The sequence below is a fragment of the Pseudomonas sp. RIT411 genome (assembly GCF_003057735.2).
Classification (GTDB): Bacteria; Pseudomonadota; Gammaproteobacteria; order Pseudomonadales; family Pseudomonadaceae; genus Chryseomonas; species Chryseomonas oryzihabitans.
Genome location: NZ_QBIZ02000016.1, coordinates 55,106 through 110,426, shown reverse-complemented (window position 1 = coordinate 110,426; position 55,321 = coordinate 55,106). Strand labels below are relative to the sequence as shown.

The 55,321-nt window shown below is 66.8% G+C and carries 53 protein-coding genes and 1 other RNA gene (2 of these 54 cut by a window edge); 32 read left to right on the top strand and 22 right to left on the bottom strand.

From position 1 onward, the window contains the following. Positions 1 to 765 carry the 3' end of a phosphomethylpyrimidine synthase ThiC gene (gene thiC, locus DBY63_RS19520; RefSeq protein WP_027600242.1) on the top strand. It extends 1,113 nt beyond the left edge of the window, so the window shows 765 of its 1,878 coding nt (coding positions 1,114-1,878); its start codon lies off the left edge, out of view; it ends in the stop codon at positions 763 to 765. Between the two features lie 216 nt (positions 766 to 981). Further along, positions 982 to 2,244: a putative hydroxymethylpyrimidine transporter CytX gene (gene cytX, locus DBY63_RS19515; protein ID WP_108582599.1), complete on the top strand. Its 1,263-nt coding sequence runs from the start codon at positions 982 to 984 to the stop codon at positions 2,242 to 2,244. Positions 2,245 to 2,710: 466 nt separating this feature from the next. On the opposite strand, the gene DBY63_RS19510 is transcribed toward cytX, so the two are convergent. Next, the gene (locus DBY63_RS19510) at positions 2,711 to 3,460 is read right to left on the bottom strand and encodes an RsiV family protein (protein ID WP_044342437.1); all 750 of its coding nucleotides are present in this window, start codon (positions 3,458 to 3,460) and stop codon (positions 2,711 to 2,713) included. Between the two features lie 186 nt (positions 3,461 to 3,646). Here DBY63_RS19510 and DBY63_RS19505 point away from each other — a divergent pair, with 186 nt between their 5' ends. From DBY63_RS19505 to DBY63_RS19470, 8 genes are all read left to right on the top strand, one after another. Continuing rightward, on the top strand, positions 3,647 to 4,267 hold the full coding sequence (locus tag DBY63_RS19505) for an NUDIX domain-containing protein (protein ID WP_044342438.1): 621 nt from the start codon (positions 3,647 to 3,649) through the stop codon (positions 4,265 to 4,267). Then, positions 4,258 to 4,713, top strand: coding sequence for a DUF1249 domain-containing protein (locus DBY63_RS19500; protein WP_007162101.1), 456 nt, complete (start codon positions 4,258 to 4,260; stop codon positions 4,711 to 4,713). Before DBY63_RS19505 ends, DBY63_RS19500 begins: the two co-directional genes overlap by 10 nt. Before the next feature lie 136 nt (positions 4,714 to 4,849). Further along, complete coding sequence (cpdA, locus tag DBY63_RS19495) at positions 4,850 to 5,659, top strand: 3',5'-cyclic-AMP phosphodiesterase (protein ID WP_169853375.1); 810 nt, start codon at positions 4,850 to 4,852, stop codon at positions 5,657 to 5,659. Positions 5,660 to 5,752: 93 nt separating this feature from the next. Continuing rightward, positions 5,753 to 6,361, top strand: a complete 609-nt coding sequence (locus DBY63_RS19490) for a YqiA/YcfP family alpha/beta fold hydrolase (RefSeq protein ID WP_108582598.1) — start codon at positions 5,753 to 5,755, stop codon at positions 6,359 to 6,361. A gap of 7 nt (positions 6,362 to 6,368) precedes the next feature. Continuing rightward, a complete protein-coding gene (parE, locus tag DBY63_RS19485; RefSeq protein WP_007162098.1) occupies positions 6,369 to 8,267 on the top strand; it encodes a DNA topoisomerase IV subunit B in 1,899 nt (632 codons plus the stop codon). Between the two features lie 154 nt (positions 8,268 to 8,421). Beyond that, positions 8,422 to 10,674: a DNA topoisomerase IV subunit A gene (gene parC / locus DBY63_RS19480; RefSeq protein ID WP_058792250.1), complete on the top strand. Its 2,253-nt coding sequence runs from the start codon at positions 8,422 to 8,424 to the stop codon at positions 10,672 to 10,674. 85 nt (positions 10,675 to 10,759) lie between these two features. Beyond that, entirely contained in the window at positions 10,760 to 11,467 is a 708-nt protein-coding gene (locus DBY63_RS19475) for an ABC-type transport auxiliary lipoprotein family protein (protein ID WP_027600802.1), read from the top strand. An 88-nt stretch (positions 11,468 to 11,555) separates the two neighbouring features. After that, positions 11,556 to 12,146 (top strand): LON peptidase substrate-binding domain-containing protein, encoded by a 591-nt coding sequence (locus DBY63_RS19470; RefSeq protein WP_007162095.1) that lies wholly within the window; start codon positions 11,556 to 11,558, stop codon positions 12,144 to 12,146. A 331-nt stretch (positions 12,147 to 12,477) separates the two neighbouring features. On the opposite strand, the gene DBY63_RS19465 is transcribed toward DBY63_RS19470, so the two are convergent. Beyond that, positions 12,478 to 13,017, bottom strand: coding sequence for a type 1 glutamine amidotransferase domain-containing protein (locus DBY63_RS19465; protein WP_007162094.1), 540 nt, complete (start codon positions 13,015 to 13,017; stop codon positions 12,478 to 12,480). Between the two features lie 220 nt (positions 13,018 to 13,237). Between DBY63_RS19465 and DBY63_RS19460 the strand changes: the two genes are divergently transcribed. From DBY63_RS19460 to DBY63_RS19450, 3 genes are read left to right on the top strand one after another with little or no spacing between them, the layout of a single operon-like run. Next, positions 13,238 to 14,062, top strand: coding sequence for an HDOD domain-containing protein (locus DBY63_RS19460; protein ID WP_161796604.1), 825 nt, complete (start codon positions 13,238 to 13,240; stop codon positions 14,060 to 14,062). Positions 14,063 to 14,088: 26 nt separating this feature from the next. After that, positions 14,089 to 14,901 carry a bifunctional DNA-formamidopyrimidine glycosylase/DNA-(apurinic or apyrimidinic site) lyase gene (mutM, locus tag DBY63_RS19455; protein WP_027600251.1) on the top strand — a complete coding sequence of 271 codons (813 nt, stop codon included), beginning with the start codon at positions 14,089 to 14,091 and terminating at the stop codon, positions 14,899 to 14,901. Next, positions 14,898 to 15,272, top strand: a complete 375-nt coding sequence (locus tag DBY63_RS19450) for a c-type cytochrome (protein WP_108582597.1) — start codon at positions 14,898 to 14,900, stop codon at positions 15,270 to 15,272. The genes mutM and DBY63_RS19450 overlap by 4 nt, the downstream gene beginning before the upstream one ends. An 8-nt stretch (positions 15,273 to 15,280) precedes the next feature. On the opposite strand, the gene DBY63_RS19445 is transcribed toward DBY63_RS19450, so the two are convergent. The 4 genes from DBY63_RS19445 to DBY63_RS19430 are packed head-to-tail and all read right to left on the bottom strand — an operon-like array spanning position 15,281 to position 20,018. Continuing rightward, the gene (locus tag DBY63_RS19445) at positions 15,281 to 16,807 is read right to left on the bottom strand and encodes a DHA2 family efflux MFS transporter permease subunit (RefSeq protein WP_044342444.1); all 1,527 of its coding nucleotides are present in this window, start codon (positions 16,805 to 16,807) and stop codon (positions 15,281 to 15,283) included. A gap of 54 nt (positions 16,808 to 16,861) precedes the next feature. Continuing rightward, entirely contained in the window at positions 16,862 to 18,073 is a 1,212-nt protein-coding gene (locus DBY63_RS19440) for an efflux RND transporter periplasmic adaptor subunit (protein ID WP_108582596.1), read from the bottom strand. Positions 18,074 to 18,089: 16 nt separating this feature from the next. Then, entirely contained in the window at positions 18,090 to 19,544 is a 1,455-nt protein-coding gene (locus DBY63_RS19435) for an efflux transporter outer membrane subunit (protein ID WP_044342445.1), read from the bottom strand. Between the two features lie 3 nt (positions 19,545 to 19,547). Next, positions 19,548 to 20,018 carry a MarR family transcriptional regulator gene (locus tag DBY63_RS19430; protein WP_042137179.1) on the bottom strand — a complete coding sequence of 157 codons (471 nt, stop codon included), beginning with the start codon at positions 20,016 to 20,018 and terminating at the stop codon, positions 19,548 to 19,550. Between the two features lie 182 nt (positions 20,019 to 20,200). On the opposite strand from DBY63_RS19430, the gene DBY63_RS19425 reads away from it, so the two are divergent. Continuing rightward, entirely contained in the window at positions 20,201 to 21,139 is a 939-nt protein-coding gene (locus DBY63_RS19425) for an alpha/beta hydrolase (RefSeq protein ID WP_108582606.1), read from the top strand. Positions 21,140 to 21,145: 6 nt separating this feature from the next. Here DBY63_RS19425 and DBY63_RS19420 read toward each other — a convergent pair whose 3' ends face one another. Next, positions 21,146 to 21,883 carry a DUF2059 domain-containing protein gene (locus DBY63_RS19420; protein WP_007162085.1) on the bottom strand — a complete coding sequence of 246 codons (738 nt, stop codon included), beginning with the start codon at positions 21,881 to 21,883 and terminating at the stop codon, positions 21,146 to 21,148. 179 nt (positions 21,884 to 22,062) lie between these two features. On the opposite strand from DBY63_RS19420, the gene DBY63_RS19415 reads away from it, so the two are divergent. Then, positions 22,063 to 22,695 (top strand): 2OG-Fe(II) oxygenase, encoded by a 633-nt coding sequence (locus DBY63_RS19415; protein WP_027600255.1) that lies wholly within the window; start codon positions 22,063 to 22,065, stop codon positions 22,693 to 22,695. Positions 22,696 to 22,726: 31 nt separating this feature from the next. Continuing rightward, positions 22,727 to 23,221: a DUF523 domain-containing protein gene (locus DBY63_RS19410; RefSeq protein ID WP_074583916.1), complete on the top strand. Its 495-nt coding sequence runs from the start codon at positions 22,727 to 22,729 to the stop codon at positions 23,219 to 23,221. Here the strand turns inward: DBY63_RS19410 and DBY63_RS19405 are convergent. The 10 genes from DBY63_RS19405 to osmE all read right to left on the bottom strand — a co-directional run bounded on the left by DBY63_RS19405 (position 23,218) and on the right by osmE (position 35,039). Next, positions 23,218 to 23,418 carry a hypothetical protein gene (locus tag DBY63_RS19405; RefSeq protein ID WP_007162082.1) on the bottom strand — a complete coding sequence of 67 codons (201 nt, stop codon included), beginning with the start codon at positions 23,416 to 23,418 and terminating at the stop codon, positions 23,218 to 23,220. The genes DBY63_RS19410 and DBY63_RS19405 overlap by 4 nt on opposite strands. A gap of 121 nt (positions 23,419 to 23,539) precedes the next feature. Continuing rightward, complete coding sequence (locus tag DBY63_RS19400) at positions 23,540 to 24,898, bottom strand: nucleobase:cation symporter-2 family protein (RefSeq protein ID WP_027600795.1); 1,359 nt, start codon at positions 24,896 to 24,898, stop codon at positions 23,540 to 23,542. A gap of 116 nt (positions 24,899 to 25,014) precedes the next feature. Next, the gene (locus tag DBY63_RS19395; RefSeq protein WP_108582595.1) at positions 25,015 to 26,868 is read right to left on the bottom strand and encodes a methyl-accepting chemotaxis protein; all 1,854 of its coding nucleotides are present in this window, start codon (positions 26,866 to 26,868) and stop codon (positions 25,015 to 25,017) included. Positions 26,869 to 27,064: 196 nt separating this feature from the next. After that, positions 27,065 to 27,832: an ATP-binding cassette domain-containing protein gene (locus DBY63_RS19390; protein ID WP_042137188.1), complete on the bottom strand. Its 768-nt coding sequence runs from the start codon at positions 27,830 to 27,832 to the stop codon at positions 27,065 to 27,067. Next, positions 27,832 to 28,914 (bottom strand): ABC transporter permease, encoded by a 1,083-nt coding sequence (locus DBY63_RS19385; protein WP_007162078.1) that lies wholly within the window; start codon positions 28,912 to 28,914, stop codon positions 27,832 to 27,834. Before DBY63_RS19385 ends, DBY63_RS19390 begins: the two co-directional genes overlap by 1 nt. Positions 28,915 to 29,020: 106 nt before the next feature. After that, on the bottom strand, positions 29,021 to 30,049 hold the full coding sequence (locus DBY63_RS19380) for a sugar ABC transporter substrate-binding protein (protein ID WP_007162077.1): 1,029 nt from the start codon (positions 30,047 to 30,049) through the stop codon (positions 29,021 to 29,023). A gap of 63 nt (positions 30,050 to 30,112) precedes the next feature. Further along, positions 30,113 to 31,306: a carbohydrate porin gene (locus DBY63_RS19375; RefSeq protein WP_037006708.1), complete on the bottom strand. Its 1,194-nt coding sequence runs from the start codon at positions 31,304 to 31,306 to the stop codon at positions 30,113 to 30,115. A 472-nt stretch (positions 31,307 to 31,778) separates the two neighbouring features. After that, positions 31,779 to 33,614: a dihydroxy-acid dehydratase gene (ilvD, locus tag DBY63_RS19370; RefSeq protein ID WP_108582594.1), complete on the bottom strand. Its 1,836-nt coding sequence runs from the start codon at positions 33,612 to 33,614 to the stop codon at positions 31,779 to 31,781. Positions 33,615 to 33,986: 372 nt separating this feature from the next. Then, positions 33,987 to 34,508, bottom strand: a complete 522-nt coding sequence (locus tag DBY63_RS19365; protein ID WP_007162074.1) for a hypothetical protein — start codon at positions 34,506 to 34,508, stop codon at positions 33,987 to 33,989. 192 nt (positions 34,509 to 34,700) lie between these two features. Next, on the bottom strand, positions 34,701 to 35,039 hold the full coding sequence (gene osmE, locus DBY63_RS19360) for an osmotically-inducible lipoprotein OsmE (protein WP_007162073.1): 339 nt from the start codon (positions 35,037 to 35,039) through the stop codon (positions 34,701 to 34,703). A gap of 280 nt (positions 35,040 to 35,319) precedes the next feature. On the opposite strand from osmE, the gene DBY63_RS19355 reads away from it, so the two are divergent. Further along, on the top strand, positions 35,320 to 36,540 hold the full coding sequence (locus DBY63_RS19355; protein WP_007162072.1) for an N-acetylmuramoyl-L-alanine amidase: 1,221 nt from the start codon (positions 35,320 to 35,322) through the stop codon (positions 36,538 to 36,540). Then, positions 36,537 to 36,941, top strand: a complete 405-nt coding sequence (locus DBY63_RS19350) for a hypothetical protein (RefSeq protein WP_007162071.1) — start codon at positions 36,537 to 36,539, stop codon at positions 36,939 to 36,941. The genes DBY63_RS19355 and DBY63_RS19350 overlap by 4 nt, the downstream gene beginning before the upstream one ends. Before the next feature lie 7 nt (positions 36,942 to 36,948). Here the strand turns inward: DBY63_RS19350 and DBY63_RS19345 are convergent, their stop codons facing one another. Next, positions 36,949 to 37,602, bottom strand: coding sequence for a sulfite oxidase-like oxidoreductase (locus tag DBY63_RS19345; RefSeq protein ID WP_108582593.1), 654 nt, complete (start codon positions 37,600 to 37,602; stop codon positions 36,949 to 36,951). Between the two features lie 148 nt (positions 37,603 to 37,750). Here DBY63_RS19345 and DBY63_RS19340 point away from each other — a divergent pair, with 148 nt between their 5' ends. Beyond that, the gene (locus tag DBY63_RS19340) at positions 37,751 to 37,987 is read left to right on the top strand and encodes a DUF2171 domain-containing protein (RefSeq protein ID WP_027600263.1); all 237 of its coding nucleotides are present in this window, start codon (positions 37,751 to 37,753) and stop codon (positions 37,985 to 37,987) included. A 65-nt stretch (positions 37,988 to 38,052) separates the two neighbouring features. Here DBY63_RS19340 and DBY63_RS19335 read toward each other — a convergent pair whose 3' ends face one another. From DBY63_RS19335 to DBY63_RS19320, 4 genes are read right to left on the bottom strand one after another with little or no spacing between them, the layout of a single operon-like run. Continuing rightward, complete coding sequence (locus DBY63_RS19335; protein ID WP_007162068.1) at positions 38,053 to 38,625, bottom strand: BON domain-containing protein; 573 nt, start codon at positions 38,623 to 38,625, stop codon at positions 38,053 to 38,055. Beyond that, positions 38,622 to 39,215 carry a phosphoheptose isomerase gene (locus tag DBY63_RS19330; protein ID WP_007162067.1) on the bottom strand — a complete coding sequence of 198 codons (594 nt, stop codon included), beginning with the start codon at positions 39,213 to 39,215 and terminating at the stop codon, positions 38,622 to 38,624. The genes DBY63_RS19335 and DBY63_RS19330 overlap by 4 nt, the downstream gene beginning before the upstream one ends. A gap of 32 nt (positions 39,216 to 39,247) precedes the next feature. Further along, positions 39,248 to 39,622: a YraN family protein gene (locus tag DBY63_RS19325; protein WP_007162066.1), complete on the bottom strand. Its 375-nt coding sequence runs from the start codon at positions 39,620 to 39,622 to the stop codon at positions 39,248 to 39,250. Further along, the gene (locus DBY63_RS19320) at positions 39,619 to 41,406 is read right to left on the bottom strand and encodes a penicillin-binding protein activator (protein ID WP_108582592.1); all 1,788 of its coding nucleotides are present in this window, start codon (positions 41,404 to 41,406) and stop codon (positions 39,619 to 39,621) included. The genes DBY63_RS19325 and DBY63_RS19320 overlap by 4 nt, the downstream gene beginning before the upstream one ends. Positions 41,407 to 41,528: 122 nt before the next feature. On the opposite strand from DBY63_RS19320, the gene rsmI reads away from it, so the two are divergent. The 13 genes from rsmI to murC form a co-directional block, all read left to right on the top strand. After that, entirely contained in the window at positions 41,529 to 42,374 is an 846-nt protein-coding gene (gene rsmI, locus DBY63_RS19315; RefSeq protein WP_108582591.1) for a 16S rRNA (cytidine(1402)-2'-O)-methyltransferase, read from the top strand. A 61-nt stretch (positions 42,375 to 42,435) separates the two neighbouring features. Then, positions 42,436 to 42,791, top strand: an RNA gene (gene rnpB / locus DBY63_RS19310) — RNase P RNA component class A. Between the two features lie 288 nt (positions 42,792 to 43,079). Continuing rightward, the gene (gene mraZ / locus DBY63_RS19305) at positions 43,080 to 43,535 is read left to right on the top strand and encodes a division/cell wall cluster transcriptional repressor MraZ (RefSeq protein WP_007162063.1); all 456 of its coding nucleotides are present in this window, start codon (positions 43,080 to 43,082) and stop codon (positions 43,533 to 43,535) included. 2 nt (positions 43,536 to 43,537) lie between these two features. Then, the gene (gene rsmH / locus DBY63_RS19300) at positions 43,538 to 44,479 is read left to right on the top strand and encodes a 16S rRNA (cytosine(1402)-N(4))-methyltransferase RsmH (RefSeq protein WP_074583909.1); all 942 of its coding nucleotides are present in this window, start codon (positions 43,538 to 43,540) and stop codon (positions 44,477 to 44,479) included. Next, entirely contained in the window at positions 44,476 to 44,769 is a 294-nt protein-coding gene (ftsL, locus tag DBY63_RS19295) for a cell division protein FtsL (RefSeq protein WP_007162061.1), read from the top strand. The genes rsmH and ftsL overlap by 4 nt, the downstream gene beginning before the upstream one ends. Continuing rightward, positions 44,766 to 46,523, top strand: coding sequence for a penicillin-binding transpeptidase domain-containing protein (locus DBY63_RS19290; RefSeq protein WP_027600786.1), 1,758 nt, complete (start codon positions 44,766 to 44,768; stop codon positions 46,521 to 46,523). The genes ftsL and DBY63_RS19290 overlap by 4 nt, the downstream gene beginning before the upstream one ends. Further along, positions 46,520 to 47,989 (top strand): UDP-N-acetylmuramoyl-L-alanyl-D-glutamate--2,6-diaminopimelate ligase, encoded by a 1,470-nt coding sequence (locus DBY63_RS19285; protein ID WP_108582590.1) that lies wholly within the window; start codon positions 46,520 to 46,522, stop codon positions 47,987 to 47,989. The genes DBY63_RS19290 and DBY63_RS19285 overlap by 4 nt, the downstream gene beginning before the upstream one ends. Beyond that, on the top strand, positions 47,982 to 49,349 hold the full coding sequence (gene murF / locus DBY63_RS19280) for a UDP-N-acetylmuramoyl-tripeptide--D-alanyl-D-alanine ligase (RefSeq protein WP_108582589.1): 1,368 nt from the start codon (positions 47,982 to 47,984) through the stop codon (positions 49,347 to 49,349). The genes DBY63_RS19285 and murF overlap by 8 nt, the downstream gene beginning before the upstream one ends. After that, positions 49,349 to 50,431, top strand: a complete 1,083-nt coding sequence (mraY, locus tag DBY63_RS19275; protein ID WP_007162057.1) for a phospho-N-acetylmuramoyl-pentapeptide-transferase — start codon at positions 49,349 to 49,351, stop codon at positions 50,429 to 50,431. The genes murF and mraY overlap by 1 nt, the downstream gene beginning before the upstream one ends. A gap of 5 nt (positions 50,432 to 50,436) precedes the next feature. Continuing rightward, the gene (murD, locus tag DBY63_RS19270) at positions 50,437 to 51,780 is read left to right on the top strand and encodes a UDP-N-acetylmuramoyl-L-alanine--D-glutamate ligase (RefSeq protein ID WP_108582588.1); all 1,344 of its coding nucleotides are present in this window, start codon (positions 50,437 to 50,439) and stop codon (positions 51,778 to 51,780) included. Then, the gene (ftsW, locus tag DBY63_RS19265; RefSeq protein ID WP_027600273.1) at positions 51,780 to 52,979 is read left to right on the top strand and encodes a putative lipid II flippase FtsW; all 1,200 of its coding nucleotides are present in this window, start codon (positions 51,780 to 51,782) and stop codon (positions 52,977 to 52,979) included. Before murD ends, ftsW begins: the two co-directional genes overlap by 1 nt. Continuing rightward, a complete protein-coding gene (gene murG, locus DBY63_RS19260) occupies positions 52,969 to 54,039 on the top strand; it encodes an undecaprenyldiphospho-muramoylpentapeptide beta-N-acetylglucosaminyltransferase (RefSeq protein WP_074583905.1) in 1,071 nt (356 codons plus the stop codon). The genes ftsW and murG overlap by 11 nt, the downstream gene beginning before the upstream one ends. Before the next feature lie 34 nt (positions 54,040 to 54,073). Next, positions 54,074 to 55,321, top strand: the 5' portion of a protein-coding gene (gene murC / locus DBY63_RS19255) for a UDP-N-acetylmuramate--L-alanine ligase (RefSeq protein WP_218565016.1). 168 nt of this gene lie beyond the right edge of the window; the window shows 1,248 of its 1,416 coding nt (coding positions 1-1,248); the start codon lies at positions 54,074 to 54,076; its stop codon lies beyond the right edge, outside the window.

The window sequence follows — 55,321 nt, the reverse complement described above, 5'->3', positions numbered from 1 at the left end:
ATCATGCAGGCCTACGACGTGAGCTTCTCCCTGGGTGATGGCCTGCGCCCGGGCTCCATCGCCGACGCCAACGACGCCGCCCAGTTCGGCGAGCTGGAAACCCTCGGCGAGCTGACCAAGATCGCCTGGAAGCACGACGTCCAGACCATGATCGAAGGCCCCGGCCACGTGCCCATGCAGCTGATCAAGGAAAACATGGACAAGCAGCTGGAGTGCTGCGACGAGGCGCCGTTCTATACCCTCGGCCCGCTGACCACCGACATCGCCCCCGGCTACGACCACATCACCAGCGGCATCGGCGCCGCCATGATCGGCTGGTTCGGTTGCGCCATGCTCTGCTACGTGACGCCCAAGGAACACCTTGGCCTGCCCAACAAGGACGACGTCAAGACCGGCATCATCACCTACAAGATCGCCGCCCATGCCGCCGACCTCGCCAAGGGGCATCCCGGCGCCCAGATCCGCGACAATGCCCTGTCCAAGGCGCGTTTCGAATTCCGCTGGGAAGACCAGTTCAACCTGGGCCTGGACCCGGACACGGCGCGCGCCTTCCACGACGAGACCCTGCCCAAGGACTCGGCCAAGGTGGCGCACTTCTGCTCCATGTGCGGGCCCAAGTTCTGCTCCATGAAGATCACCCAGGAGGTCCGCGACTACGCCAAGGAAAACGGCCTGACCGACGAGCAGAAGGCCATCGAGGCCGGCTTCCAGGAACAGGCGGCGCGCTTCAAGGATGAAGGCGGCGTGATCTACAAGCAGGTCTGAAAATCGTAGGTTGGGCTGAGCGCAGCGAAGCCCAACAATGCCCAGATTGATCCCGCACTGTTGGGCTTCGACGGTGGAGCTGTCTCAGCCCAACCTACGTCTGCTAGGCCAGCACCCTGTTTCCGTAGATTGGCGCTGAGCCTAGCGAAGCCCAACAATGCCCAGCGCCGACCAACGACGTTGGGCGTCCTCAACCCCTTATCCACGAGACCCATCATGGCCCAGGCCCCCGGCCTCTATACCCCTACCGTCCCCGTTCCGGCGGACCGCCGTATCCTTGGCGGACGCGACCTCTTCACCCTCTGGTTCTCCCTCGGCATCGGCCTGATGGTGGCCCAGGCCGGCGCGCTGCTGGCGCCCGGACTGGGCCTGGCCGATGGCCTGCTGGTGCTGGTGCTCGGCACCGCGGTCGGGGTGCTGCTGCTGGCCGCTGCCGGCCTGGTAGGCAGCGACACCGGCCTGGCCGGCATGACCGCCTTGGGCCAGAGTCTCGGCCAGCGCGGCGCGCTGTTGCCGGCGGTGCTCAACATCACCCAGCTGATCGGCTGGGGCGCCTTCGAACTGGTGGTGATGCGCGAGGCGGCCAGCGTGCTGCTGGGCAGCTGGGGCCTGCAGGGTTGGGCCTCGCCGATGCTCTGGACCCTGGTCTTCGGCGCCCTGGCCACGGCCCTGGCGGTGGCCGGTCCGCTGACCTTCGTCCGCCGCTTTCTCAGTCGCTGGGGTATCTGGCTGCTGCTGGGCGCCTGCACCTGGCTGACCCTGGACCTGTTCCTGCGCGCCGACCTGGCCGCGCTCTGGCAGCGCCCGGGCGACGGCTCCCTGAGCCAGGCCCTGGGCTTCGACCTGGTGGTGGCCATGCCGCTGTCCTGGTTGCCGGTGATCGCCGACTACACCCGCTTCGCCCGCACCGGCCGCAGCGCCGGGCGCGGCGTCATGCTGGGCTATTTCTGCGGCAACCTCTGGCTCATGGGCTTGGGCTTCGCCTATACCCTGGCCTTTGCCAGCGGCGGTGAAGCCGACGCCCTGCTGCGCGCCCTGGCCGTGGCCGGTCTCGGCCTGCCGCTGTTGCTGATCCTGCTGGACGAGTCGGAAAACGCCTTCGCCGCCTATCACTCGGCGGCGGTGGCCACGGGTTTCCTGGCCCAGGTGAAGATCTGGCAGCTGACCCTGGCCATCGGCATCCTCTGCACCCTGCTGGCGCTGCTGGTACCCCTGGCCCAGTACGAACACTTCCTGCTGCTGATCGGTTCGGTGTTCGCCCCTCTGTTCGGCGTAGTGCTGGTGGATCACTTCCTGCTGCGCCGCCGCAAGGCTCCGCAGCGGGTACGGGCGCTGCGCCTGGAGTCCCTGATCGCCTGGGCCCTGGGCGTGGCCGTCTACCATCTGTTGCCGACCCTGCTCCCGGCCTGGGGCGCGACCCTGCCGGCCATCGTGGTGGCGGGGACTGCGCAGGCGCTGTTGGGATTGAAACGAGTTTAGCGTCCGGCCGTTGGGCTTCGCTGCGCTCAAACCAACCTACGCCTAACTGCCCCCTCTCCCGCTTGCGGGGGAGGGTTGGGGTGGGGGCAAGCCGGCACGCGTGGATGAGGCTGCGCTGTCATCCACCCTACGGCTGAGTCGGATCTGTCGGGCTTCGCTGCGCTCAACCCAGCCTACGCCTAACTGCCCCCTCTCCCGCTTGCGGGGGAGGGTTGGGGTGGGGGCAAGTCGGCACGCGTGGATAAGGCTGCGCCGTCATCCACCCTACGACTGAGCTGGATCTATCGGGCTTCGCTGCGCTCAACCCAACCTACGGCTAACTGCCCCCTCTCCCGCTTGCGGGGGAGGGTTGGGGTGGGGGTATCGCGGCCATGGGCCGCTCCTACAGAAGATTGAGTCCGCTGTAGGAGCGGCCCATGGCCGCGATCAAACCCAATTACGGCAGATGATTTCTGTTGACCAGGTCCTACGGCTGCCGCGCCTTGCCCCGGCCCGGGAAGTACTCGCCCTTGAGGATGCCATTGAGCTTGGGATAGGGGATCTTCAGTTCCGGATGGCCCATGGCGTAGGGGGCGATGCTGCCGATGTCGTACTTGAGCGTCAGGGCGCCGAAATCCAGGGCCACGTTGTTGGTCTTGAGGAAGGGCCACTGCTGGCGGAATTCGGCATCGCCGACGTTGTTGCTGAGCATCCAGGCCTCACGGGAGAGCTGCGCCAGGCGCCAGAATTCGGCTTCCTGCCCCGGCACCAACATGTCGCCCAGGGTGATCTGCCGGTCGAGATGGCGATCCCAGGTGACGAAGTCGCGGCCGGCCAGGCCATGGGCACCGCCGTTGGCCAGGTAGCTGGAGAATTCGATGATCACCAGGCCGTCATGCTGCTCACGCACCTTGGCCTGCAGATAGCTGCTCCAGCGCGGCTGGGCCTTGGCGAGGAAATCCCGCTCGTAGCTCTCCAGCGAAGCGGGGATGGGCGCGCCCGGCTCGGCGCGGGCCAGGCCCAGCAGGTGCCGCTGCACCAGGGTGTCCAGCGCCGGGTCGCCGAATTCCACGTAGTCGATGTTGATCAGCGGGCAGTCTTCGCCCTGGCAACCGGCCGGGCGGTGCTCCCAGGCCTGGTGGCGAGGCGTGAGGGGTTTGTCGAGGTTGGGGCCGAAGACGCTTTGGCAACCACCGAGCAACAGGCCGGCGAGCAGGAGGAGCGAGCGGATACGCATGGGATTCCTTGTCATGGAAACGGAGAACGACGGCTTTCGAACCCGTCTGGCCCCATAAGTTTGCCAGGGGCGGGCGGAGGTTTCCCGGCTTGTTGTCCTTTTCGCGACTTGGCGCGTCAGGGGCTGCACGCACGCAGGCGGCACGCTAGGATGATCTGATTACCTGCAATCAGCGCTGGAGCGCCCATGACCGAAGCCAACGAATCCCAGGCGCCCGCCGTTGAAATCCTGAGCCGCGAGATCTGCTTCCAGGGCTTCTACCGCATGGCCCGCTTCCGGCTGCGCCATCGCCAGTTCTCCGGTGCCCTGGGCCCGGAACTGGAACGCGAGGTCTTCGTGCGTCCCGATGCCGTCTGCGTGCTGCCCTACGACGCCGTGCGCGACGAGGTGGTGCTGATCGAGCAGTTTCGCGTCGGCGTCATGGAAAAGACCGCTCATCCCTGGCTGCTTGAGCCGGTGGCGGGCTTGGTGGACAAGCAGGGCGAGGCCGTCGAGGCGGTCGCTCATCGGGAAGCCGAGGAAGAAGCCGGGCTGACCTTGCAATCGCTCTGGCCCATCTCCACCTACTTCCCCTCGCCCGGCGGCAGTGACGAACAGGTCTATCTCTACCTGGGTCGCTGCAGCACCGTGGACGCCGGTGGCGTCCATGGCCTGGAAGAGGAGGGCGAGGACATTCGCGTCCATGTCTGGTCGCTGGACGAGGCACTGGCAGGGGTTCGTGACGGTCGAATCAATAACGCAGCGGCAATCATCGCCCTGCAATGGTTGGCGCTCAATCGCGCCGAGGTACGGGGGTTATGGGGCTGAAACTGCGAGATCGCTATCGGGTTGACCTGCCGGGCCTGCAGGCCACGTGCGAGGCCAACTACGTGCGGCTGATGCGGCTTCTGCCCAAGATGCGCGAAGCCGTGGTATCGCGCCGCGTCATGTTGTCGCAAGGCGAGCGCCCGCTGGGGGTGCTCGCGCTGGAAGTCACCGAGGCCTGTCCCTATACGACGGCCTTGCGGGTGCGCCAGGAACTGGGACTGCCCTGGTTGCCGGTGCCCGAACTGGAAGTGCGCGTCTATCACGATGCGCGGATGGCGGAAGTGGTGTCGGCCGGGGCCTCTCGGCACCTGCTCGGGCGCTATCCCTATCCCAATCAGGCGATGCATCAGCCTGACGAAAAGAGCCAGCTCAATCTGTTCCTCGGTGAGTGGCTGAGTCACTGCCTGGCCTGTGGCCACGAAGCTGAACCTATCCTGCAGCGATGAGCACTAGGGCGCAACGCTGACAGCCGCGGCTTCCCTCACGCGGTGCAAGCTGCGAAAATGTGAAGCATGCACGCAAGTTCCCGGGAACTTTTCTGCACCCTGCCTGCGCTCGTTGTCCCCTTATGCCTAGGAGGCTTTGGTGAGTTTGCCGGATAGTGTCAACGCTCCCCTCGTCATCCAATTGACCGACAGTCATCTGTTTGCGCGTGCCAACGGTCGGTTGTTGGGTATCGATACGGCCGCCAGCCTGCAACAGGTGGTCGCCCAGGTGGTGCGGGAGCAGCCACGCATCGATCTGCTGCTGGCCAGCGGTGACCTCTCCCAGGACGGCTCCGTGGCCTCCTACCAGCGCTTTTGCGAGCTGACCGAGCCCCTGGCCGCGCCGATGCGCTGGCTGGCCGGCAACCACGACGAGAACGCGCCCATGGCCAAGGCCTGTGGTGATCGCGATTTCCTCGAGACGGTCACCGACCTGGGCGCCTGGCGCCTCATCCTGCTCGACAGCACCGTGCGCGGTTGCGTGTTCGGCGAACTGGAGCAGGCGCAGCTGGTCGCCCTGGACGAGGCCCTGAGCGCCGCGCCCGAGCGTCCGGCGCTGATCTGCCTGCACCATCATCCGGTCCCGGTTGGCTGTGGCTGGATGGAGCCCCTGGGCCTGCACCGGGCGGACGAGCTGTTTGCCGTGCTGGATCGCCATCCCCAGGTCAAGGTGGTGCTCTGGGGGCATATCCACCAGGAGTTCGACCAGCTGCGCAACGGCGTGCGCCTGCTGGCCTCGCCTTCCACCGGTCTGCAATTCGAGCCGGGCAGCGAGGACTTCAAGGCCGGCGATCAGGCCCCGGGCTATCGCTGGTTACGCCTGCTGCCCGACGGCAACCTGGAAACCGGTGTCTCGCGCCTGCAACAGCATGCCTTCACTGTGGATCACAGCGCCGCGGGCTACTAGGGCTGTCGGGGCTGACGCCGGTCGGCTGCCTTGGTCGCGAGGGTCGAAACGGGTTATTCTTTACCTGTTTATTTATCCAGTAGGAGCGGCCCGATGCCGTCGATCCTCTATGTCCATGGCTTCAACAGCTCACCCGCGTCCCTGAAGGCGCGGCAGCTGACCGCCTGCATGACCCGCCTGGGCCTGGCGGACCGCCTGCGCGCCCCGGCGCTGCCCAACGATGCCGACGCCGCCTTCGCCCTCCTGGAGCGCGAACTGGCCGAGCTGGACGCCCCCTTGCTGGTCGGCAGCTCCCTGGGCGGCTACTATGCCACCGTCCTGGCCGAGCGCCACGGGCTCAAGGCCGTGCTGATCAATCCGGCGGTCCGGCCCTGGCGCTTCATGGAGCATTACCTGGGCCCCCAGCGCAATCACCATACCGGCGAGAGCTGGATCCTCACCGAGGCCCACGTCGAGGCCATGCGGGCGCAGGAAGTCGCGGCGCCGGCGGATCCCGAGCGCTTCCACGTCTGGCTGCAGACCGGCGACGAGACCCTCGACTACCGGGACGCCGAGCGCTACTACGGCGCCTGCACCCTGCGCATCGAGCAGGGCGGCGACCACGGCTTCCAGGGCTTCCATCGCCAGCTGCCTCTGTTGCTGGAGCTGGCCGGCTTCGACCCGGCGCTCTGGCGCGAGCTGGATTTCAACACCTTCGAATAGAGACCCCATGGCCACGCAGAACGCCTATAACGCCGACGCCATCGAAGTCCTCTCCGGACTCGATCCGGTGCGCAAGCGCCCTGGCATGTACACCGACACCTCCCGGCCCAACCACCTGGCCCAGGAAGTCATCGACAACAGCGTGGACGAGGCCCTGGCCGGTCATGCGCGCCAGGTGCAGGTGATCCTGCACGCCGACAACTCCCTCGAGGTGATCGACGACGGTCGCGGCATGCCGGTGGACATCCATCCGGAAGAGGGCGTCTCCGGCGTCGAGCTGATCCTGACCAAGCTGCACGCCGGCGGCAAGTTCTCCAACAAGAACTACCAGTTCTCCGGCGGCCTGCACGGCGTGGGCATCTCGGTGGTGAACGCCCTGTCGACCCGCGTCGAGGTGCGCGTCAAGCGCGAGGGCAACGAATACGCCATGGCCTTCGCCGACGGCTTCAAGGCCAGCGAACTGGCCGTGGTCGGCAGCGTCGGCAAGCGCAATACCGGCACCAGCGTGCACTTCTGGCCGGACCCCAAGTACTTCGATTCGCCCAAGTTCTCCGTCAGCCGCCTCAAGCACGTGCTCAAGGCCAAGGCGGTGCTCTGCCCGGGCCTGGCGGTGAGCTTCTTCGACGAAGCGAGCGGCGAGCGCAGCGAATGGCATTACGAAGACGGGCTGAGATCCTATCTGATCGACACCGTGGGCGACGCCCTGCGGCTGCCCGAGGCGCCCTTCCACGGCAGCCTGGCTTCGGCCCGGGAAGCGGTGGACTGGGCGCTGTTCTGGCTGCCCGAGGGCGGCGAGTCGGTGCAGGAAAGCTACGTCAACCTGATTCCCACCGCCCAGGGCGGCACCCATGTGAACGGCCTGCGCCAGGGCCTGCTGGACGCCATCCGTGAATTCTGCGAATTCCGCAACCTCTTGCCGCGCGGCCTCAAGCTGGCCCCGGAAGACGTCTGGGAGCGCATCGCCTTCGTCCTCTCGATGAAGATGCAGGAGCCGCAGTTCTCCGGCCAGACCAAGGAGAGACTGTCCTCCCGCGAGGCCGCGGCCTTTGTCGCCGGGGTGGTCAAGGACGCCTTCAGCCTCTGGCTCAATGCCCATCCGGAACTGGGTCAGCAGATCGCCGAGCTGGCCATCAACAACGCCGGCCGCCGCCTCAAGGCGGGCAAGAAGGTCGAGCGCAAGAAGATCACCCAAGGCCCGGCGCTGCCTGGCAAGCTGGCCGATTGCGCCGGCCAGGACCCGATGCGCTCCGAGCTGTTCCTGGTGGAGGGCGACTCCGCCGGCGGCAGCGCCAAGCAGGCGCGCAGCAAGGAATTCCAGGCCATCATGCCGCTGCGCGGCAAGATCCTGAACACCTGGGAAGTGGACGGCAGCGAGGTGCTGGGCAGCCAGGAGGTGCACGACATCGCCGTGGCCATCGGCATCGATCCGGGCAGCGCCGACCTGAGCGGCCTGAGATACGGCAAGATCTGCATCCTCGCCGATGCCGACTCCGACGGCCTGCACATCGCCACCCTGCTGTGCGCCCTGTTCGTGCAGCACTTCCGGCCCCTGGTGGATGCCGGTCACGTCTATGTGGCCATGCCGCCGCTGTACCGCATCGACCTCGGCAAGGAGGTGCACTACGCCCTCGACGAAGCCGAGCGCGACGGCATCCTCGATCGCCTGGCCGCGGAGAAGAAGCGCGGCAAGCCCCAGGTGACCCGCTTCAAGGGCCTTGGCGAGATGAATCCGCTGCAGCTGCGCGAGACCACCATGGATCCCAATACCCGCCGCCTGGTACAGCTGACCCTCGAAGACGTGCCCGGCACCCTCGAGATGATGGACATGCTGCTGGCCAAGAAGCGATCCGGCGACCGCAAGAGCTGGCTGGAATCCAAGGGCGACCGCGCCGAAGTGCTGATCTAAATATGTTGGCTGTGCTTATCGCGGCCATGGCGGTTAGCCGCAGCGACCGCTCCTACGGTCTCCATCGCCCCTGTAGGAGCGGCCGCTTCGGCGGACCGCCACGGCCGCGATGGACACGACACCCCGATCAAAGACGTAACACCAAAGGATTCCCATGAGTGCACCCCTCGACCTGAGCCTGGATGGCGTCGAACGCCGTTCGCTGGCCGACTTCACCGAGCAGGCGTACCTGAACTACTCCATGTACGTCATCATGGACCGCGCCCTGCCGCACATCGGCGACGGCCTCAAGCCGGTCCAGCGCCGCATCGTCTATGCCATGAGCGAACTGGGCCTGGACGCCGACGCCAAGCACAAGAAGTCCGCCCGTACCGTGGGCGACGTCCTCGGTAAATACCACCCCCACGGCGACTCGGCCTGCTACGAAGCCATGGTGCTCATGGCCCAGCCGTTTTCCTATCGCTATCCGCTGGTGGATGGCCAGGGCAACTGGGGCGCGCCGGACGATCCCAAGTCCTTTGCCGCCATGCGCTATACCGAGGCGCGGCTGTCGCGCTATTCCGAGGTGCTGCTCAGCGAACTGGGGCAGGGCACCGTGGACTGGGTACCCAACTTCGACGGCACCCTGAACGAGCCGGCGGTGCTGCCGGCACGCCTGCCCAATCTGCTGCTCAACGGCACCACCGGCATCGCCGTGGGCATGGCCACCGACATCCCGCCGCACAACCTGCGCGAGGTGGCCGCCGCCTGCGTGCGCCTGCTGGACGACCCCATCGCCGGGATTCCCGAGCTGCTCGAACACGTGCCCGGTCCGGACTTCCCCACCGAGGCCGAGATCGTCACGCCGCGGGCCGACCTGCGCAAGATCTACGAGACCGGTCGCGGCTCGGTGCGCATGCGCGCCGTCTACCGCCGCGAGGACGGCGACGTGGTCATCACCGCGCTGCCGCACCAGGTCTCCGGTTCCAAGGTGCTGGAGCAGATCGCCGCCCAGATGCAGGCCAAGAAGCTGCCCATGGTGGCCGACCTGCGCGACGAGTCGGACCATGAGAATCCGACCCGCATCGTCATCGTGCCGCGCTCCAATCGCATCGATGCCGACGAGCTGATGCAGCACCTGTTCGCCACCACCGATCTGGAGTCCAGCTACCGGGTCAACCTCAACGTCATCGGTCTGGACGGCAAGCCCCAGGTCAAGGATCTCCGGCAGATCCTCCAGGAGTGGCTGATCTATCGCATCGGCACCGTGCGCCGTCGCCTGCAGTTCCGCCTGGACAAGGTCAATCGCCGCCTGCACCTGCTGGATGGCCTGCTGGTCGCCTTCCTCAACCTGGACGAGGTGATCCACATCATCCGCACCGAGGAGCATCCCAAGCAGGCGCTGATGGCCCGCTTCGAGCTCTCCGAGGAACAGGCCGACTACATCCTGGAAACCCGGCTGCGCCAGCTGGCGCGGCTGGAAGAGATGAAGATCCGTGGCGAACAGGCCGAGCTGCTCAAGGAGCAGAAGCGCCTGCAGACCCTGCTGGGCAGCGACAAGAAGCTGCGCAACCTGGTCCGCGACGAACTGATCAAGGACGCCGAGACCTATGGCGACGCGCGTCGCTCGCCCATCGTCGAGCGTGCCGAAGCCAAGGCCCTGTCCGAAACCGAGCTCATGCCCACCGAGCCGGTGACCGTGGTGCTGTCCGAGAAGGGCTGGGTGCGCCAGGCCAAGGGCCACGACGTCGATCCGACCGGGCTGTCCTACAAGGCCGGCGACGGCTTCAAGGCGGCGGCCCTGGGTCGCTCCAACCAGTTCGCCGTGTTCATCGATTCCACCGGGCGCAGCTATTCGGTGGCCGCCCATTCGCTGCCGTCGGCGCGTGGCCAGGGCGAGCCCCTGACCGGCCGCCTGACGCCGCCGCCGGGCGCCAGCTTCGAATGCCTGCTGCTGCCGGACGACAGCGGTCTCTATGTCATGGCCTCGGACGCCGGCTACGGCTTCGTGGTCAAGGGTGAGGACCTGCAGGCCAAGAACAAGGCCGGCAAGGCGCTGATCAGCCTGCCCAACGGTGCCAAGGTGCTGCCGCCCAAGCCGGTGGCGTCCCTGGAGGACACCTCTATCGCGGTGGTCACCAACGAGGGTCGCCTGCTGGTGTTCGCCATCAGCGAACTGCCGCAACTGGCCAAGGGCAAGGGCAACAAGCTGATTTCCATCCCTGGCGAGCGGGTCGCCAAGCGCGAGGAATACGTGGTCGATCTGGCCGTGGTGCCGGCCGGCGCCTCCCTCACGCTGCAGGCCGGCAAGCGGCCCTATACCCTCAAGGGCAGCGACCTGGAGCACTACCGGGCCGAGCGCGGTCGGCGCGGCAACAAGTTGCCGCGGGGCTTCCAGCGGGTGGACTCGCTGCAGGTGGAAACTTGAGCCGCCCGCGGTCAGCCGCTAGCATAGCCCGGATTTTTTCGACCAGGACTCGTCGGGCCGTGGCGCCCGTCGAGAGAGAGCCTCGATGAAACGGATGTGTCTCGCCAGGCTGGCGCTCGTTGGCCTGCTGGCCGGCCTGGGTGGCTGTGCCAGCCTCGGCCCCAGCCACTACTATCAGCTCGATGGCGGCAATGCGCGTACGCCCGCGAGCAGCGAGCGTGGTCTTGCCGTGTGGATCGAAAACCTGCAGCTGGCCGACTACCTGCAGCGCGACGTGCTGCTGGAACGCCAGCCCGACGGCAGTCTCAAGACCACCCGCGATCACTGGGCCGGGCCGCTCGACGCCAACGTGCGCCAGTTGCTGCAGCGCCAGCTCGCCGGTCGCCTCAACAGTGGTCGGGTGGTGGTGGGTGAACAACCCGCCGGCTTCGATCCGCAGTACCGGGTGGAACTGGTGGTGACCCGCCTCGATGCCGGTGACCAGGCGCCTGCCGCCCTCGACGCCAGCTGGCAACTGCGCGACGGCCAGGGTCGTCTGCTGGACACCGAGGTGGTCCACCTGCAGGCTCGTCATGCAGGTGATCGCGCGGCCCAGGTGCGCGCCCAGAGCGAATTGCTGCAACAGCTGTCGGCGCGGCTGGCCACCGATCTCACCAAGGTCGCCCAGCGCGGCCGGCGTGACAGCGAAGTGGCGCGCAAGGAACCGAAGAAACTCGTGGAAGAGGCCCAGGCCCGGCCGACGCTGCCGGCCGTGGTGCCCATCCGCACCGGCGCCGAGGTCTATCGCTTCTGATCCGCAAGGCTCCCGCGCGTCGCCGCGCGGGAGCCTTCGGCGGCGCGCGACGCTCTATCCAGCAGGACCCTCAAGCCCTGGAGGTTTCATGACGCTGCCCCTGTTTCCGCTCAACACCACCCTGTTTCCCGGCTGCCGCCTCGATCTGCAGCTGTTCGAAGCCCGCTACCTGGACATGCTCGGCCGCTGCCTCAAGCAGGGCAGCAGCTTTGGCGTGGTGACCATCCTCGAAGGCCGCGAGACCGGTGCCGCGCCAAATCGCCTGGGCGCCTACGGCTGCGAGGCGCTGATCCGCGACTGGCAGCAGCAGAGCAATGGCCTGCTGGGTATCCGCATCGAAGGCGGACGGCGCTTTCGCCTGCTGAGCCAGGAAGAGCAACCCGATCATCTGGTGGTGGGGGAGGTGGAGTGGCTTCCGGAGACCGAGCCCCAGCCGCTGCGCGATGGCGACGCCGATCTGATGGCGCTGCTGGTGGCCCTGGCCCAGCACCCCATGGTCGCCAGCCTGGACATGGGGGGCGAAGTCGCCGACCGCCAGGCCCTGGGTTGCCAGCTAGCCTATCTGCTGCCGTTCGAGGCGCACCTCAAGCTCGAATGGCTGGGCCTGAGCGACCAGGGTCAGCGCCTGGCCGACATCGAGCGCCATCTGGTGGATTTGCAAGGTGATTTCCAGGCCTAAGAGCCTGTTCATAATCTGCTGCGCGTCGGCCAAACCGCGTTGAAAACACCCTGGATCGCCAGCCCCGCCTGGGCGGCCCCGTCGCAATGCTCATTTACCCTATGTAAACCCGGGCGCGGGTCCGATCCGCTTCCTCAGGCGTTTTTGCGGGGCCGCCTAGGCCTTGTTTGGCTCTAGCTCGCAAGATTCTGAACAGGCTCCGGGCCAAACGCTAGGCAAAAGAAAGCCCGCCGGGCAGGGCGGGCTAAAAGTGCTTTGGGGGCACTGGATAAGACCCTGGCACTTTGCCATAAGTTCAGTCTTATGAGATCAAAGTGCCAGTCTTGCTGGCTCAGCCTGCCAGCAGCTTGATGAACTCACGATTGAAAGCCGGGATGTCGTCCGGCTTGCGGCTGCTCACCAGTTGGCCATCGACGATGACCTCCTGGTCCTGCCAGGTGGCGCCGGCATTCTTGAGGTCGTCGGTCAGCGACGGCCAACTGGTCATGGTCTTGCCCTGCACCAGGCCGGCGGAGATCAGCAGCCAGGCACCGTGGCAGATGACGGCGACCGGCTTGCCGGCGTCGGCGATCTGCTTGGTCAGCTGCTGGGCCTGTTCGTCGATGCGGATGGTGTCGGCGTTGACCACGCCGCCGGGCAGCAGCACGGCGTCATAGTCACCGGCATTGGCCGCGGCGAAGGTGAGGTCCACCGGAAAGCTGTCGGCCGGCTCGGTGCCGTCCCAGCCGCGCACCTCGCCGTTCTCGGCGGAGATGATGTGGGTCTGGGCGCCGGCCTGCTCCAGCGCCTGCTTGGGGCCGGTGAGTTCGGCCTGCTCGAAGCCGTCGGTGACCAGGATGGCGATTTTCTTGCCGTTCAGGGATGTAGCCATGGTTGCGCATACCTCGATGGACATTCGGTCGGGCTAGCCTTTTGCCAGCGCTCTCTAGTCCGTCCCGCTTTGCCTCCCCGAAGTTCCTTCGTCGCGCCCGATGGCATCGCCGGGCGGTGCGGAGTAAATTTGCGACATCCATCGCAGAGTAGTCCCCATGTCCCAAGCGTCCCCTCAGCTGACCGAGGAGCAGATCCGTCAGGCCCTGCAAGGCATCAGCATTCCTCCGCAGCCGCAGATCATGGTGGATCTGCAACTCGAACAGCTCATGCCCAGCCCCGATCTCAAGGTCATCTCGCGCCTGATCGGCCAGGACCCGGGGCTCTCGGGTGCCCTGCTCAAGCTGGTGAACTCGCCGTATTTCGGCCTCAGCAATCGCATCACCTCGATCCAGCGGGCGGTCAATCTGCTGGGCAGCCAGTCGGTCATCAACCTGATCAACGCCCAGTCGATCAAGGGCGAGCTCACCGACGAGACCATCGTCATCCTCAACCGCTTCTGGGACACCGCCCAGGACGTGGCCGAGACCTGCCTGAGCCTGGCCAAGAAGACCGGCTATCCGACCCCGGACGAGGCCTACGCCCTGGGTCTATTCCACAACTGCGGCATCCCGCTGATGCTCAAGCGCTTCCCCAACTACATGGCGGTGCTGGAAGAGGCCTATGCCAGCGTCAACGAGCAGGTACGGGTGGTGGACGTGGAGAATCGCATCTTCAGCACCAACCACGCCGTGGTGGGCTATTTCATCTCGCGCTCCTGGCGCCTGCCGGAGCACGTCGGCCAGGCCATCGCCAACCACCACAACGCCCAGTCGGTCTTTGACGAGGAGTCGACCACCGACATCCAGATCAAGAATCTGCTGGCCCTGCTGAAGATGGCCGAACACATCTGCGGCTGCTATCGCGCCCTCGGTGGCCAGGACGAGGATCACGAGTGGCAGGCCATCGCCCCGCGGGTGCTGGATCACGTCGGCCTGTCCGAGTACGACTTCGAGTCGCTCAAGGAGACCATCCTTGAAATGGGCAGCGGTCGGATCAATTACTAAGGCACCCGCAAGCCTCCTGGATCCTCATGCCCGAATTACCTGAAGTCGAAACCACCCGCCGGGGCATCGCGCCCCATGTCGTCGGTCAGCGCGTGCGCCGGGTCATCGTCCGCGACGGCCGGCTGCGCTGGCCGGTGCCCGAGGACCTGGATGTACGCCTTTCCGGGCAGCGCATCGAGGCCGTCGAGCGGCGGGCCAAGTACCTGCTGATCCGCGCCGAGAGCGGCACCCTGATCGGCCACCTGGGCATGTCCGGCAGCCTGCGCCTGGTGCCGGCCGACCAGCCGCCGGCCAAGCACGAGCACGTCGACATCGAGCTGGAATCCGGGTTGTCGCTGCGCTACACCGATCCCCGGCGTTTCGGCGCGCTGCTCTGGACCCAGGATCCCCATGCCCATGTGCTGCTCAGCAAGCTGGGCCCCGAGCCCCTGACCGAGGCCTTCGACGGCGGTCGGCTGTACGAGCTGTCGCGCGGACGCAGCATGGCGGTCAAGCCCTTCATCATGGACAACGCCGTGGTGGTGGGGGTGGGCAACATCTACGCCGCCGAGGCACTGTTCGCCGCCGGTATCGATCCCCGCCGCGCCGCCGGGAGCGTTTCCCGGGCGCGCTACGACCGCCTCGCCGAAGAGATCAAGAAGGTGTTGGCGCGCTCCATCGAGAGTGGCGGCACCACCCTGCGCGATTTCATCGGCGGAGACGGGGCGCCGGGCTATTTCAAGCAGGAATTGTTCGTCTACGGTCGCAAGGGCGAATTCTGCAAGGTCTGCGGGACGGGATTGCAGGAGATCCGCCTCGGCCAGCGCGCCAGCGTCTATTGCCGCAAGTGCCAGCGATGAAGACCCTGGCCGCGGTGGTCCTGCTGACGCTGCTGGGCGGGGAGGCGGCCTGGGCGGATGCCGACAACGGCCGCAACCTCTTCCTGCGCCGCTGCCACAACTGCCATTCGGTGGGGCCGGGCGCCCAGTCTGGCTTTGGCCCCCAGCTCAATGACCTCTTTGGTCGTCAGGCCGGGAGCCTGGCCGGCTACAACTACTCCGAAGCCATGCGCAATGCCGGCTTCGCCTGGGATCGCGAGGCCCTGGCGGCCTTTCTGCGCGATCCCGAACAGAAGGTGCCGGGGACCAAGATGAGATTCTGGGGCATCGGCGATGCCGAGGATCTGGGCGACATCGCCGACTACCTGCAGACCCAGCATCACGCGCCCTAGTCCCTGTCCTAGTGGTCGCCGCCTCCGGCGCCCGGCTTGGCCGCAAAGGGCGGCTTGGCCAGCCAGATGATCAGGAACAGCCCCATGAAGATCCAGCCGAGCAGGGTGAAGTAGTCCACCGTGGAGAGCATGTACGCCTGGCCTTCCACCACCTTGTCCAGCTGGGCATAGGCCTGCTGCGACGGTCCGCCGAGGGCGTCCAGGTAGTGCTGGGTGGCCGGGCTGTAGGGGGTCACGTCCTCGGTCAGCTGGGCATGGTGGTGGATGGCGCGCCGCTGCCATAGCCAGGTGGTCAGGGAGGAGGCGAAGCTGCCGCCCAAGACCCGCAGGAAGGTCGCCAGACCGCCGCCGTCCGCCAGTTCCGAGGGTTTGAGGCTGGACAGCAGGATGCTGGTGGTGGGCATGAAGAACAGCGCCACGCCCAGGCCCATGAAGGTCTGCACCTCGGCGATGTGGCGATAGTCCACCTCGTTGTTGAAGGTGGCTCTCATGAAGCAGGAGGCGCCGATCACCAGGAAGGAGCCGCCGGCCAGCAGCCGCAGATCGGTCTTGTGCGCGAACTTGCCCACCAGCGGAGAAAGGATCACCGGTAGGATGCCGATGGGCGCCGCGGCGAGGCCCGCCCATACCGGGGTGTAGCCGAGCTGGGTCTGCAGCCACTGGGGCAGCAGCAGGTTGATGCCGAAGAAGCCCGAATAGCCCAGTACCAGCGCCAGGGTGCCGCAGCTGAAGTTGCGATAGCGGAACAGCCGCAGATTGACGATGGGGTGCTTGTCGGTCAGTTCCCAGATCACCAGGGCGGTCAGGGCCACGGCGGAAAAGGCGGCGCCCAGGCAGATCAGGTTGGATTCGAACCAGTCCAGGTCGTTGCCCTTGTCCAGCACCACCTGCAGCACGCCCACGCCCAGCACCAGAAGGATCAGCCCGACATAGTCGATGGGCTGGTGCACCAGCTTTTCCGGCTTCTTGCCCAGCTGGCTCCAGACCACCAGGGTAGCGAAGATGCCGATGGGGATGTTGATGAAGAAGATCCACGGCCAGCTGTAGTTGTCGGTGATCCAGCCACCGGCGATGGGGCCGATGATGGGCGCCACCACCGTCACCATGGCCAATAGCGCCAGGGCCATGCCGCGCTTGGCCGCCGGAAAGATCGCCAGCAGCAGGGTCTGGGCCATGGGATAGAGCGGGCCGGCGACGAAGCCCTGCATGGCGCGGAAGATCACCAGCTCCGGCATGGAGGTGGCGATGCCGCAGAGAAAGGAGGTGATGACGAAGAGCACCACGGCGGCCATGAACAGCTTGACCTCGCCGAAGCGGCGCGCCATCCAGCCGGTCAGCGGCAGGGCGATGGCGTTGCTCACGGCAAAGGCGGTGATGACCCAGGTGCCCTGTTCCGAACTCACCCCGAGGTTGCCGGAAATGGTGGTCAGGGCGACGTTGGCGATGGTGGTGTCGAGCACCTGCATGAAGGTGGCCAGGGACAGGCCCACCGTGGCGAGCACCAGGCTCGCCGGGCGAAAGGCGTTATCGCTCATGACGGATTACCAGAAGGGTGGACGGGGAGGCTCGCCAGGGAGCCTCCTTGGCTGTCAGCGCTTGGCGACGCCCGCGGCACGCGCCGCTGGACCGTTGTTGTGGACGATCTGCTGGATCAGCTGATCGGCCTCGGCCAGCTGATGGTCGTAGACGTCGGTGCTGTAGCGCGGCTGCTGCGGGGTGGTGGTGGGCAAGCGGGCGCCATCCTGGTCGTGCAGGTCGACGTCGACCACGGTCGACAGGCCGATGCGCAGCGGGTGCTTGTCCAGGTTGTCGCCTTCCAGGCGGATCCGCACGGGCAGGCGCTGGACGATCTTGATCCAGTTGCCGGTGGCGTTCTGCGCCGGCAGCAGCGAGAAGGCGCTGCCGGTACCCACGCCCAGGCTTTCCACCACGCCGCGATAGCGCACGTCGTCGCCATAGAGGTCGGAATGGATTTTCACCGGTTGGCCGATGCGCATCTCGGCCAGCTGGGTTTCCTTGAAGTTGGCGTCGATCCAGATCTGGTCCAGGGGCACCACGGCCATCAGCGCCGCGCCGGGCTGCACGCGGCTGCCGACCTGTACCGAACGCTTGGCGACATAGCCGCTGACCGGCGCCACCAGGGTGCTGCGGGCGTGGTTCAGGTAGGCCTGGCGCAGCTGGGCGGCGGCGGCCTTGACGTCCGGGTGCGAGGCGATCTCGGTGTCGTCCACCAGCGCCTGGTTGGTATCCAGCTGCTGCTGGGCGGAGGTCAGGGAGCTCTGCGCCGCCACCAGGGTATCCCGGGCATGGGCCAGTTCTTCCTTGGAGATGGCGCCGCCCTTGGCCAGTTGCTGGCGGCGGGCGTAGTCGGCACGGGCGCGCTCGACCTCGACGCGCCGCGCGGCCACCTGGGCCTTGTAGCTGTCGACGTTGCTGAACAGGCCGCGCACCTGGCGTACGGTCTTGGCCAGGTTGGCCTCGGCGCTCTGCTGGGCCACGGCGGTGTCGCTGGGATCGAACTCCACCAGCGGCTGGCCCTGGCGGACGAAGTCGCCATCGTCCACGGCGATGCGGGTCACGGTACCGGTGACCTGGGGCGTGATCTGCACCAGGTTGCCGTTGACGTAGGCGTCGTCGGTACTGGCATGGAAGCGGCCATAGAACAGGTGGTAGCAGTAGACGCCCACGCCAGCCAGGATCACCACCAGCAGCAGGAGCAGCAGGAAGAGTTTGCGTTTGCCGGAGCGCTGCGGCTTCTGCTCCTGGGCATTGTCGTTGGGGGTTGCGGCGGAATCGGCCATGGTCGGGCTCTCGGTATCAGTGTGTGGCCGCGGCGGCGGGTGCCGGCGGCAGGTTGGACGGTTGGAAGCCGCCACCCAGGGCCTGCATCAGCAGCACGCCGCTGTCGATGCGATCGGCCCGGAGGCTGGCCAGCTGGCGCTCGGCCTGCAGCAGTTGCTGCTCGACGGTCAGGGCGTCGAGGTAGTTGCCGATGCCGGCGCCATAGCGCTGCATGGCGATGTCGAAGGAGCTCTTGGCGATGTCGCGGGCCCGTTGCTGCTCGACGATCTGCTGGTCCAGCGAGCGCTGGCGGGTGATGGCGTCGGCGATGTCGCCCAGCGCCTGCACCAGGGTCTGGTTGTACTGGGCCACGGCCAGGTCGTAGTCGGCGTCCCGGCTGGCCAGATCGGCGCGGCGGCGACCGCCGTCGAAGATCGGCAGCGACAGTGCCGGACCGACGTTGAAGAAGCGCGCCGGTGCGCCGAACAAGGCATCGCCGAGGATGGCCTTGCTGCCGGCCGCCACCGTCAGGTTGAGATTGGGATAGAAGTTGGTCTTGCTTGCGGTGATGTCCTTGCTCGCGGCCTCCACGCGCCAGCGGGCGGCGATCAGGTCTGGACGGCGCCCGGCCAGCTCGGCGGGCAGCTGGGCCGGCAGATTCACCGCGGCGGGGGCGATCAGCTTGGGTCGCGGGATCTCGGCGCCCCGGTCGGGCCCCTTGCCCAGCAGCACGGCGAGACGGATCTGCGCGCTGCGCACCTGCTGCTCGGCGGCGGTATGAGAGGCTGCCGCGCTGGCTTCCAGACTCTGGGTCTGCTGCAGCTGGTAGTCGCTGTCGAGACCGGCGTCGACCCGGCGCTGGGCCAGGTCGAGCATGCCGCGGGTACGCTCCAGGTCCTGCTGGGCCACGTCCAGGCTGGTGTAGGCCAGACCGAGCTGGTTATAGGCACGGCTGACGTTGGCCGCCAGGGTCAGGCGTGCGGCCTGGCGATCCACCTCGCCGGCGCGGGCGCGACCGAGGGCGGCTTCCCAGGCGGCGCGCTGGCCACCCCAGAGGTCGAAGCTGTAGCTGCCGCTCACATCGAACTGGCGCAGGGTGCTGTAGCGGTCGCCCTGACCGAGAGGATCGTCCGGTCGCGCCAGGCGCGAGCGGGTCACGCCGCCATTGGCGTCGATCTGCGGATAGCGATCGGCGTCGGCGGCGAGCACCGCGGCATCGGCCTGGCGACTGCGCGCATCGGCTTCCTGCAGCGAGGGACTGTCGCGCAGCGCCTCGCGGATCAGGCTGTCGAGTTGCGGATCGCCCAGCCGGGTCCACCAGTCGGCGCTCGGCCACTGGGCGGGGGAGAGGCGGTCGCTGGCAAAGGTGGCTTCGCCCTTGAGCGTCGCCGGATCCACGGCGCGCCCCTGGGTGTGCAGCCCTTCGGACGACACGCAGCCGGCCAGCAGCAGGGCGGCGCAGAGGGCGGTCAATGGCAGGCGAAAGGTCATGGGTCAGAGGTCTCCAGAGGACTCCGGCAGCAGGCCGGAGGGGCTGAGCAGGCGGCGCAGCAGGCGTTCGAGGTCATCCAGTTCCTGGCGATCCAGGCAGTGGGTCAGGTCGTTGAGCGCGTCCACGCCGATCTGCATGAGTTCACTGCTCAGGGCCTGACCCTGTTCGGTCAGTTCCAGGCGCACCTGGCGACGGTCGCTGAGGCTGCGCACCCGGCGCAGCAGGCCCTTGGCTTCCAGGCGATCGAGCATGCGGGTCATGGCACCGCTGTCGAGGGACAGGCAGCGGCTGAGTTCGGCCGGGGTGTCGGTCTGGTCGCGGGCGAGCAGCAACAGCACCTTGAACTGGGCAGCGGTGATGTCGTAGGGCGCGAGGTGACTGTCCAGCACGCGATCCTTGTACTGGTTCGCGAGGTGGATCAAATGGCCTACGGAATTGCGCAGCGGAAAATTGCTACGGTCGAAATGTGACATTGCAGTATCTGCCCAGGCAATCAAGCGTATCCAGAATACTGCCTAGGCAGTGAAATATTCAGACACCTTTGCGCAGGGGAGAGTTGCGCATTTTGAAACAATTGGAAAAGTATGCTGGCAGACGCTTGTCCCACGGCTGTCCGGACGCCGATCATGGCGGCTACTTCAGACTGAACCGAACCATGACCCCTCTCTTCGATCTAGACCGACTGCGCCAGGCCTTGGTGCCCCTGCGCCACGACCTGCCGCCGGATCTCGACCACCAGGGCTATCGCGCCCATTACCGCCTCGCGGACAGCCACGCGCGGCCGGAGCTGACCGTGGCCTTGGGCGCGCTGGCCGCCGGTGCCTACCGGCTCGCCGTGCAGGGTTGGTGGCCGCGCGAGCCGCGGGGCAGCCTGCTGCTGCTGCACGGCTACTACGATCACATGGGCCTCTATGGCCACGTGGTGGACTGGGCGCTGTCGCGGCAGCTGGCGGTGCTGGCCTGCGACCTGCCCGGGCATGGCCTGTCGAGCGGGGCCCGCGCCAGCATCAACGACTTCGCCGAATACCAGGCCACCCTGACGGCCCTGATCGCCGAGGCGCGGCGCCTGGACCTGCCGCGGCCCTGGCACCTGCTCGGCCAGAGCACCGGCGGCGCCATCCTGCTGGACTATCTGCTGCGCGGTGAGCCCGCTCCCGAACTGGGCGAGACGATCCTGCTGGCGCCCCTGGTCAGGCCCCATGCCTGGCGCCAGGGGTTGTGGACCTATCGGCTGGTGAAGCCTTTCGTGCGCGCCCTGCCGCGGCGCTTCTCGGTGAATTCCGGGGATCCGGCCTTTCTCGAATTCCTGCAGCAGGACGGCCTGCAGCCACGCGAGCTGCCCGCGCAATGGGTCGGCGCCCTGGCGCGCTGGATTCCGCAACTGGAGGGGGCACCGGCCAGTTCCCGCCGCCCGCTGGTGATCCAGGGCGAGCAGGATTTCACCGTCGACTGGCGGCACAACCTGGGAGTGCTGGAGGCCAAGTTCGCGCGGCCCGAGGTGCTGCGCCTGCCGGAAGCGCGGCACCATCTGGTCAATGAAACCGTAGCCCTGCGCCAGCGCTATTTCCGCTGGCTGGACGACCGTCTCGCCTGAGCCGTCCTACTGGCCGCCGCCGCCCAGGCCGGCGCGCAGGGCCGCCACGGCGGCGCGGTAGTAGGCGCTGCCATTGGCCGAACTGGCGAAGTCGGCGAACTGGCCGAGTTCGCTGTCGTTCAGGGTGCGATAGACATAGAGCAGGGTGTTCTCCAGGTCGCCGGCATTCATCTGCTGGATGAATCTCTGACGCTGCTGCTCGATCATGCCGCCCGACTGCTGCTGACCCATCAGACCCGGCAGCATCGAACTCAGGCTGTCGGCGGCGAGGCCTGCCAGGGCCACGCTGACCTCGGCCCCGGCTTCACGCACGGGCAGGGCGGTGGCCAGGCGCTTGGCCTGGGCGCGGCGGGCCGGGCTGGCCTGCATCTGGGGCACGCCATTGGCGTTCTTGGCCAGCTGGTCGCTGCGGGTGGCGGCGATTTCCGCGGCGACCACCTTGCGGCCCACCGGCGACTGGAAGAACTGCAGGGCCGGGCCGTCGGCCGGCAGACTCTGGCGCAGCGCGGCCAGGGCGCGCTGGTCGATGGCCGCGGCGGTGTAGCGCTTGTTGCTGTTGTCCACCAGGCTCTGGTAGAGCGCCGGCGGCAGGCTGTTCTGGTAGCGCTGCTGGGCGGCCTGCAGGGCGTCGCGGAAGTGTCCGCGCTGCTCGGGCCAACCTGCGGCCTGATAGAGGCTGACCGTGTCGTCGGCCAGGACGGGCAGGCTGATGGCGAAAAGCAGGGAAGCGAACAGAACGCGCATGGACACCTCGGGCAGCGGCACGGAGCCGGAAAGTCCGCCATTGTCGGCAACCCCAGGCTGGCTGTCGAGGCGCTCATCCCGGGCATTCGTCGCCTGGTCAAGGCAGGCGCGCAGCCGTGGCCGACTTCTCTTACACTCGGCATCCCGCCGGCCTGGCCCGGTCCGCTACGGTTTTCCCGATGGCTCTGCATCCCGAGCATCCCCTGCTGCAACGTATCGTCGACGATCTCGCCGAGCACGGCTGGTCGCGGCAGAGCATCTTCCTGCCCCTGGACCTCACCGCCGAACTGGCCGCCGAATGCCGCTTGCGCCATGCCCGCGGCGAGTTGGAGCGTGCCGGTATCGGCCGTGGCGAAAGCCCGCTGATCCGCGAAGGCGTCCGCGGCGATCATATCGCCTGGCTGGAGCCGGATGATGAGCATCCCGGCGTGCAGCGCTACCTGCAGCTCATGGACACCCTGCGCGAGGCCTTCAACCGCACCCTGTTCCTGGGGCTGGAAGACTACGAAAGCCACTTCGCCCTCTATCCGCCGGGTGCCTTCTATGCCCGCCACCTGGATCGCTTCCGCGACGACGACCGCCGCATGGTCTCCCTGGTGCTCTATCTCAACGACGCCTGGTTGCCGGAGCAGGGCGGCGAGCTGCGGCTCTATCTGGACGAGCAGCGCCACCAGGATGTCCTGCCGCTGGGCGGCAGCCTGGTGTGCTTCCTGTCCGGCCAATTGCCCCACGAGGTGCTGCCGGCCACCCGCGAGCGGCTGTCGCTGACCGGCTGGTTCCGCCGCCGTGGCGACAATCCGCTGCAGGGCTAGGCGGTAGATTGGCGACGGACGCGGAGGGCGTATGGAAAAGATACTGGTGAGTCGCTGCCTGCTGGGGCATCGGGTGCGCTATGACGGCGGCGCCCATGGCCCCTTCGATCTGCTGGGCGTCTGGCAGTCGGAAGGGCGCATCGTGCCCCTCTGTCCGGAGGTGGCCGGGGGCCTGCCCACGCCACGTCCGCCCGCGGAGATTCCCGGTGGCCAGGGCGGCGCCGTGCTGGACGGCCGGGTAGCGGTGGTGACCGTGGGCGGCGAAGACGTGACCACTGCCTTTGTCGCCGGTGCCGAGGCCGCCCTCGAACTGATCACGCGGCATGGCATCCGCCTGGCGGTGCTCAAGGCGCGCAGTCCGTCCTGCGGCAATCTGGAAAACTACGATGGCAGCTTCAGCGGCACCCGCGTGGCGGGCGAGGGGGTCACGGCGGCGGCGCTGAAACGCGCCGGCGTCGCCGTCTTCAACGAGACCGAACTGGTCGCGGCGCAGCGCCTGCTCGCGGCGCTGGAAGGCAACGCCTAGAGCGTCTCCGGCTGGCGGCCCAGCAGGCTCTGGAAATGCGCCTTCTGCACGAAGCAGCCCTTGGGAAAGCGCCAGCCGACCAGCTCGCCCGGCTGCTTTTCGAGATTCTGGGCAAAGACGGTGGCGCCCATGGCACGCGCCAGGACGGCATATTCGCGCAGCGGGACCTTAACGACAGGAACATCCGGGCTGATCATGGGCGCTCTGCTGGGTGGGCGCCCACGCTCGAAACGACGATCGCGGCAAGCCCACAGGTGACTTGCCAGGCTTATCGGCACCCCAGCGCGGAACTTCAGCCCGCGGATGAAAAAGCCTGGTCTAGCCAGCGGCTTTTGGCGTCTCCGGCAGGAACCAGTTCATCAGCAGGGCGCACAGGCCGCCGGTGGCGACGCCGGATTCCAGCACCGCCCTCAAGCCGGCCGGCATATGGGCGAGAAATTCCGGTACCTGGGAGATGCCCAGGCCCAGGGCCAGGGACACGGCGATGATCAGCAGCGCGCGTCGATCCAGCTCGACGCCGGCGAGGATGTTGATCCCCGAGGCGGCGACCGCGCCGAACATCACCATGGCCGCGCCGCCGAGTACCGGCTCGGGCACCGCCTGGATCACCCCGGCCACCGCCGGGAACAGCCCCAGCAGGACCAGGATGGCGGCGATCCACAGGCCGACATGGCGACTGGCGATGCCGGTCAGCTGGATCACCCCGTTGTTCTGGGCGAACACCGAGCTGGGAAAGGTGTTGAACAGCCCGGCCAGCAGCGAGTTGGCGCCGTTGACCAGCACCCCGCCCTTGATCCGCTGCATCCACAGCGGGCCTTCCACGGGTTCGCGGGAGACCTTGCTGGTGGCGGTGATGTCGCCGATGGCCTCCAGCGAGGTGACCAGGTAGATCACCAGCAGTGGCACGAACAGCGACCAGGAAAAGCCCAGGCCGAAGTGCAGCGGCAGGGGGATCTGCACCCAGGTAGCCTCGTGCATGCCGGTGAAGTTCAGCCGGCCGAGCCAGGCCGCCAGGGCATAGCCCAGCAGCAGGGCGACGACGATGGCGCTGCTGCGCAGGGCGCGCAGCGGAATGCGATTGAGCACCACGATGGTGGCCAGTACGGTGCCCGACAGCAGCAGGTTCTCGCCATTGGCGAAGGTGCCGTTGCCCAGGGCCGCGAAGCCGCCGCCCATGCTGATCAGACCGACCTTGATCAGCGTCAGGCCGATCATCAGCACCACGATGCCGGTCACCAGCGGAGTGATGAGGCGCTTGACGAAGGGCAGCACCCGCGACACACCCATCTCGACGAAGGAGCCGGCCATCACCACGCCGAAGATGGCCGCCATCACGGCTTCCACTGGGGTGCCGTTCTTGACCATCAGGGCGCCACCGGCGATCAGCGGGCCGACGAAGTTGAAGCTGGTGCCCTGGACGATCAGCAGCCCGGCGCCGAAGGGCCCGAAGCGACGACACTGGACGAAGGTGGCGATGCCGGAGATCACCAGCGACATGGAGACGATCAGGTTGGTGTCGCGCGGCGAGACGCCCAGGGCCTGACAGATCAGCAGACCGGGGGTGACGATGGGCACGATGATGGCCAACAGGTGCTGGATGGCGGCCAGCAGGGCGATCAGCGGGCGCGGTCGGTCCTGGGGACCATAGAGCAGTTCGGAGCGGGAAGGCTGGGACATGGGCGGAGTCGTCGCGGAAAAAGCGCCGATCTTACCGGATGCCCGCCCCGCGGCGCAGGGTCTTCGACCGGGACACAGCCGGCGGCCTGGCGGCCGGCGGCTGTGTCCCTTATGGTTTAGAGGATGAAGCGGGCCACGTCGCGATTGAGGTCGGCGGCGTGATGCTGCAGGGAGCGCGACTGGCGCTCCGAGTCCTCGGCGCCGCTGGCCAGGGTGTCGCCGAGGCCCTTGATGGTGATGACGTTGCGGGTGATCTCCTCGGTGACCGAGGTCTGCTCCTCGGCCGCGGTGGCGATCTGCAGGGACATCTCGGAGATGACGCCGGCACTCTGGGCGATCTCTTCCAGGGCGCTGGAGGCGCGTTCCACGTCGGCGACGCTGCGCTCGGCGATGGCCATGCTGCTGTCCATGCGCTGCACCGCCTGGCGGGTCATCTGCTGCAGGGTGCCGATGGTCTCGTTGATCTCCCGGGTCGAGGCCTGGGTCCGTTGCGACAGTGTCCGCACCTCGTCGGCGACCACCGCGAAGCCCCGGCCATGCTCGCCGGCGCGGGCCGCCTCGATGGCCGCGTTGAGCGCCAGCAGGTTGGTCTGCTCGGCGATGCTCTGGATGCTGTCAAGCACCTTGGCGATGGCCTGGGAGTGGTGGTCCAGCTCGCCGATCACCCGGGTGGCGTCATCCACTTCCCGCGCCAGGCTGTTGATGGATTCCTTGCTGGTCTGCACCAGGGTCAGCCCCTGGGCGGTGCTGTCGGAAGACTGGCGGATGGCCTCGGCGGTCTGCTCGGCATTGCGGGCGATCTCCTGGGTGGCGGAAGACATCTCCGTCACGGCCGTGGCCACCAGGGTGATCTCCTGCTGCAGGCGCCCCAGTTCCCGGGTGGCCGCGGCGCTGCGCTGCAGGACCTTCTGCGATTCGGCGTCCACGCTCTGGGCATGCTGGCGCACGCCGCCGATCAGGCCGTGCAGACTGGCCACGAACTGGTTGAAATGGCCGGCCAATCCGCCGACCTCATCGGTGCTCTGCACGGCGATACGGCGGGTCAGATCGCCCTGGCCGTCGGCGATCACCTGCAGACCGGTCGAGACCACGCCCAGCGGCCGGAGCAGATAGCTGCACAGCAGGTTGATGAGCAGCAGCGAGCCCCCCAGCACCAAGGCCAGGATGGCGAGGCTGATCCACAGCTGGCGTTGCAGCGGCGCCATGAGCACGCCACTGTCGACGATCATCACCAGGGTTTCGCCATGGTGATTCATGGGCGCGGCATAGAGCCGCTGGCCGGCCGGGGTTTCCACATGGCGCTCGCCGGGTGCCTGGGCCAGGCGTTGGAGGGTGTCCGCGTCGAGCTGGGGAAAGAGCTCGGTGATCGGCTTGGCCAGCAGGGCGGCGTCTTCGTGGCCCAGGACGATGTTCTGGCCGTTGACCAGCACGGCACTGCCGGCGCCCGGCAGTTGCACGCGCTTGAGCTGGTCGAGGATGTCGCTGATGCTGACGTCCGCGCCAAGGATCGCGGTGGTCTTGCCCGCCGACTGCAGGGCCCAGCCCAGCGACAGCACGTTCTGCTTGGTCGCCGCCGCCACGGTGGGAATGGAAAAGAACACCTTGCCGGGATTCTGCTGCGCCTGCTGGTACCAGAGCCACTGGCGCGGATCGTTGTTGTCCGGCGGCAACTGGACACCATTGGCATTGACCTGGCTGCCATCGCCGCGGGCATAGAAGACGTTGTCGAAGGCGCCGGAGTTCTTGACCTGATTGAGGCTGGCCGGGAGCTGGGCGTCCGGGGTGTCGGCAGCCAGGGCGCCCAGCGCCGCGGCCTTGCCGTCCAGCCACTGGCGAACTCCGCCGTTGAAGACGAAACTGACGGTCTTCAGCTGCTCGACCGTAGAGGCTTCCAGCGCCGTGCGGGTATTGAAGAAGTTGATGGCGGTGAGACCCACCCCCACGACCAGGACGGCCGCGGTGGCAGACAACGAGAGTTTCTGTTTCAACGACAAGGCAGGCACGGCGGGATGACTCCGACAATTAATTGTCCGACTTTATCGGTGCCTGCCGGAGATAACTTGAGCGGCCAGTCAGGTTTTTCCTGTGGAGCCGGATCAGCGGAGCTCGGGCCGGCCGCGGGTCTCCCAGTCGGCCGTGGCCGGGGAGACCCGGGGTCAGGCCTGCCTAGGCGGCGACCGTCTGGGCGCCGGTCATCAGCGCCACGGCGTCGGCCATGGAGTGCTGGCGCGGATCGATCACCGTCAGGCGGCGACCCAGGCGATGGATGTGGATGCGATCGGCGATCTCGAACACATGGGGCATGTTGTGGGAGATCAGCACGATGGCGATGCCGCGGGCGCGCACGTCGAGGATCAGCTCCAGCACCTTGCGCGATTCCTTCACGCCCAGCGCCGCCGTGGGTTCGTCGAGGATGATCACCTTGGAACCGAAGGCCGCCGCCCGCGCCACGGCCACGCCCTGGCGCTGACCACCGGACAGGGTCTCCACAGCCTGGTTGATGTTCTGGATGGTCATCAATCCCAGTTCGGACAGCTTTTCCCGGGCGATGCGCTCCATTTCCTTGCGGTCCAGGGTGCGGCAGAGGGTGCCCAGCAGCCCCGGCTTGCGCAATTCGCGACCCAGGAAGAGGTTGTCGGCGATGGACAGCGCCGGCGACAGCGCCAGGTTCTGGTAGACCGTCTCGATGCCGGCCCGCCGCGCCGCGATGGGCGAGGCGAACTGCACCGGCTGGCCCTCGAAGCGGATCTCGCCTTCATCGGGCCGCAGGGCACCGGAGATGGCCTTGATCAGCGAGGACTTGCCGGCGCCGTTGTCGCCGATCACGGCGAGGATCTCGCCGGGCAGCAGGTCGAAGTCGGCGTGGTCGAGGGCGGTGACGCGGCCATAGCGCTTCACCAGGCCACGGGCCATGAGCAGGGGTTCGGTAGTCATCAGCTGGCCGCCTTTCTGATCCATTGGTCGATAGCCACGGCCGCGATGATGAGCGTGCCGATCAGCAGATAGGTCCACTGTACGTCGGTGCCCAGCAGCCGCAGGCCGAGGGCGAAGACGCCGACGATCAGGGCGCCGAACAGCATGCCGAGGATGGAGCCGCGGCCGCCGAACAGCGAGATGCCGCCGATCACCACGGCGGTGATGGACTCGATGTTGGCGAACTGCCCGGCGGTGGGCGAGACCGAGCCGATGCGGCCGATCAGCACCCAGCCGGCGAAGGCGCAGATGAGTCCGGACAGCCCGTACACGGTGATTAGCATGCGGCGGACGTTGACCCCGGCCAGCGCCGCGGCCTCGGGATCGTCGCCCACCGCATAGAGGTGGCGCCCCCAGGCGGTGTGGTTGAGCACGTACCAGAGCAGGGCGACCAGCACCACCAGGGCGATCACGCCATAGGTGAAGACCGCGCCACCCAGGCGGAAATTGTCGCCGAACACCTGCAGTAGCGGCGCGGTCGCGCCAATTTCCTGGGCGCGGATGGTCTCGTTGCGCGAATAGAGGAAGTTGGCCGCGAGTACGATCTGCCACATGCCCAGGGTGACGATGAAGGGTGGCAGCTTGATGCGGGCGATCAGCCAGCCGTTGGCCATGCCGCACAGGGTGCCCACCGCCAGGCCGCAGAGGATCGACAGCTCCACCGGCAGGCCGTAGCGGAAGGTGAACTGGCCCATGACCACCGAGGACAGCACCATGATGGCGCCCACCGAGAGATCGATGCCGGCGGTGACCACCACCAGGGTCTGGGCCGCGCCGACGATGCCGGTGATGGCGACCTGCTGCAGGATCAGGGTGAGGGCGAAGGCGGAAAAGAACTTGCCGCCCAGGAGGGCGCCAAAGATGCCCAGCGACAGCAGCAGCACCAGCAGCGAGACCGCCGAGGGGCGTGAATGCAGGAAGTGACGGAATTTGACCAGCGGGCTGCGCTCGTCACGGGCGAAGGAGGCGACCTCCGTGGCGCTGTGCTTGAGCACCTGTTCGAAGGGCTGGCCGGACGGAGAGGGTGAGGTCGGATCGCTCATGGCAATCTCCTGAAAGCGGGAAAGCGGCCGAGAGTCGATCGCCCGCACCCGGACCCGGAGGGCTCAGGCGGGGCGATCGGTCTCCTCTAGCGTAGACGAGGGGCCATCAGCCCCAGCATTTCTGCAGGGCGGTCTTGCTGTCGATGGACTGGATGCCAGGGACCGGCTTGTCCGTCACCAGCTTCACGCCGGTGTCGACGAAGCTCTTGCCCTCGGTCGGGGTCGGCTTCTTGCCGGTGTCGGCAAAGGTCTTGATCGCCTCGATGCCCAGGGCCGCCATCTGCAGCGGGTACTGCTGGGAGGTGGCGCCGATGACGCCGTCGGCGACGTTGTGCACGCCCGGGCAACCGCCGTCGATGGACACGATCAGCACGTCCTTCTCGCGACCCACGGCCTTGAGCGCCTCGTAGGCACCGGCGGCGGCCGGCTCGTTGATGGTGTGCACCACGTTGATGGTCGGATCCTTCTGCAGCAGATTCTCCATCGCGGCGCGGCCGCCTTCTTCGTTGCCGTTGGTCACGTCGTGGCCGACGATGCGCGGATCGGTCTCGTCGCCGATGCGGCTCTGATCCTTGGGGTCGATGCCGAAGCCGAGCATGAAGCCCTGGTCGCGCAGGACGTCCACCGAGGGCTGGGAGGCGTTCAGGTCGAGAAAGGCCACCCGCGCGTCCTTGGCCTTGTCGCCCAGGGTTTCCCGCGCCCACTGGCCGATCAGCTTGCCGGCCAGCAGGTTGTCGGTGGCGAAGGTCATGTCGGCGGCGCTCACCGGATCCAGCGGGGTATCCAGGGCGATCACCAGCAGGCCGGCTTCGCGGGCCTTCTGCAGATTGGGCACGATGCCCTTGGTGTCGGAGGCGGTGATGAGGATGCCCTTGGCGCCATCGGCGATGCAGGTCTCGATGGCGGCCACCTGGCTTTCGCTGTCGCCGTCGATCTTGCCGGCGTAGGCCTTGAGCGTCACCCCCAGCTCCTTGGCCTTGGCGGTGGCACCTTCCTTCATCTTCACGAAGAAGGGATTGGTATCGGTCTTGGTGATGAGGCAGGCGGACACAGGGGCTGCCTGGGCGGTGCCACTGGCCAGGGCGGCGGCCAACAGGCAACCGGCGAAGGACGCGAGGGAGACGGTTCTTTTCATTGTTGTGCGCTCGGGTTCAGAGACGGGAAGGCGACCGACAGCGCGTCGGTCGCCGTGGAGCTGTTACCACCACTGCTCGATCTGGAAGCCGACGTTGGAGCCGTGCAGATCGTTGCCGAAGGTACCGGTGCTCGACAGCGCGGAGCCGGCGTCGAATTCATCGGCCGCCTGCTGGGCTGCCCGGTTCCAGGCGGCATAGGTGTAGAACAGGCGGAATTCGGGGCGCGACTTGAATTCCGGACCCTTGGGCGACCAGGTGGGTGCCAGGGTCAGCTTGGTCAGCTTGCGGGTACCACCCGGGGCCTGCACCTGGTCATGACCCAGTTCGGTGGAGAACTTGAACTGGTCGGTGATGCCGTAGACCAGACGGCCACCCAGCGAGGTCCAGCGCAGGTCGTTGCCATTGGGACGCTCGTCCTTCTGGTAGACCGCGGCGATCTGGCCACCCCAGTAACGGCTGATCTGCCAGTCGAAGTAGTCGACGACGCGATAGGAGACGTCGGCGCTGCTCAGGGTGGGATCGCCGGTGCTGCCCAGGGCGGTGCCCGGACCCTGGCCGCGCTGCACGGCAAAGGTGTTCACGCCACCCCAGCCCATGAAGTTGGCCTGCTTGTGCTGCAGCGTCACCGCGACACCACTGTTGGCGTTGGGCTGGTTGCTGGGCTTGTCCAGGTAGCTGACGCCGATTTCCAGCGAGCCATTGGGGTTGGTGTTGAAGCCGGCGACGTTGAAGTCGATGCGGTTCTGGAAGTCCTTCTGGTTCTGGTTGTCCTTGCGCGAGAAGGCCAGGCTGTACTTGAGGCCGCCGATGTTGACGTCCTCGATACCACCGCCGGTGGCGCTCTGGTTCCAGTAGAAGAAGTCGGAGATGTGGATATCGTTACGCTTGTAGTAACGGCGACCGGCCCAGAGGTTGCCGCCGTTCAGCGCGGCGATGTTGTTCCAGTAGGCATAGGCCTGGACCGCGCGGATCTCGCCGTTGTCGCCATTGAAGGTCGGGGTGCGATCGTACCTGTTGAAGAAGCTGCCCATGCCATAGACGCCGATTGCCGAGCCGTCGTCCAGATTGAAGACATTCTGCTTCAGCGCCAGCTCGCCGTACTGCTCGCACTCGTTGCCCAGACGGTACTTGGACTGGGCACCCTGCAGCTTGAAGCAGCGCATGGAGTCGGAACCGGAGGAATCACCGAGGCCGGTACGGAAGTAACCGGTGGTTTCCAGGGCGTTAGCCGCAGGAATCAGCAGAAGAGTGCTCATCAAGGACGCGACCGAAACCCTGGCCAAGGGCATAGCCTTTTTCTTATTCATTTATGTTCCCTATTTATTGTTGTTGTGTAACTCAGTGCCTGGCCTGCACCTGACCCGCCGTGCTCCAGCGGAAGATCGACATAGGTGTGACCATTGGAACCCAACCTGACTACAAACTTATCGCTGAATCAATTCAGCGGCAGACGGAGGGTAGCCTTTGATCACTCAACGGCCTAGCGGCTCGATTACAGCGATGTGTGAGCTGAATCACAAGCTGTGCTTCTACAAAAATAGCAAGCCAAGCAACTGTGAAACCCCTCTGGAATGGGGTCATGGCGAGGACTGCTCCTGCTGAAGAAGCCATAGGCGAAGCGCAGAGAAAGGAGCGCAAGCGGAAGGGCGGAATAGAGCGGGAGAGCAGGAGGGAAGGTGGGGCGGAGCGTCCGGGCGACGACGGATGCCGTCGCCCGGAGGGCGCGAATCAGCCCAGCAGGGCCTTGTCGCGCACGCCGCCCTTGTCGGCGCTGGTGGCCAGCAGGGCGTAGGCCTTGAGTGCGGTGGTCACGCGGCGGGCACGGGGTTGTGCCGGCTTCCAGCCCAGCTTGTCCTGCTCGATGCGGCGGTGGGACAGCTCTTCGTCGCTCACCAACAGGTTGATGCTGCGCTGGGGGATGTCGATGAGCACCTTGTCGCCGTCGCGCACCAGGCCGATGGCGCCACCCGCTGCCGCTTCCGGCGAGGCATGGCCGATCGACAGGCCCGAGGTGCCGCCGGAGAAGCGGCCGTCGGTGAGCAGGGCGCACTGCTTGCCCAGGCCCTTGGACTTCAGGTAGCTGGTGGGGTAGAGCATCTCCTGCATGCCCGGGCCGCCCTTGGGCCCTTCGTAGCGGATGATGACGATGTCGCCGGCCTTGACCTCGTCGGCGAGGATGCCACGCACGGCGGCGTCCTGGCTCTCGAACACCTTGGCATTGCCTTCGAACACATGGATGGATTCATCCACGCCGGCGGTCTTCACCACGCAGCCGTCCAGGGCTATGTTGCCGTAGAGCACCGCCAGGCCGCCTTCCTGGGAATAGGCATGGGCGACCGAGCGGATGCAGCCCTCGGCGCGATCGTCGTCCAGGCTGTCATAGCGGGTCGCCTGGCTGAAGGCTTCCTGGGTCGGGATGCCGGCCGGACCGGCGCGGAAGAAGGTCTTCACCGCCTCGTCCTGGGTCAGGGTGATGTCCCAGTGCTCGATGGCTTCGCCCAGGGTCCGGCTGTGCACGGTGGGCAGGTCGGTATGCAGCAGACCGCCACGGGCCAGTTCGCCCAGGATGCTGAAGATGCCCCCGGCGCGGTGCACGTCTTCCATGTGGTACTTCTGGATGTTCGGCGCCACCTTGCACAGCTGCGGCACCTTGCGCGACAGGGCATCGATGTTGCGCAGGTCGAAGTCCACCTCGGCTTCCTGGGCCGCGGCCAGCAGGTGCAGGATGGTGTTGGTCGAGCCCCCCATGGCGATGTCCAGGGTCATGGCGTTCTCGAAGGCCGCATAGGAGGCGATGCTGCGCGGCAGCGCCGACTCGTCGTTCTCCTGGTAGTAGCGGCGGCACAGCTCGACGATGGTGCGGCCGGCCTGCAGGAACAGCTCCTTGCGGTCGGCGTGGGTGGCCAGGGTCGAGCCGTTGCCGGGCAGGGCCAGGCCGAGGGCCTCGACCAGGCAGTTCATGGAGTTGGCGGTGAACATGCCCGAGCAACTGCCACAAGTGGGGCAGGCGCTGCGTTCGTATTCGGCGACCTTCTCGTCGCTGGCCGAACTGTCGGCGGCGATGACCATGGCGTCCACCAGGTCCAGGCCGTGACTGGCCAGCTTGGTCTTGCCGGCTTCCATGGGACCGCCGGAAACGAAGACCACCGGGATGTTCAGGCGCAGGGCGGCCATCAGCATGCCGGGGGTGATCTTGTCGCAGTTGGAGATGCACACCAGGGCATCGGCGCAGTGGGCATTGACCATGTATTCCACGGCGTCGGCGATGATCTCGCGACTGGGCAGCGAATAGAGCATGCCGTCGTGGCCCATGGCGATGCCGTCGTCCACGGCGATGGTGTTGAATTCCTTGGCCACGCCGCCGGCCTTCTCGATCTCGCGGGCGACCAGCTGGCCGAGATCCTTGAGGTGGACGTGGCCCGGCACGAACTGGGTAAAGGAGTTGGCGATGGCGATGATGGGCTTCTTGAAGTCTTCGTCCTTCATCCCGGTGGCGCGCCAGAGCGCCCGGGCGCCAGCCATGTTGCGGCCCTGGGTGGAGGTTTTCGAGCGATAGTCAGGCATGAAGCGTCTCTCCGAGGCGGCTTTCTAGATCACGGTTCTGGTCATCGTGAGCGCAGACGAGGCACGGTGCAAACGCGGAGTGACGGTTGCCGGGCCGGAGGGCGGCAACGCCATGCGGGATCTCCACAGGGGGTGCCAGGGCTCACGAACCCGCCGGAGGATGCTGGCGGAGGGGAGTCTGGATCATACACCCGGGCGCCAGCACTGCACAGCAGGCCGGCGTCTAAGGGGAAGGACTTGACTGAAAGTCGCCGAGCGAAGGTCCTGCAAGGCAAAAATCTGTGAGGAAGCGGAGTTTACAAATGGTAAATGAGCATTCCGAACAGATTTTTAACGCCGCATGACCGAGCGCAGGCACTTTTCAGGCAAGGCCTAGGGCGCTTCCTGTTCGCCGTCGGGGGCGTCTTCCAGGTATTCGTCCATGGGCTCCTGGCCGGCCAGGGTCTTGAGACTCAGGTCCACGGCTTCGGGCAGGGTGATGTCGACGCGCTGCTGGTCGCTGCCTTCCAGCGAGGATTCGTAGCTCAGCGCATGGCGCAGGTGGCCGTTCTCGAGGATGGCGCCGACGCTGGCCAGCTGGGCGGCGGCTGGCGCCAGGCGTTCGAGGGCGGCCTTGGGCCAGGTGGCCTCGACGGTCGCGTTGCAGGTATAGAAGCCCGCTTCGCCGCTGTCCGAGGGTTCTTCCTGGGTCTTGATGTCGACCAGCGAGACCTGGCCGGCTTCCAGCGCGGGCTGGCCGGCGGCGATGTCGTCCGCATAGATCTCGTTGATGGTCTGGGCGTATTGCTGACGGACCAGCTCGGCGGTCTTGGCCGCATCGCAACTGTAGTCATAGCCACCGCAGCCAGTCAGGGAAAGCACCGCAGCTGTGAGTATGAGGTGACGTCTGGACATGCCTGAATTCCTTGGAACGATGGGTAGAGCCTGGCGGCGCTGGCCGCGCCTGCGTCGATCCACAGTGCAGGAGGTTGGCGCAGCGGTCGGGGATGGCGAGGGCCCATGGTGCTGCCGCTCGCCCATCCTGTCCATCAGACGCCGCCAGCGTCCTTCAGGACACCCGGCCTGGCTGGCCGGTCAGTGCCCGGCTCAGGCGCGGTCGGCGCTTTCGCAGGTTTCGAAGTCCTTGCTGTCGACGCGGTTCATGCTATCGAAGCCGATCGAATAGACCTGCTCCTTGCCGTCCTTGTTGAGCACATAGTTGTTGCAGGTGCCGGGGCGGTACTTGCGGGTATAGGTGCTCGACGGGGTACCGCCGATGCGCAGCACGTCAGCCTTGCTCATGCCCTTGTCCACCTGCTTCACCAGGGGTTGCTCGCGAAATTCGACGCGGCCCACGGTGTAGTCGGCGGTGTTCTTTACCGAGGCGCAGCCCGCCAGCACGGTGCCAGCCAGCAGGGCGGTCGCGACTGCAATCTTCTTGTTCATGGTGTGATCCCTTCAAAGGCGGAAGTGCCTGACACTTCGACGATGGCGGCGCCGATAAATTCGCTCTCCGTCGCACTTCTCGCCGTTTGCCGCTTTGACGGATCACCCACTGGCGACGGCAAGTGACTGTATCTAAAGCTGATTCTGCAAACGAACGCTATGCCCCCGTTTTTTAAGGATTATTTTGTCCGAACGGCAGTTGACAGGGGCCAGGCGGCAGGCGATCTTTAGCGTTATGTTGTAACTTCCCCAGCCGTTTCTCGTTTCTCGCGAGGACCTCATGAATCGCCGTCGTCTGCTCAATCTGATCCTGGCTGGCATGACCTTGCCCGTCGGGTTGCCGGCGTTCGCCGCCCGGCAGCAACTCAAGGGTGCCCGGGCCTGGCAGGATGCCGACAAGCTCCGCCTGGTGTTCGATCTCACCGGGCCGGTCCGCTACAAGACCTTCACCCTGGTCGCGCCGGACCGCATCATTCTCGATCTCGCCGATACCCAGGCGCCGGCGGTACTCAATCATCTCGCCCTGCAGGGGTCGCCGGTGCGCGCCGTGCGCAGCGCCCACTACGGCGCCCAGGACACCCGGGTGGTGCTGGAACTGGCCCATCCGGTGGAGGTAGAGAGCTTCATCCTCGGTCCGGGCGAAGGCGCGGCCAATCGCCTGGTGCTGGATCTCAAGCGGGCCGGGGCGCCGGCGGTGGCTGCGCGCAAGCCGGTCGACGCCGAGCCGCCGCTGGAGGTCAAGCGCGGCAAGGGCCTGGCCACGGGTCGCGACATCATGGTGGTGGTCGATGCCGGTCACGGCGGCAAGGACCCGGGAGCGCTGAGCGCGCGCGGTGATCGGGAAAAGGACATCGCCCTGATCGTGGCGCAGAATCTGGCGCGGCGGATCAATCTGCAGAAGGGCTTCAAGGCCAAGCTGGTGCGCAACGACGACTTCTTCGTGCCGCTGCGCAAGCGCGTCGAGGTTGCCCGCAGCTACAACGCCGACATGTTCGTCTCGGTGCATGCCGATGCCGCGCCACGCCGCACCGCCTACGGTGCCTCGGTCTATGCCCTGTCGGAGCGGGGCGCGACCTCCACCACGGCGCGCTTCCTGGCCGACAGCGAGAACAACGTCGACCTGATCGGCGCCAACGAGATTCTCAAGGGCCGCGACCCCATGCTCGCCGGCGTGCTGCTGGACATGTCGATGAACGCCACCATCTCGTCGAGCCTGGACCTGGGCCACAAGGTGCTGGGGCAATTGTCGAGCATCACCAACCTGCACCAGAAACGAGTGGAGCAGGCAGGCTTCGCTGTGCTCAAATCGCCCGACATCCCCTCGATCCTGGTCGAGACGGGCTTCATTTCCAATGATCGCGATTGCCGACGCCTGCTCGACAGTCGCCACCAGAAGCAGCTGGCCGATTCCATCTTTGCCGGACTGCATGGCTATTTCCAGGAGCGCCCCCCGCTGGGCACCTACCTGGCCAGCCTCAAGAACACCCAAGGAGTGACATGAGTTTGCAAGACAAGGCGCGTCGTTACTGGCGCGTAGTGGTGCTGGTGATAGGTGCGCTCTGTGTCGTGGCCGGGTTGATCGGCTACGGTCAGGGCGGTGGCGACAAGCAGGGCAGTGCCCAGGAAGGCTTCGTCAACAAGGTCTGGCAGATCAAGACCAGCAACAGCATCGAGCCGGGAATGCTCTACGTCTTTCTCAGCGATGGCACCCTGGTGATGGCCTCGCCGAGCAGCCAGCCCTCCCTGGGCCGCTGGACGCGTACCGAGAAGGGTCTGAACCTGATCGAGGAAGGCATCACCTATCCCACGGAAATCCTCAGCCTCTCGCGCGACGAATTCCGTATCCGCAGCCTCAACCCCGGCGATCCGGTGGAGCTGCAGCTGGCTCCGGCGGCGCGCTGAGACGCCTTCAGGCGTCGTCGGCGTAGCGCTGTTCCTGCCAGGGGTCGCCGCGGTCGTGATAGCCGCGCATCTCCCAGAAGCCCGGCGTGTCGCCGACCCGGAAGTCGATGCGCCTGAGCCATTTGGCGCTCTTCCACAGATAGAGGTGCGGGATCATTGCCCGCACCGGCCCGCCGTGCTCGGCGGTCAGCGGCTGGCCCTCCCAGCTGTGGACCAGCAAGGCGCCCGGTGCGGCGAAATCCGCCAGGGGCAGGTTGGTGATGTAGCCGTCGTAGCTGTGCAGGAGCACATGGGTCGCCTCGTCCCGCGGCTGCACCTCGTCGAGCAATTCGCTTACCGGCAGGCCGATCCAGTGATTGTCATAGCGTGACCAGGTGGTGACGCAGTGCATGTCGCTGACGGCCTGGCTGGTCGCCCGCGCCGCGAAGGTCTCCCAGTTCCAGCGCAGCGTCCTGCGCACTGCGCCGGTCACCGCCAGTTGCCAGCGCTCCCGGCTGACCTCCGGCCGCACCCCCAGATCCAGGACCGGCCAGTTGCTGACGCGATGCTGGCCGGGCGGCAACCGCTCGCTTTCCGGACGGGCGCCCTGGCCGGTGAGGAAACGGCCCTCCTGGGCCCAGCGCTCCTTGGAACGGGTCAGCTTGCTTGGCTCATCGCTCATCGAGGGATCCTCTTCACGGGTCGTGGGTTTTTGACCGCCATGATGGCCTTTCGTCGGCACAGGCCGAACCCAGACGGCTTCTTGCGCCTCCTATCCTGCAGGCACTCAGAGAGGCGCCTCCTTTTTCTTAACCTGCCGGAGAACGACCATGGTAGATGCAACCCAGATCAAAGAGCATGCGGAAGTCGTCGGTTCGGACGGCCAGCACGTAGGCACCGTCGACCATATGGAAGGCGCCGATCGCATCAAGCTGACCAAGCGCGATCAGGATGCCCAGGGCAAGCACCACTACATCCCGCTGAGCTGGGTCCAGTCCGTGGAAGGCAGCCAGGTGCGCCTGGTCAAGACCCGCGACGAAGCCGAGCGCGAGTGGCAGGCCGCCTGAGGCGCCTGGCACAGCAACAAAAAGCCCCGCACTGGCGGGGCTTTTTGTTGGCCGGCGAATAGGGATCAGTTGATGTATTCGAACAGCTTGACGATGCGCTGCACGCCCGAGACGCTCTGGATCAGCTGCACGGCGTGGGCGGCTTCCTGCTGGGTTACCAGGCCCAGGAGGTAGACGATGCCGTTTTCGGTGACCACCTTGATGCGCGAGCCGGGGATGTCCTCGTCGGCGAACATCTGGGTCTTGATGCGGGTGGTCAGCCAGGAATCGTTGCTGCGCGCCAGCAGCGAGGAGTTGCCGGTCACCTGCAGTTCGTTGTGGACGGTCTTGACCCGCTGCACGCTGCGCACGGCCTGTTCGGCCTGGGCCTTGAGATCGGCCCGCGGCGTCTGGCCAGCGATCAGCACCACGCCGTTGTAGCTCACCACCACGATGTGCGAGCTGGCGAGATCAGCATTGGCCTTGGAGATGTTGACCGAGGCCTTGGTCTCGATCAGGGCATCGTCCACGGTGCTGCCCAGGGTACGGGTGCCGCGGTTGTCGTCGATGGGCTTGTCGCGGCTGGCGGTGACCACGTTGCTGCAGCCGGCGACCGCAAAGGACAGCGCCAGGATGGCGAGCAGAGGAGCCTTCTTCATTCTTCGCTTCCAAACAGTTGCTGATCGATCTGGTCGCACAGGCAGTGGATCACCAGCAGGTGCACTTCCTGGATGCGGGCGGTGACCTTGGCCGGCACGCGGATCTCGACGTCTTCGGGCAGCAGCAGGGAGGCCATGCCACCGCCGTCGCGGCCGGTGAGGGCGACCACGGTCATCTCGCGGTCGTGGGCGGCCTGGATCGCCTGGATCACGTTGGCCGAGTTGCCGCTGGTGGAGATGGCCAGGAGGATGTCGCCCGGCTGACCCAGAGCCCGGATCTGCTTGGAGAACACCTCGTTGTAGCTGTAGTCGTTGGCGATGGAGGTCAGCGTCGAGGTGTCGGTGGTCAGGGCCAGGGCCGGCAGGCTGGGACGCTCGCGCTCGAAGCGATTCAGCAGTTCCGAGGAGAAGTGCTGGGCATCGCCGGCGGAACCGCCGTTGCCACAGGTGAGAATCTTGCCTTCGTTGAGCAGGGCCGCAACCATGACCTGGCTGGCCAGATCGATATGCGGAATCAGGACTTCCATGGCCTGACGCTTGGTTTCGATGCTGTCCCGGAAGAGTTTCTGGATGCGGGCGTGGGTGTCCATCGCGATATCTTTGACCTGTGCTGTAGAGGGCCTCAGGCGTCGAAGGCCTGTTTGATCCATTCGAGTGCCTGAGGGGATGCGTCGGCCCCGGGGCCGATCGCGATCACGTCGAAACGACAGGGCCGCTTGGCCCAGCGCGCTTCGGATTGCAGAAAGAGGGCGGCGCTGTTGACCAGTCGCTGCCGCTTGCGGGCATCTATGCTTTCCGCGGCGCCGCCCCAGGCGGTATGCCTGCGGGCGCGTACCTCGACGAATACTACTGTATCGCCGTCGAGCATGACCAGATCGAGCTCGCCACCCTGCCAGCGCCAGTTGCGGTCTAGCAGGCGCAGACCGCGCGTCTGCAGGAACTGCAGCGCGCGATCCTCGGCCTGCCGGCCGCGCTGGAGGTGCGGCGCCTGCTTCACGGGGTGCTGAGCGAGGCCGGCACGCTGGTGGTGGGCAGCGGCGCATTGCTGGCCGGCAGCGGCTGGGCCACGCCGTTGCGGAATTCCGCCCAGGGCAGGTGACGCACCACGCGCTGATCGGGCGCCACGCTCAGGTTGCCGGACAGGCCGGGCAGCTCGGAGTTGGGCAGGGCCTTGAGCTGCTGCAGATGCAGCGCCAGCAGGTAGGCGTCGGCGCCCATGGCGTAGAGGCGACCGATGCTGGTGCCGGCCTGGGGCCACTGGGCGGTGATCTTGGCGCGCAGCGGATTGCTCGGGTCGAGCAGCCAGGGCGTTTCGCAGAACAGGATGCCGTTGAGATCCTGGTTCACGCCGGGTTCATTGACCCCGCTGTTGAGGTTGGAGGTGGCGTACACCGGCAGATCGCGGGCGTTCTGGTAGACCAGGATCGGCTTGATCTGACGGGCCTGGGCCGGCGTCGAGGCGAGGAAGATGAAGTCCATGCCCTGGCGCATCTGCAGCAGGCTGCTGATGCGATTGGCGATCTCGACCGGCTGGCCGATGCGCTCGGCGGCGACCAGGCGACCGCCCAGTTGCTGCCACTCGTTCTGGAAGGCAGCCAGCACGCGGGCACCCCAGTCACCCTGGGGCACCATGGCGCCGGCACTGCGCTTGCCATCGGCCCAGGCGCGGCGCGCGGCTTCGCGGGCCTCGTCCTCGGCGGCCAGGCCGAACTGGAAGAGTTGCGGCGGCTGAGCGCCCTGGCTGTCGCCATAGTTCAGCGCCAGGGTGTTGATCGGCAGCTGCGGGCGATCGCCGAGCTGCTTGACGAAGTTCTTCTCCAGCGGACCCACCACCAACTGGATACCGGCGGCCTGGGCCTGGCGGTAGAAGGCGTCCAGCGAGCCCATCTGGGTGCTGTCGTAGACGGTCACGGCCGGAGCGCTCTGGCCGGCGGCCAGGGCTTCGTAGCGGGCGGCCATGAAGCCGTCCTGCAGCGCGCGGGAGACGCCGGCGAGCTGACCCTGCAGGGGCAGCAGCAGGGCGACGCGATTGAGCGGTTCCCGGGCCAGGGTCTTCAGGCGCTCCAGATCATCGGGCAGGTTGCGCGCGGCGGGATGGCCGGGGTGCTGCTTCTGCCAGTCCTCGATGGCGGCCAGCTGCTGATCCAGCGCCAGGTTGCCGCGGGTGATGGCGGCCAGCGCCAGCCAGCCATTGAGATCGGCGTCCTTCACGCTCTGGCGCAGTTGCGCATCCGGCAGGCTGGTGATCAGTTGCCAGATCTGCTCGCGATTGTCGTGGGCGGCATCGCCGTCCAGCAGCGGACCGAGAAAGATCCGCTCCTGGGCGGCGGCGAGCGGCTGGCCGTTGGCGGCCTGGGCGTCGGCCTTGGTCAGGCCGCTGCGGATCTGCTGCTGGGCCGGCAATTCGCCCAGCTGGGCGAAACTCGGATGGTCGAAGCGCTTGACGGCCTGCGCCGGCTGCTTGTCGAGCAGGTCGAGCTGGGCCAGCAGGGTCTGGGCGAACATCTGCTGGGCCGGCTTGAGGACTTCGAGATTGATGGAGCCCAGGATCTGCCGCGCTTCGCGGGCGTTCTGCTGGGCATAGGCCTTGTCGGCGGCGGTCAGGCGCAGCAGATTGGCCTGCTCGGACTGACTGGAGCCGGCCTGGTTCAGCAGTTGCTCGATGCTGGCCTGGCTGGGCTGGGGCAGGTCGCCGAGGGAGTTGTTGACGGGCGAGCTGCTGCAGGCGGCGAGCAGGGCGAAGGCGGTGGCGCAGAGCAGCGGACGCAGGCGGAACTTCATGCTGTGGTTCCTGAGCAAATGTCTGGAAAGGGGCGATTGTCTCACAGCACCCAAGCGCTGCGAACGCCGAGGGCGAGAGCGGCGTACACTGTTGGGCTATTTCCAGTCCGTCAGGTTTCATCATGATTTCGCCGGGTACTCTTTATGTGGTTGCCACGCCCATCGGCAACCTGGACGACATCACCGCCCGCGCGCTCAAGGTGCTGCGCGACGTGGCCCTGATCGCCGCCGAAGACACCCGTCATTCGGCGCGCCTGCTGCGCCATTTCGGCATCGAGACGCCCCTCGCGGCCTGCCACGACCACAACGAGCGCGATGCCGGTGGCCGCTTCATCACCCGGCTGCTGGCGGGGGACGATGTCGCCCTGATCTCCGATGCGGGCACGCCGCTGATTTCCGATCCGGGTTTCCATCTGGTGCGGGCAGCGCGCGCCCAGGGCATCAAGGTCTCGCCGATACCGGGCGCCTGCGCGCTGATCGCGGCGCTTTCCGCGGCCGGGCTGCCCTCGGATCGCTTCAGCTTCGAAGGCTTCCTGCCCGCCAAGGCGGTGGGCCGGCAGGGGCGGCTGGCGGCCCTGCGCGAAGACCCGCGCACTCTGATCTTCTACGAGGCGCCCCATCGGCTCGACGATTGCGTGGCCGACATGGTGAGCACCTTCGGGCCTGAACGGCACATCGTGCTGGGTCGCGAATTGACCAAGACCTTCGAGACCCTGCGCGGCCTGCCCGCCGGCGAGCTGCTGGCCTGGATCCGCGCGGATCTGGATCAGCAGCGCGGCGAGTGCGTGCTGCTGGTGGCCGGCTGGGCGGCGCCCGAGGATACCGAGGTCGATGCCGAGACCCTGCGCATCCTCGATCTGCTGCTGGCCGAGCTGCCGATCAAGCGCGCCGCCGCCCTGGCCGCCCAGATCACCGGCGCGCGCAAGAATCTGCTCTATCAGCTGGCGCTGGAGCGCAAGGGCGAGTAGGGCGAATTAGTGGGCATCTTTCCTTGTTATCCGCCCCCAGTCTCTATACCCTTGCGCCGCGAGAGCCGACCGGGCAGTCGCTGTCGTGATCCGCAAGGGTTGCGAGGGAGGAAAGTCCGGGCTCCATAGGGCGAGGTGCCAGGTAACGCCTGGGAGGCGTGAGCCTACGGAAAGTGCCACAGAAAATAACCGCCTAAGCGCGCAAGCGCCGGTAAGGGTGAAAAGGTGCGGTAAGAGCGCACCGCACGGCTGGCAACAGTTCGTGGCTAGGTAAACCCCACCTGGAGCAAGACCAAATAGGAATCCATAGGCGTGGCCCGCGCTGGATTCGGGTAGGTCGCTAGAGGCAATCAGCGATGGTTGTCCCAGAGGAATGACTGTCCTCGACAGAACCCGGCTTACAGGTCGGCTCTCGCACCCCCTCCCTCCTGGGCCCCTGCGCCCGGGCTTGTGACCTCTTCTTGAGACATCACTTTAATCAATTGAGCCAATCAATTGACTTCATTTCCGTTTGTCGGAAATCGATGTCGTTCGTCCTGGTCGTGAACTCGTGCAATTTGCTCGAAATCCCCGTCCCACGCGGCCTGGGAACCCCCTCGCTTACCTTGACTGAAAGCGGCCCTCCTCAATATAGTGGCGGCCGGTGGTACGAAGTGGGGCGAAGTGGGATTTAATGGCAAGGACAGCCTATTAGAGGACGCGAAATTGTTCCGGGGAGCGAACGCCATCAGTCTCGACGCCAAGGGGCGCGCCGCGATGCCGAGCCGGTATCGTGACGAGCTGCTGGAGCGTTGTGCCGGCCAGCTCATCGTGACGATCGATGCCGTCGACCCCTGCCTTTGCGTCTATCCACTCCCGGAATGGGAAATCATCGAAAGCAAGCTGCGGCAGTTGCCCTCGCTACGCGAGGAGACTCGCCGCTTGCAGCGCTTGCTGATCGGCAATGCGGTGGATCTGGAGCTCGACGGCAGTGGCCGCTTCCTGGTTCCGCCGCGCCTGCGTGAATACGCCAAGCTGGACCGGCGCGTGATGCTGGTCGGGCAGCTCAACAAGTTCCAGTTATGGGATGAGGATGCCTGGAGTGCCGTGTGCGACGCGGATCTCCTGGCGATTAAGGAACCCGGCGGTATGCCGGATGAAATGCGCGATTTGATCCTGTGACCATGAACCCAGTCTTCCACCACGTCTCCGTTCTCCTGGACGAGGCCGTACAGGCATTGGCGATCCAGCCTGCCGGCCGTTATCTGGACGGCACCTTCGGCCGCGGCGGACACAGCCGGGCCGTGCTGCGCCTGCTGGGTGGAGAAGGGCGGCTGCTGGGTTTCGACAAGGATCCCCAGGCGATCGCCGCCGGCCAGGCCCTGGCCACGGAAGACCCGCGATTCGAGATCGTCCAGCGCAGCTTCGCCGAGCTGGGCGATGAACTCGTCGGCCGGGGCTGGTCCGGTCAGGTCGATGGCGTGCTGCTGGATCTGGGCGTGTCCTCGCCCCAGCTCGACGATCCCGAGCGCGGTTTCAGCTTCATGCAGGACGGCCCCCTGGACATGCGCATGGATCCGAGTCGGGGGCAGAGCGCCGCCGCCTGGATCGCCACCGCGCCCGAGGCCGACATCGCCCAGGTATTCAAGGAATTCGGCGAAGAGCGTTTCGCCAAGCGCATGGCGCGTGCCGTGGTGCAGCGCCGTGAGGTCCAGCCCTTCGAGCGCACCGGCGACCTGGCCAAGGTGCTCACCGAGGCCAATCCGGCCTGGGAAAAGGGCAAGCATCCCGCGACGCGCGCCTTCCAGGGTCTGCGCATCTACATCAACCGCGAGCTGAGCGATCTGGAGCAGGGCCTGCAGGCCGCTTACGAGCAGCTGGCCGTGGGTGGCCGGCTGGTGGTGATCAGCTTCCACTCGCTGGAAGATCGCATCGTCAAACAGTTCATGCGCCGGCTGGCCAAGGGCGAGGCCGACCAGTTGCCGCGCGACCTGCCGATCCGCGCTACGGTCTTCGAGCCCTCGCTGCGCCTGCTGGGCAAGCCGGTCTATGCCGGCGACGCCGAACTGGCCGCCAATCCCCGCGCGCGCAGCGCCGTGATGCGCGTTGCCGAGAAGCTGAAATGAGCCGGCTCTTCGTCAAGAAACTGCCCCTGGGCAGCAGCGTCATGCTGGTGCTGTTCGCCGGTGTGCTGCTGTCGGCGGTGGCCGTGGCCTATAGCGCCCACTGGAATCGCCAGCTGCTCAACACCCTCTATGGCGAAATGGCCATCCGCGACAAGGCCCAGGCCGAATACGGCCGGCTGCTGCTGGAGCAGAGCACCTGGACCGCCCACAGCCGCGTCGAGGCCCTGGCCAGCGGCCAGCTGCAGATGCGCATCCCCGATCCGGCCGAAATTCGGATGGTCAATCCGTGAAAGGCCTGATCGCGCGCCTGCCATGGCGCTTCAGCCTCATCATCGGGCTGTTGCTGGTCATGGTCGGCACCATCATCTGGCGCATCGTCGATCTGCACGTGATCGACCGGGCCTTTCTGAAGGGGCAGGGCGATGCGCGCAGCGTGCGCACCATCCCCATTCCCGCGCACCGCGGCCTGATCACCGACCGCAACGGCGAACCCCTGGCCGTGAGTACGCCGGTCACCACCCTGTGGATCAATCCCAAGGAACTGCTGGGTGCCGAGGATCGCTGGGCGACCCTGGCCGATGCCGTCGGCCAGCCACGGGCGGAACTGGCCAAGCGCATCGAGCAGAACGCCAGCAAGGAATTCCTCTACCTGGCCCGCGGCCTCACGCCCGAGCAGGGCGATGCGGTGATGACCCAGGTCAAGGCGCACAAGATTCCCGGTGTCTACGACATCGAGGAATTTCGGCGTTTCTATCCGGCGGGTGAAGTGGCGGCCCATGTGGTCGGCTTCACCGACATCGACGACCACGGGCGCGAAGGCATCGAACTGGCGTTCAACGAGTGGCTGTCCGGCGTGCCGGGTCGTCGCCAAGTGGTCAAGGATCGCCGCGGCCGGTTGATCCGCGATGTCCAGGTCGCCAAGAACGCCAAGCCGGGCAATACCCTGGCGCTGTCCATCGACCTGCGCCTGCAGTATCTCGCGGCGCGCGAACTGCGCAACGCCCTGACCCAGTTCGAAGCCGAGGCCGGCAGCCTGACCATCGTCGACGTCAAGACCGGCGAGGTCCTGGCGATGGTCAACATGCCCACCTACAACCCCAACAATCGCCGCAGTCTGGAACCGGCCGCCATGCGCAACCGGGCGATGATCGACGTGATGGAGCCCGGTTCGGTGATGAAGCCGATCTCCATGACCGCCGCGCTCGCCAGCGGCCGCTGGAAGCCTACCGACAAGGTCAACGTCTATCCCGGTTCGCTGCAGATCGGTCGCTACACCATCAAGGACGTCTCCCACAGCGACGGCGCCCTGGACCTGACCGGCATCCTCATCAAGTCCAGCAACGTCGGCATGAGCAAGATCGCCTTCGACGTCGGTGGCGAGAACATCTACAACGCCATGCGCGCCGTCGGCCTCGGCCAGGACACCGGTCTGGGCTTTCCCGGCGAGCGGGTCGGCAATCTGCCCAACCATCGCAACTGGCGTCCGGCCGAGACCGCGACCCTGTCCTATGGCTATGGCCTGGCGGTGACCGCCGTGCAACTGGCCCACGCCTATTCGGTGCTGGCCAACGACGGTCGCTCGGTGCCGCTGTCCATGGTGCGCCTGGACAAGGCCCCGCCCAGCGATCAGGCAGTGGAAGAACGCGTTGCCAAGACTCTGCAGGGCATGTTGCAACAGGTCGTGGAAGCCCCCGGTGGCGCCTTCCGCGCCCAGGTGCCGGGCTACCACGTCGCCGGCAAGAGTGGTACCGCGCGCAAGACCAGCACCGGTACCCGTGGCTATGCCGAGAATTCCTATCGCTCGCTGTTCGCCGGCTTCGGCCCCACCAGCAATCCGCGCCTGGCCGCGGTGGTGGTGATCGATCGTCCCAGCAAGGGCGGCTACTACGGCGGCGTGGTTTCGGCGCCCGTGTTCAGCCGCGTGATGTCCGGTGCCCTGCGCCTGATGAACATCCAGCCGGACAACCTGCAGCCGCTGCCCGTGCAGCAGGCCCAGGCCCAGGCTGCCGCCAAACCGCTGCTGGTCGGGGAGCGTGATCGATGAGCCGTCTGCTGACCGACCTCCTGCCTGAAGCCACCGCCGCCGTCGATATCGGCGGTCTGGCGCTGGACAGCCGCGAAGTCCGCCCGGGCTCGCTGTTCCTCGCCATTCCCGGTCTGCACAGCGACGGCCGCGCCCATATCGCCGCTGCCGCCGAGCGCGCAGCCGCGGCCATCGCCTACGAAGCGAAGGACGCCCCTGCGCTGCCGACCCTGGACATTCCCCTGATTGCCGTCGAGGGTCTGGCCGCCCAGCTTTCCGCCATCGCCGGGCGTTTTCACAACGAGCCCAGCCGGCGCCTGGCGCTAGTCGGCGTCACCGGTACCAATGGCAAGACCAGTGTCAGCCAGCTGATCGCCCAGGCCTGCGACCTGCTCGGTCAGCGTTGCGGCATCGTCGGCACCCTGGGTAGCGGCTTTTATGGCGCCCTGGCCGAAGGCCGCCATACCACGCCGGATGCCCTCAAGCTGCAGGCGACCCTGGCCGAACTGGCCGAGGGTGGCGCCGCCACCGTGGCCATGGAAGTCTCTTCCCATGGCCTGGCCCAGGGCCGGGTGGCGGCGCTGGCCTTCAAGGTCGCGGTCTTCACCAATCTCTCCCGCGACCACCTCGATTATCACGGGACCATGGTCGCCTATGGCGAAGCCAAGGCCCAGCTGTTCGCCTGGCCCGGGCTCGGCACCCGCGTCCTCAATCTGGATGACGCCTTTGGCCGCGAGCTGGCGGCTCGCCCCAGCCCGGCCGCGACCCTGACCTACAGCCTGAGCGATCCGGCCGCCAGCCTCCATTGCCAGGCCATCCGGTTCGACGACCACGGCGTGCGCGCCCAGCTGGTCACCGCCCAGGGCACCGGCGAGCTGCGCAGCCAGCTGATCGGGCGCTTCAACCTGAGCAATTTGCTGGCCGCCATCGGTGCCCTGCTGGGTCTCGGTCATGCACTGGCCGACATCCTCGCCATCCTCCCGCAGCTGCAGGGCCCGGCCGGACGCATGCAGCGCCTGGGCGGCGCTGGGCGGCCGCTGGTGGTGGTGGACTACGCCCACACCCCCGACGCCCTGGACAAGGTGCTCACCGCCCTGCGGCCCCATGTGGGTGCCGAGGGTCGTCTGGTCTGCGTGTTCGGCTGTGGCGGCGATCGCGATCGCGGCAAGCGACCGGAGATGGCCGCGGTGGCCGAGCGCCTGGCCGATCAGGTGGTGGTGACCGACGACAACCCCCGTACCGAGGATCCGGCCGCCATCGTCGCCGACATCCGCGCCGGCTTCGCACAGCCCGAGCAGGTGAGCTTCGCCGGCCGGCGCGAGGTGGCGATCGCCCAGGCCGTGGCCGCGGCGACCGCCCAGGACATCGTGGTGCTGGCTGGCAAGGGCCACGAGCCCTACCAGGAGATCGCCGGTGTCCGCCATCCCTTTTCCGATCTCGACCAGGCCGAGCGGGCCCTGACCGCCTGGGAGCGACAGCATGCTTAGATCCTTCACCCTCACCGAAGTGGCCGAGGCCCTGACCGGCAACCTGCTGGGCGCCGATACCCTGTTCGACGGCGTCGGCACCGACAGCCGCAAGGCCGTGGCCGGACAGCTCTTCGTCGCCCTGACCGGGCCGCGCTTCGATGGTCATGCCTATCTGGCCGACGTGGCTGCCCAGGGCGCCGCAGCGGCCCTGGTCGAGCGTGCCGTCCCCGAAGTGCACCTGCCCCAGCTGGTGGTGGCCGATACCCGCCTGGCGCTGGGTCGCCTGGGCGCCTTCAATCGTGACCTGTTCCAGGGGCGGCTCGCCGCCGTGACCGGCTCCAGTGGCAAGACCACGGTCAAGGAGCTGCTCGCCGCCATCCTGCGTCAGCAGGGTGCCACCCTGGCTACCCAAGGCAATCTGAACAACGACCTGGGCGCGCCCCTGACCCTGCTGCGACTGGCCGCCGAGCATGCCTATGGCGTCATCGAGCTGGGTGCTTCCCATGTCGGTGACATTGCCTACACCGTGAGCCTGACACGCCCGGATGTCGTTATCATTACCAACGCCGGCCAGGCCCATGTGGGCGAATTCGGCGGCGTCGATCGTATCGTCGAGGCCAAGGGCGAGATCATCGAAGGCGTGGGCGAGGGTGGCACCGTGGTCCTCAATCGCGACGACGTGGCCTTCGAGACCTGGCAGCGCCGCGCGGCCGGTCGCAAGGTCGTCGCCTTCGGCCTGGATGCCCGCGCCGACGTCCGCGCCAGCGCGGTCACCCTGGACGCCCAGGGCCGCCCGAGCTTCCTCCTGCACACCGCCCAGGGCGAGGCGCCGGTCACCCTGCAACTGCTGGGTGCCCACAACGTCGGCAACGCCCTGGCCGCGGCTGCCGCCGCCCTCAGCCTGGGCCTGGAGCTGGCCACCGTCGCCCGTGGCCTCGCCACCGCGGCACCGGTCCAGGGCCGCACCCTGACCCGCACCAGCCAGCGCGGTGCCCAGGTCATCGACGACAGCTACAACGCCAACCCTGCGTCGGTGAAAGCCGGGATCGACCTGCTGGCGGCCCTGCCGGGCCGTCGGGTGGTGGTCCTGGGCGACATCGCCGAGCTGGGAGAGTGGACCGAAGAGGGCCATCGCGACGTGGGCGAGCATGCCCGCGGCAAGGTGGACGCCTTCTACAGCGTCGGTCCCGCCATGGCCCATGCGGCCCGCGCCTACGGCGCCGAGGCCCGGCATTTCACCGATCGCGAACAGCTGATCGAGGCCCTGGCGGACGAGGACCGGGCCGGAACCACCCTGCTGATCAAGGGATCCCGCAGCGCCGCGATGGACAAGGTCGTCGCCGCGCTCTGCGCCATTAATACCGAGGAGAAACACTGATGCTGCTGCTGTTGGCGGAGTTCCTGCAACAGTTCTACAAGGGCTTCGCCGTCTTCCAATACCTCAGCCTGCGCGGCATTCTGGGCGTCCTGACCGCCCTGTTGCTGTCGTTGTGGCTCGGCCCCTGGATGATCCGCACCCTGCAGATCCGCCAGATCGGCCAGGCCGTGCGCAACGATGGCCCCCAGTCGCACCTGTCCAAGTCCGGCACCCCCACCATGGGCGGCGCCCTGATCCTGACCACCATCGGCATCAGCACCCTGCTGTGGGCCGATCTGCACAACCGTTACGTCTGGACCGTGCTGGCGGTGACCTTCCTGTTCGGCGCCATCGGCTGGGTCGACGACTATCGCAAGGTGATCGAGAAGAACTCCCGGGGCCTGCCCAGTCGCTGGAAGTACTTCTGGCAATCAGTATTCGGCCTGGGGGCGGCGATCTTCCTCTATGTCACGGCCAAGGCGCCCATCGAAACCACGCTGATCCTGCCGCTGCTGAAGAACATCGAAATCCCGCTGGGGATTTTCTTCGTTGTGCTGACCTACTTCGTCATCGTCGGCTCCAGCAACGCGGTCAACCTCACCGACGGCCTCGACGGCCTGGCGATCATGCCCACCGTGATGGTCGGCGGCGCCCTGGGCATCTTCTGCTACCTGTCGGGCAACGTGAAATTCGCCGACTACCTGCTGATTCCCTATGTGGAGGGTTCCGGCGAGCTGATCGTCTTCTGCGGCGCCCTGATCGGCGCGGGCCTGGGGTTCCTCTGGTTCAACACCTATCCGGCCATGGTCTTCATGGGTGACGTCGGCGCCCTGGCGCTGGGCGCCGCCCTCGGCACCATCGCCGTGATCGTCCGCCAGGAAGTGGTGCTGTTCATCATGGGTGGCGTCTTCGTCATGGAGACCCTCTCGGTGGTCATCCAGGTCGCCTCCTTCAAGCTGACCGGCAAGCGCGTCTTCCGCATGGCGCCGATCCACCACCATTTCGAATTGAAGGGCTGGCCCGAACCGCGGGTCATCGTGCGCTTCTGGATCATCACCGTGATCCTGGTCCTGTTCGGTCTCGCCACCCTGAAGCTGAGGTAATCGCAGTGCTCATCGCTTCCGACCAGTTCCGTATCGTCGTCGGCCTCGGCAAGAGTGGCATGTCGCTGGTGCGCTTTCTCGCGCGCCGGGGCGTGCCCTTTGCCGTGGCCGACACGCGGGAACAGCCGCCGGAACTCGCGACCCTGAGAACCCAGTATCCCCAGGTCGAGGTGCGCTGCGGCGAGCTGGATGCCGACTTCCTGGCCCGCGCCGCCGAACTCTACGTGAGTCCCGGCCTGGCCCTGGAAACGCCGGCGCTGCAGGAGGCCGCCGCCCGCGGCGTGCGGCTGTCCGGCGACATCGACCTGTTCGCGCGCCATGCCCAGGCACCCATCGTCGCCATCACCGGTTCCAACGCCAAGAGCACCGTCACCACCCTGGTGGGCGACATGGCGCGGCGCGCCGGCAAGCGCGTGGCCGTGGGGGGCAACCTGGGCACCCCGGCGCTGGATCTGCTGGCCGATGACGTCGAGCTCTATGTGCTGGAGCTGTCGAGCTTCCAACTGGAAACCTGCGAGCGGCTCAACGCCGAGGTCGCCACGGTGCTCAACCTCAGCGAAGACCACATGGATCGCTACACCGGCATGCCGGCCTATCACCAGGCCAAGCACCGCATCTTCCGCGGCGCCCGCCAGGTGGTGGTCAATCGCGACGATGCGCTGTCGCGGCCGCTGATCGGCGAGGGCGTGCCCTGCCTGACCTTTGGCCTGGGACGTCCGGATTTCCGTGCCTTTGGCATTCGCGAGGAGGAGGGCCGCCGCTATCTGGCGCTGGCCTTCGACAACCTGCTGGATGTCGAGGAACTCAGGATCCGCGGTACCCACAACCACAGCAATGCCCTGGCTGCGCTGGCACTCGGCCAGGCCGCCGGTCTGCCCATGGCGCCCATGCTGGAGGCCCTGCGCGCCTTCCCGGGGCTGGAGCACCGCTGCCAGTGGGTGGGCGAGGTCGCGGGCGTCAACTACTACAACGATTCCAAGGCAACCAATGTCGGTGCGGCGCTGGCCGCCGTGGAAGGCCTGGGCGACGACATCACCGGTCAACTGGTGCTGATCGCCGGCGGCGACGGCAAGGGTGCCGATTTCAGCGCCCTGCGCGAACCCATCGCCCGTCACTGCCGCGCCGTGGTGCTGCTGGGGCGTGATGCCGCGCGGATCGCCGAGATCCTGCCGGCCACCGTGCAGCAGCTGCGCGTCGCCACCCTGGAAGAGGCCGTGGCCGAGAGCCGTCGTCTGGCCCAGCCGGGCGACGCCGTGCTGCTGTCGCCGGCCTGCGCCAGTCTCGACATGTTCCGCAATTTCGAAGAACGCGGACGGCTGTTCGCCCAGGCCGTGGAGGCATTGGCATGATCCTCAGCCTGCTGCGTCCCTATCCCTCGCCGCTGGCGAGCCGCCATGGCATCGACCTGGACTTCCCGCTGCTGGCCGGCTGTCTGTTGCTGCTCGGCCTCGGTCTGGTGATGGTGACCTCGGCGTCTTCCGAGGTGGCCGCCGCCCAGTCCGGCAATCCGCTGTACTTCATGTACCGCCACCTGATCTACCTGGCGATCGGCTTCGTCTCCTGCGGCGTGGTGATGCTGATCCCCATGGCCACCTGGCAGCGCTTCGGCTTTCCGCTGCTGATCATCGCCTTCCTGCTGCTGGTAGCGGTGCTGGTGCCCGGCATCGGTCGCGAGGTGAACGGCTCTCTGCGCTGGATCGGCTTCGGCATCTTCAACGTGCAGCCTTCGGAGATCGCCAAGGTCTTCGTGGTGCTCTATCTGGCCGGCTACCTGGTCCGTCGCCAGCATGAGGTACGCCACACCTGGGCCGGCTTCTTCAAGCCCTTCATCGTGCTCCTGCCGATGGCCATGCTGCTGCTGCGCGAACCCGACTTCGGCGCCACCGTGGTGATGATGGGCGCTGCCGGCGCCATGCTGTTCCTCGGCGGCGTCGGCCTGTTCCGCTTCCTGCTGATGGTCGCCCTGGCGGTGCTGGCGGTGTTCGTGCTGGTGCAGACCCAGTCCTACCGGATGCAGCGCCTGATCACCTTCACCGATCCCTGGGCCGATCAGTTCGGTTCCGGCTACCAGCTGACCCAGGCGCTGATCGCCTTCGGTCGCGGCGGCTGGACCGGCCTCGGACTGGGCAACAGCATCCAGAAGCAGTTCTATCTGCCCGAAGCCCATACCGACTTCCTCTTTGCCGTACTGGCCGAAGAGCTGGGGCTGATCGGCGCCATGGCCACCGTCGGCCTGTTCCTCTTCGTCTGTGTGCGCGGCCTGTTCATCGGTCACTGGGCCGAGCAGTCCAAGCAGTTCTTCTCGGCCTATGTGGCCTATGGCCTGTCGATGCTGTGGATCGGCCAGTTCCTGATCAACATCGGCGTGAACGTCGGCCTGCTGCCGACCAAGGGCCTGACCCTGCCGTTCCTCAGCTATGGCGGCAGCTCCCTGGTGATCTGCTGCGTGAGCATGGGCCTGCTGCTGCGCATCGAATGGGAGAGACGCACCCTGGTGGATACCGAGGATGTGGAATTCACCGAAGAGGATTTCGCCGATGTCCGCTAACGTCCTCATCATGGCCGGCGGTACCGGCGGGCACGTTTTCCCGGCCCTGGCCTGCGCCCGTGAATTCGAAGCCCGCGGCTATACCGTGCACTGGCTGGGTACCCCTCGCGGCATCGAGAACGACGTGGTGCCCAAGGCCGGCATCACCCTGCACCACATTCCGGTCACCGGGTTGCGGGGCAAGGGTGTGCGCTCCCTGGTGAAGGCGCCGTTGCAGCTCAGTGGCGCGCTCATGCAGGCCATCGGCCTGATGCGCCGGCTCAAGCCGGTCTGCGTGCTGGGTCTGGGTGGCTTCGTCACCGGTCCGGGTGGGCTGGCCGCCAAGCTGTGCAACATCCCGCTGGTGATCCACGAACAGAACGCCCACGCCGGCACCGCCAATCGCCTGCTGGTGCCCATGGCCGCGCGCGTCTGCGAAGGCTTCGCCGATACCTTCCCGGCGTCCGCCAAGCGCCTGTCCACCGGCAATCCGGTGCGCGCCGAGCTCTTCGCCCCGGTGACCCGGGCACCGCTGGAAGAGCGCGCAGCCAACCTGCTGGTGCTGGGCGGCAGCCTGGGCGCCGAGCCGCTCAACAAGCTCTTGCCCGAGGCCCTGGCGCAACTGCCGGCCGGACTTCGCCCACAGGTCCGCCACCAGGCCGGTCGCCAGCACGCCGAGGTCACCGCCGAGCGCTATACCAACGTCGCCGTGGAGGCCGATGTCCAGCCCTTCATCGCCGACATGGCCGCCGCCTATGCCTGGGCCGACCTGGTGATCTGCCGGGCCGGTGCCCTGACCGTCGCCGAGCTGACCGCCACCGGTCTGCCGGCGCTGCTGATTCCCCTGCCGCACGCCATCGACGACCACCAGACCAGCAATGCGCGCTTCCTGGAGCGCGCCGGTGCCGGTGTGGTGCTGCCGCAACATTCCACCCGCCCGGCGGATCTCGCCGCGCAGCTTACCGAGGTCCTGATGCATCCCGAACGTCTTGCCGGCATGGCCGCTCGCAGCCGAGCCCTGGCCAAACCCGATGCCACCCGTGCAGTCGTCGACGCCTGTCTGGAGGTTGCCCGTGGTTAAGTCGCAAAGTGCCATTCAGGCCGAAGTTCGGCGCATGCGCAGCATTCGACGCATCCACTTCGTCGGGATCGGCGGCGTCGGCATGTGCGGCATCGCCGAGGTGCTGCTGAACCTGGGTTACGAAGTCTCGGGTTCGGACCTCAAGGAATCCGCGGTGACCGCGCGCCTGCAGCAATTCGGCGCGCGCATCTACATCGGCCATCGCGCCGAGAACCTGGATCAGGTCGATGTGCTGGTGGTGTCCAGCGCCATCAACAGATCCAACCCGGAGGTCTCCGCCGCCCTCGAGCAGCGCATTCCCGTGGTGCCCCGCGCCGAGATGCTCTCCGAGCTGATGCGCTATCGCCACGGCATCGCCGTCGCCGGTACCCATGGCAAGACCACCACCACCAGCCTGATCGCCTCGGTGTTCGCGGCCGAAGGCCTGGACCCGACCTTCGTCATCGGTGGCCGCCTCAATGCCGCCGGCACCAATGCCCAGCTCGGCACCAGCCGCTACCTGATCGCCGAGGCCGACGAGAGCGACGCCAGCTTCCTGCACCTGCAGCCCATGGTCGCCGTGGTCACCAACATCGACGCCGACCACATGAGCACCTACGAGGGTGACTTCAACCGGCTCAAGCGCACCTTCGTCGACTTCCTGCACAACCTGCCGTTCTATGGCCTGGCCGTGCTCTGCGTCGACGATCCGGTGGTGCGCGAGATCATTCCCCAGGTCGCCCGGCCCACCGTCACCTACGGCACCGCCGAAGACGCCGACGTGCGCGCCGTGGACATCCGCCAGGAAGGCATGCGTACCCATTTCACCGTGCTGCGCGAGGGCCGCGCGCCCCTGGCGGTCTCGGTCAACATGCCGGGCGTGCACAACGTGCTCAACGCCCTGGCCACCATCGCCATCGCCACCGACGAAGGCGTCAGCGACGAGGCCATCCTCAATGGCCTGTCCGGCTTCCAGGGGGTAGGGCGGCGCTTCCAGGTGTACGGCGAACTGCCGGTCGCCGGTGGCAGCGTCATGCTGGTGGACGACTACGGCCACCATCCGCGCGAGGTCGCCGCGGTGATCAAGGCCGTGCGCGGCGGCTGGCCCGAGCGCCGGCTGGTGATGGTCTATCAGCCGCACCGTTTCAGCCGTACCCGCGATCTCTACGAAGACTTCGTCCAGGTGCTGGCCGATGCCAACGTCCTGCTGCTGATGGAGGTCTATCCGGCCGGCGAAGAACCCATTCCCGGAGCCGACAGCCGTCAGCTCTGCCACAGCATCCGCCAGCGCGGCCAGCTCGAT

What these genes read in the sequence shown, in the direction of transcription:
- DBY63_RS19470 (WP_007162095.1), top strand. Translation starts at nt 11,556, where the DNA reads ATGACGCTGCCCCTGTTTCCGCTCAACACCACCCTGTTTCCCGGCTGC.
- DBY63_RS19425 (WP_108582606.1), top strand. Translation starts at nt 20,201, where the DNA reads ATGACCCCTCTCTTCGATCTAGACCGACTGCGCCAGGCCTTGGTGCCC.
- rsmI (WP_108582591.1), top strand. Translation starts at nt 41,529, where the DNA reads ATGATTTCGCCGGGTACTCTTTATGTGGTTGCCACGCCCATCGGCAAC.
- DBY63_RS19505 (WP_044342438.1), top strand. Translation starts at nt 3,647, where the DNA reads ATGACCGAAGCCAACGAATCCCAGGCGCCCGCCGTTGAAATCCTGAGC.
- mutM (WP_027600251.1), top strand. Translation starts at nt 14,089, where the DNA reads ATGCCCGAATTACCTGAAGTCGAAACCACCCGCCGGGGCATCGCGCCC.
- rsmH (WP_074583909.1), top strand. Translation starts at nt 43,538, where the DNA reads ATGAACCCAGTCTTCCACCACGTCTCCGTTCTCCTGGACGAGGCCGTA.
- DBY63_RS19440 (WP_108582596.1), bottom strand. Translation starts at nt 18,073, where the DNA reads ATGGCCGATTCCGCCGCAACCCCCAACGACAATGCCCAGGAGCAGAAG.
- murF (WP_108582589.1), top strand. Translation starts at nt 47,982, where the DNA reads ATGCTTAGATCCTTCACCCTCACCGAAGTGGCCGAGGCCCTGACCGGC.
- DBY63_RS19375 (WP_037006708.1), bottom strand. Translation starts at nt 31,306, where the DNA reads ATGAGCACTCTTCTGCTGATTCCTGCGGCTAACGCCCTGGAAACCACC.
- DBY63_RS19420 (WP_007162085.1), bottom strand. Translation starts at nt 21,883, where the DNA reads ATGCGCGTTCTGTTCGCTTCCCTGCTTTTCGCCATCAGCCTGCCCGTC.
- DBY63_RS19510 (WP_044342437.1), bottom strand. Translation starts at nt 3,460, where the DNA reads ATGCGTATCCGCTCGCTCCTCCTGCTCGCCGGCCTGTTGCTCGGTGGT.
- DBY63_RS19400 (WP_027600795.1), bottom strand. Translation starts at nt 24,898, where the DNA reads ATGTCCCAGCCTTCCCGCTCCGAACTGCTCTATGGTCCCCAGGACCGA.
- DBY63_RS19330 (WP_007162067.1), bottom strand. Translation starts at nt 39,215, where the DNA reads ATGGACACCCACGCCCGCATCCAGAAACTCTTCCGGGACAGCATCGAA.
- DBY63_RS19430 (WP_042137179.1), bottom strand. Translation starts at nt 20,018, where the DNA reads ATGTCACATTTCGACCGTAGCAATTTTCCGCTGCGCAATTCCGTAGGC.
- DBY63_RS19435 (WP_044342445.1), bottom strand. Translation starts at nt 19,544, where the DNA reads ATGACCTTTCGCCTGCCATTGACCGCCCTCTGCGCCGCCCTGCTGCTG.
- DBY63_RS19285 (WP_108582590.1), top strand. Translation starts at nt 46,520, where the DNA reads ATGAGCCGTCTGCTGACCGACCTCCTGCCTGAAGCCACCGCCGCCGTC.
- DBY63_RS19320 (WP_108582592.1), bottom strand. Translation starts at nt 41,406, where the DNA reads ATGAAGTTCCGCCTGCGTCCGCTGCTCTGCGCCACCGCCTTCGCCCTG.
- mraY (WP_007162057.1), top strand. Translation starts at nt 49,349, where the DNA reads ATGCTGCTGCTGTTGGCGGAGTTCCTGCAACAGTTCTACAAGGGCTTC.
- DBY63_RS19445 (WP_044342444.1), bottom strand. Translation starts at nt 16,807, where the DNA reads ATGAGCGATAACGCCTTTCGCCCGGCGAGCCTGGTGCTCGCCACGGTG.
- ftsL (WP_007162061.1), top strand. Translation starts at nt 44,476, where the DNA reads ATGAGCCGGCTCTTCGTCAAGAAACTGCCCCTGGGCAGCAGCGTCATG.
- DBY63_RS19410 (WP_074583916.1), top strand. Translation starts at nt 22,727, where the DNA reads ATGGAAAAGATACTGGTGAGTCGCTGCCTGCTGGGGCATCGGGTGCGC.
- DBY63_RS19490 (WP_108582598.1), top strand. Translation starts at nt 5,753, where the DNA reads ATGCCGTCGATCCTCTATGTCCATGGCTTCAACAGCTCACCCGCGTCC.
- cytX (WP_108582599.1), top strand. Translation starts at nt 982, where the DNA reads ATGGCCCAGGCCCCCGGCCTCTATACCCCTACCGTCCCCGTTCCGGCG.
- DBY63_RS19385 (WP_007162078.1), bottom strand. Translation starts at nt 28,914, where the DNA reads ATGAGCGATCCGACCTCACCCTCTCCGTCCGGCCAGCCCTTCGAACAG.
- DBY63_RS19365 (WP_007162074.1), bottom strand. Translation starts at nt 34,508, where the DNA reads ATGTCCAGACGTCACCTCATACTCACAGCTGCGGTGCTTTCCCTGACT.
- parE (WP_007162098.1), top strand. Translation starts at nt 6,369, where the DNA reads ATGGCCACGCAGAACGCCTATAACGCCGACGCCATCGAAGTCCTCTCC.
- parC (WP_058792250.1), top strand. Translation starts at nt 8,422, where the DNA reads ATGAGTGCACCCCTCGACCTGAGCCTGGATGGCGTCGAACGCCGTTCG.
- DBY63_RS19380 (WP_007162077.1), bottom strand. Translation starts at nt 30,049, where the DNA reads ATGAAAAGAACCGTCTCCCTCGCGTCCTTCGCCGGTTGCCTGTTGGCC.
- DBY63_RS19390 (WP_042137188.1), bottom strand. Translation starts at nt 27,832, where the DNA reads ATGACTACCGAACCCCTGCTCATGGCCCGTGGCCTGGTGAAGCGCTAT.
- DBY63_RS19450 (WP_108582597.1), top strand. Translation starts at nt 14,898, where the DNA reads ATGAAGACCCTGGCCGCGGTGGTCCTGCTGACGCTGCTGGGCGGGGAG.
- osmE (WP_007162073.1), bottom strand. Translation starts at nt 35,039, where the DNA reads ATGAACAAGAAGATTGCAGTCGCGACCGCCCTGCTGGCTGGCACCGTG.
- DBY63_RS19340 (WP_027600263.1), top strand. Translation starts at nt 37,751, where the DNA reads ATGGTAGATGCAACCCAGATCAAAGAGCATGCGGAAGTCGTCGGTTCG.
- ilvD (WP_108582594.1), bottom strand. Translation starts at nt 33,614, where the DNA reads ATGCCTGACTATCGCTCGAAAACCTCCACCCAGGGCCGCAACATGGCT.
- DBY63_RS19475 (WP_027600802.1), top strand. Translation starts at nt 10,760, where the DNA reads ATGAAACGGATGTGTCTCGCCAGGCTGGCGCTCGTTGGCCTGCTGGCC.
- murG (WP_074583905.1), top strand. Translation starts at nt 52,969, where the DNA reads ATGTCCGCTAACGTCCTCATCATGGCCGGCGGTACCGGCGGGCACGTT.
- DBY63_RS19350 (WP_007162071.1), top strand. Translation starts at nt 36,537, where the DNA reads ATGAGTTTGCAAGACAAGGCGCGTCGTTACTGGCGCGTAGTGGTGCTG.
- DBY63_RS19355 (WP_007162072.1), top strand. Translation starts at nt 35,320, where the DNA reads ATGAATCGCCGTCGTCTGCTCAATCTGATCCTGGCTGGCATGACCTTG.
- DBY63_RS19335 (WP_007162068.1), bottom strand. Translation starts at nt 38,625, where the DNA reads ATGAAGAAGGCTCCTCTGCTCGCCATCCTGGCGCTGTCCTTTGCGGTC.
- DBY63_RS19345 (WP_108582593.1), bottom strand. Translation starts at nt 37,602, where the DNA reads ATGAGCGATGAGCCAAGCAAGCTGACCCGTTCCAAGGAGCGCTGGGCC.
- DBY63_RS19500 (WP_007162101.1), top strand. Translation starts at nt 4,258, where the DNA reads ATGGGGCTGAAACTGCGAGATCGCTATCGGGTTGACCTGCCGGGCCTG.
- DBY63_RS19405 (WP_007162082.1), bottom strand. Translation starts at nt 23,418, where the DNA reads ATGATCAGCCCGGATGTTCCTGTCGTTAAGGTCCCGCTGCGCGAATAT.
- DBY63_RS19415 (WP_027600255.1), top strand. Translation starts at nt 22,063, where the DNA reads ATGGCTCTGCATCCCGAGCATCCCCTGCTGCAACGTATCGTCGACGAT.
- DBY63_RS19465 (WP_007162094.1), bottom strand. Translation starts at nt 13,017, where the DNA reads ATGGCTACATCCCTGAACGGCAAGAAAATCGCCATCCTGGTCACCGAC.